General features: G+C 47.1%; 45 protein-coding genes (1 of these 45 running past the window's edge). 15 read left to right on the forward strand and 30 right to left on the reverse strand.

Annotated elements, in window-relative coordinates; translation table 11 throughout:
• Positions 1-15, forward strand: partial view of a YeeE/YedE family protein gene (locus tag AKL11_RS04625; protein ID WP_067515470.1) — the 3' portion only. The gene continues 405 nt to the left of window position 1, outside the view; only the last 15 of its 420 coding nucleotides appear in the window; its start codon lies off the left edge, out of view; the stop codon is at positions 13-15.
• Here the strand turns inward: AKL11_RS04625 and rnr are convergent.
• The 10 genes from rnr to miaA form a co-directional block, all read right to left on the reverse strand.
• Complete coding sequence (gene rnr, locus AKL11_RS04630; RefSeq protein WP_095210183.1) at positions 8-2,635, reverse strand: ribonuclease R; 2,628 nt, start codon at positions 2,633-2,635, stop codon at positions 8-10. The two genes, AKL11_RS04625 and rnr, sit on opposite strands and share 8 nt — an antisense overlap.
• A gap of 221 nt (positions 2,636-2,856) precedes the next feature.
• Positions 2,857-4,149, reverse strand: a complete 1,293-nt coding sequence (locus tag AKL11_RS04635; RefSeq protein WP_067515955.1) for an adenylosuccinate synthase — start codon at positions 4,147-4,149, stop codon at positions 2,857-2,859.
• Positions 4,150-4,315: 166 nt separating this feature from the next.
• Positions 4,316-5,500, reverse strand: coding sequence for an ATP phosphoribosyltransferase regulatory subunit (locus AKL11_RS04640; RefSeq protein WP_067515471.1), 1,185 nt, complete (start codon positions 5,498-5,500; stop codon positions 4,316-4,318).
• Between the two features lie 143 nt (positions 5,501-5,643).
• Positions 5,644-5,844 (reverse strand): DUF2065 domain-containing protein, encoded by a 201-nt coding sequence (locus AKL11_RS04645; RefSeq protein ID WP_067515472.1) that lies wholly within the window; start codon positions 5,842-5,844, stop codon positions 5,644-5,646.
• An 85-nt stretch (positions 5,845-5,929) separates the two neighbouring features.
• The gene (gene hflC, locus AKL11_RS04650; protein ID WP_067515473.1) at positions 5,930-6,796 is read right to left on the reverse strand and encodes a protease modulator HflC; all 867 of its coding nucleotides are present in this window, start codon (positions 6,794-6,796) and stop codon (positions 5,930-5,932) included.
• Positions 6,793-7,962 (reverse strand): FtsH protease activity modulator HflK, encoded by a 1,170-nt coding sequence (hflK, locus tag AKL11_RS04655; RefSeq protein WP_067515474.1) that lies wholly within the window; start codon positions 7,960-7,962, stop codon positions 6,793-6,795. The genes hflC and hflK overlap by 4 nt, the downstream gene beginning before the upstream one ends.
• A gap of 287 nt (positions 7,963-8,249) precedes the next feature.
• On the reverse strand, positions 8,250-8,738 hold the full coding sequence (locus tag AKL11_RS04660) for a bacteriohemerythrin (protein ID WP_095210184.1): 489 nt from the start codon (positions 8,736-8,738) through the stop codon (positions 8,250-8,252).
• Positions 8,739-8,932: 194 nt separating this feature from the next.
• Entirely contained in the window at positions 8,933-10,228 is a 1,296-nt protein-coding gene (hflX, locus tag AKL11_RS04665; RefSeq protein WP_067515476.1) for a ribosome rescue GTPase HflX, read from the reverse strand.
• A gap of 233 nt (positions 10,229-10,461) precedes the next feature.
• Positions 10,462-10,704 (reverse strand): RNA chaperone Hfq, encoded by a 243-nt coding sequence (gene hfq / locus AKL11_RS04670; protein ID WP_067515477.1) that lies wholly within the window; start codon positions 10,702-10,704, stop codon positions 10,462-10,464.
• A gap of 420 nt (positions 10,705-11,124) precedes the next feature.
• Positions 11,125-12,075 (reverse strand): tRNA (adenosine(37)-N6)-dimethylallyltransferase MiaA, encoded by a 951-nt coding sequence (gene miaA, locus AKL11_RS04675; protein WP_067515478.1) that lies wholly within the window; start codon positions 12,073-12,075, stop codon positions 11,125-11,127.
• 254 nt (positions 12,076-12,329) lie between these two features.
• Between miaA and AKL11_RS04680 the strand changes: the two genes are divergently transcribed.
• Positions 12,330-13,343 carry a WD40/YVTN/BNR-like repeat-containing protein gene (locus tag AKL11_RS04680; protein ID WP_095210185.1) on the forward strand — a complete coding sequence of 338 codons (1,014 nt, stop codon included), beginning with the start codon at positions 12,330-12,332 and terminating at the stop codon, positions 13,341-13,343.
• A gap of 62 nt (positions 13,344-13,405) precedes the next feature.
• A complete protein-coding gene (locus AKL11_RS04685; RefSeq protein ID WP_067515479.1) occupies positions 13,406-15,730 on the forward strand; it encodes an efflux RND transporter permease subunit in 2,325 nt (774 codons plus the stop codon).
• A gap of 21 nt (positions 15,731-15,751) precedes the next feature.
• Here the strand turns inward: AKL11_RS04685 and AKL11_RS04690 are convergent, their stop codons facing one another.
• From AKL11_RS04690 to AKL11_RS04730, 9 genes are all read right to left on the reverse strand, one after another.
• Positions 15,752-18,925, reverse strand: coding sequence for a hypothetical protein (locus AKL11_RS04690; RefSeq protein WP_067515480.1), 3,174 nt, complete (start codon positions 18,923-18,925; stop codon positions 15,752-15,754).
• A gap of 460 nt (positions 18,926-19,385) precedes the next feature.
• Entirely contained in the window at positions 19,386-20,360 is a 975-nt protein-coding gene (locus AKL11_RS04695) for an ABC transporter permease (RefSeq protein ID WP_067515481.1), read from the reverse strand.
• Between the two features lie 2 nt (positions 20,361-20,362).
• Positions 20,363-21,475, reverse strand: a complete 1,113-nt coding sequence (locus AKL11_RS04700; RefSeq protein ID WP_067515482.1) for an ABC transporter permease subunit — start codon at positions 21,473-21,475, stop codon at positions 20,363-20,365.
• Positions 21,472-23,049, reverse strand: coding sequence for an ABC transporter ATP-binding protein (locus tag AKL11_RS04705; protein ID WP_067515483.1), 1,578 nt, complete (start codon positions 23,047-23,049; stop codon positions 21,472-21,474). Before AKL11_RS04705 ends, AKL11_RS04700 begins: the two co-directional genes overlap by 4 nt.
• 88 nt (positions 23,050-23,137) lie before the next feature.
• A complete protein-coding gene (locus AKL11_RS04710) occupies positions 23,138-24,133 on the reverse strand; it encodes a BMP family lipoprotein (protein ID WP_067515484.1) in 996 nt (331 codons plus the stop codon).
• Between the two features lie 145 nt (positions 24,134-24,278).
• The gene (locus AKL11_RS04715) at positions 24,279-26,195 is read right to left on the reverse strand and encodes an outer membrane protein assembly factor BamB family protein (RefSeq protein WP_067515485.1); all 1,917 of its coding nucleotides are present in this window, start codon (positions 26,193-26,195) and stop codon (positions 24,279-24,281) included.
• A gap of 109 nt (positions 26,196-26,304) precedes the next feature.
• On the reverse strand, positions 26,305-27,690 hold the full coding sequence (locus tag AKL11_RS04720) for a DUF1329 domain-containing protein (protein ID WP_095210186.1): 1,386 nt from the start codon (positions 27,688-27,690) through the stop codon (positions 26,305-26,307).
• A 15-nt stretch (positions 27,691-27,705) separates the two neighbouring features.
• A complete protein-coding gene (locus tag AKL11_RS04725) occupies positions 27,706-29,487 on the reverse strand; it encodes a DUF1302 domain-containing protein (RefSeq protein WP_216636758.1) in 1,782 nt (593 codons plus the stop codon).
• 39 nt (positions 29,488-29,526) lie between these two features.
• Complete coding sequence (locus tag AKL11_RS04730; RefSeq protein WP_095210187.1) at positions 29,527-31,278, reverse strand: alkyl sulfatase dimerization domain-containing protein; 1,752 nt, start codon at positions 31,276-31,278, stop codon at positions 29,527-29,529.
• A 214-nt stretch (positions 31,279-31,492) separates the two neighbouring features.
• Here AKL11_RS04730 and AKL11_RS04735 point away from each other — a divergent pair, with 214 nt between their 5' ends.
• Positions 31,493-32,539, forward strand: coding sequence for an AraC family transcriptional regulator (locus AKL11_RS04735; protein ID WP_067515487.1), 1,047 nt, complete (start codon positions 31,493-31,495; stop codon positions 32,537-32,539).
• Between the two features lie 13 nt (positions 32,540-32,552).
• Here the strand turns inward: AKL11_RS04735 and mutL are convergent, their stop codons facing one another.
• The 4 genes from mutL to AKL11_RS04755 are packed head-to-tail and all read right to left on the reverse strand — an operon-like array spanning position 32,553 to position 37,981.
• On the reverse strand, positions 32,553-34,487 hold the full coding sequence (mutL, locus tag AKL11_RS04740; RefSeq protein ID WP_067515488.1) for a DNA mismatch repair endonuclease MutL: 1,935 nt from the start codon (positions 34,485-34,487) through the stop codon (positions 32,553-32,555).
• A gap of 24 nt (positions 34,488-34,511) precedes the next feature.
• A complete protein-coding gene (locus tag AKL11_RS04745) occupies positions 34,512-35,960 on the reverse strand; it encodes an N-acetylmuramoyl-L-alanine amidase (protein WP_095210189.1) in 1,449 nt (482 codons plus the stop codon).
• Entirely contained in the window at positions 35,957-36,445 is a 489-nt protein-coding gene (gene tsaE / locus AKL11_RS04750; protein WP_067515489.1) for a tRNA (adenosine(37)-N6)-threonylcarbamoyltransferase complex ATPase subunit type 1 TsaE, read from the reverse strand. The genes AKL11_RS04745 and tsaE overlap by 4 nt, the downstream gene beginning before the upstream one ends.
• A 15-nt stretch (positions 36,446-36,460) precedes the next feature.
• Positions 36,461-37,981, reverse strand: a complete 1,521-nt coding sequence (locus AKL11_RS04755; protein WP_067515960.1) for a bifunctional ADP-dependent NAD(P)H-hydrate dehydratase/NAD(P)H-hydrate epimerase — start codon at positions 37,979-37,981, stop codon at positions 36,461-36,463.
• Between the two features lie 101 nt (positions 37,982-38,082).
• On the opposite strand from AKL11_RS04755, the gene queG reads away from it, so the two are divergent.
• Together queG and AKL11_RS04765 are read left to right on the forward strand one after the other, a co-directional pair.
• Positions 38,083-39,156, forward strand: coding sequence for a tRNA epoxyqueuosine(34) reductase QueG (gene queG, locus AKL11_RS04760; RefSeq protein WP_067515961.1), 1,074 nt, complete (start codon positions 38,083-38,085; stop codon positions 39,154-39,156).
• Between the two features lie 58 nt (positions 39,157-39,214).
• Positions 39,215-40,015, forward strand: a complete 801-nt coding sequence (locus AKL11_RS04765) for a hypothetical protein (RefSeq protein WP_067515490.1) — start codon at positions 39,215-39,217, stop codon at positions 40,013-40,015.
• A 109-nt stretch (positions 40,016-40,124) separates the two neighbouring features.
• Here AKL11_RS04765 and AKL11_RS04770 read toward each other — a convergent pair whose 3' ends face one another.
• Complete coding sequence (locus tag AKL11_RS04770) at positions 40,125-40,739, reverse strand: trimeric intracellular cation channel family protein (RefSeq protein ID WP_067515491.1); 615 nt, start codon at positions 40,737-40,739, stop codon at positions 40,125-40,127.
• 142 nt (positions 40,740-40,881) lie between these two features.
• On the opposite strand from AKL11_RS04770, the gene AKL11_RS04775 reads away from it, so the two are divergent.
• Positions 40,882-42,285 carry a glycoside hydrolase family 1 protein gene (locus AKL11_RS04775; RefSeq protein WP_067515492.1) on the forward strand — a complete coding sequence of 468 codons (1,404 nt, stop codon included), beginning with the start codon at positions 40,882-40,884 and terminating at the stop codon, positions 42,283-42,285.
• A gap of 93 nt (positions 42,286-42,378) precedes the next feature.
• On the opposite strand, the gene AKL11_RS04780 is transcribed toward AKL11_RS04775, so the two are convergent.
• The 4 genes from AKL11_RS04780 to AKL11_RS25865 form a co-directional block, all read right to left on the reverse strand.
• On the reverse strand, positions 42,379-42,849 hold the full coding sequence (locus AKL11_RS04780; protein WP_067515493.1) for a hypothetical protein: 471 nt from the start codon (positions 42,847-42,849) through the stop codon (positions 42,379-42,381).
• Positions 42,833-43,825: an IS30 family transposase gene (locus AKL11_RS04785; protein ID WP_067515034.1), complete on the reverse strand. Its 993-nt coding sequence runs from the start codon at positions 43,823-43,825 to the stop codon at positions 42,833-42,835. The genes AKL11_RS04780 and AKL11_RS04785 overlap by 17 nt, the downstream gene beginning before the upstream one ends.
• Positions 43,826-44,268: 443 nt before the next feature.
• Complete coding sequence (gene sfsA / locus AKL11_RS04790) at positions 44,269-44,994, reverse strand: DNA/RNA nuclease SfsA (protein WP_067515494.1); 726 nt, start codon at positions 44,992-44,994, stop codon at positions 44,269-44,271.
• A gap of 182 nt (positions 44,995-45,176) precedes the next feature.
• Positions 45,177-45,341, reverse strand: a complete 165-nt coding sequence (locus AKL11_RS25865; RefSeq protein ID WP_157673420.1) for a hypothetical protein — start codon at positions 45,339-45,341, stop codon at positions 45,177-45,179.
• A 158-nt stretch (positions 45,342-45,499) separates the two neighbouring features.
• Between AKL11_RS25865 and dksA the strand changes: the two genes are divergently transcribed.
• The 5 genes from dksA to AKL11_RS04815 all read left to right on the forward strand — a co-directional run bounded on the left by dksA (position 45,500) and on the right by AKL11_RS04815 (position 48,860).
• A complete protein-coding gene (gene dksA, locus AKL11_RS04795; RefSeq protein ID WP_067515962.1) occupies positions 45,500-45,943 on the forward strand; it encodes an RNA polymerase-binding protein DksA in 444 nt (147 codons plus the stop codon).
• An 88-nt stretch (positions 45,944-46,031) separates the two neighbouring features.
• On the forward strand, positions 46,032-46,925 hold the full coding sequence (gluQRS, locus tag AKL11_RS04800) for a tRNA glutamyl-Q(34) synthetase GluQRS (RefSeq protein ID WP_067515495.1): 894 nt from the start codon (positions 46,032-46,034) through the stop codon (positions 46,923-46,925).
• A gap of 85 nt (positions 46,926-47,010) precedes the next feature.
• Positions 47,011-47,754, forward strand: coding sequence for a hypothetical protein (locus AKL11_RS04805; RefSeq protein ID WP_067515496.1), 744 nt, complete (start codon positions 47,011-47,013; stop codon positions 47,752-47,754).
• 48 nt (positions 47,755-47,802) lie between these two features.
• Entirely contained in the window at positions 47,803-48,417 is a 615-nt protein-coding gene (locus AKL11_RS04810; RefSeq protein ID WP_067515497.1) for an alpha-ketoglutarate-dependent dioxygenase AlkB family protein, read from the forward strand.
• Between the two features lie 5 nt (positions 48,418-48,422).
• Positions 48,423-48,860, forward strand: a complete 438-nt coding sequence (locus tag AKL11_RS04815) for a hypothetical protein (protein WP_157794255.1) — start codon at positions 48,423-48,425, stop codon at positions 48,858-48,860.
• On the opposite strand, the gene AKL11_RS04820 is transcribed toward AKL11_RS04815, so the two are convergent.
• Positions 48,841-49,677 (reverse strand): IS630 family transposase, encoded by an 837-nt coding sequence (locus tag AKL11_RS04820; RefSeq protein WP_157673406.1) that lies wholly within the window; start codon positions 49,675-49,677, stop codon positions 48,841-48,843. The genes AKL11_RS04815 and AKL11_RS04820 overlap by 20 nt on opposite strands.
• 521 nt (positions 49,678-50,198) lie before the next feature.
• Between AKL11_RS04820 and AKL11_RS04825 the strand changes: the two genes are divergently transcribed.
• The 3 genes from AKL11_RS04825 to AKL11_RS04830 all read left to right on the forward strand — a co-directional run bounded on the left by AKL11_RS04825 (position 50,199) and on the right by AKL11_RS04830 (position 53,549).
• Complete coding sequence (locus AKL11_RS04825) at positions 50,199-51,863, forward strand: protein kinase domain-containing protein (protein WP_157673421.1); 1,665 nt, start codon at positions 50,199-50,201, stop codon at positions 51,861-51,863.
• Positions 51,864-51,937: 74 nt separating this feature from the next.
• The gene (locus AKL11_RS25565) at positions 51,938-52,114 is read left to right on the forward strand and encodes a hypothetical protein (protein ID WP_172807242.1); all 177 of its coding nucleotides are present in this window, start codon (positions 51,938-51,940) and stop codon (positions 52,112-52,114) included.
• Positions 52,104-53,549 carry an SLC5/6 family protein gene (locus tag AKL11_RS04830; protein WP_216636759.1) on the forward strand — a complete coding sequence of 482 codons (1,446 nt, stop codon included), beginning with the start codon at positions 52,104-52,106 and terminating at the stop codon, positions 53,547-53,549. The genes AKL11_RS25565 and AKL11_RS04830 overlap by 11 nt, the downstream gene beginning before the upstream one ends.
• Positions 53,550-53,559: 10 nt before the next feature.
• Here AKL11_RS04830 and AKL11_RS04835 read toward each other — a convergent pair.
• A partial coding sequence (locus AKL11_RS04835) for an ISAzo13-like element transposase-related protein (protein WP_436404687.1) occupies positions 53,560-53,952 on the reverse strand: 393 nt, incomplete at its 5' end.

Consider the following 53,952-nt stretch of genomic DNA (forward strand, 5'->3'; position numbering starts at 1 on the left):
CAGAAGATCAACTGATCTTCCGCTTGCGGGGCTGCTTGCCTGCCGGCTTTCCTGAAGGGCTTCCTGAAGGGCTTCCTGAAGGACTTCCTGAGGGCTTAGCTGTGCTGGCAGCACCTGCTTTATCGCCAGTCGCCTTTTTCTTTTTGGCGACGGTTTTCTTTTGAGCCGCTTTTACTGGCTTACCCTTCTTGGTGGTTTTCTTTTTTGCTGGTTTCTTTCCTGAGCGACCACCGTCTTCGGATTTAGCACCTTTGCGTTTCTTCGCAGCCTCTTCCGCTTCCTTCGCTTCTTTCAGCAGTTTTGCTTTAGCAGCAGAGGATTTGAAGCGACTGCCCAGCGCAGCACTGCCTGAGGATTTCGATTTGCCTGCAGATTTCGACTTCCCAGCTGACCTTTTACGACTCGGGTTGCTCACGGTAGAGAGCAGTTCAAAATCGATCTTCTTGTCATCCAGGTTGACCTTGCTGACCATAACTTCCAGCTGATCACCAAGACCAAAACGCCGCCCTGTACGCTCACCTTTCAGGCAGTGGTGAACATTGTCGTAGATGTAATAGTCATCTGGCAGGCTGGTAATATGCACCAGACCTTCAACAAACACATCTTTCAACTCCACAAACAACCCAAAGCCAGTGACCGCAGCCACCACACCATTAAAGGTCTGACCGATATGCTGCTGCATGTAATCACACTTCAGCCAGTCCATTGCGTCTCGGGTCGCCAGATCTGCTCGACGTTCAGTCACAGAACAATGTTCGCCTAATGCCTGAATATCACCATGGTCGTACGGATAAATTTTCTTTTTGGGAATTGGCAGAGCGCCCACTCGAATCACATGTTTCGATGCAATATCAGAACGAATCACGTGACGTAGTGCACGATGTATCAGTAAGTCAGGGTAGCGACGAATCGGTGAAGTAAAGTGAGCATACTCTTTAAACGCCAGACCAAAGTGTCCTTCGTTCTCGCCACTGTAGATGGCTTGGCTCATCGAACGCAGAACCACTACCTGAATAACATGGAAGTCCGGACGATCTTTTACTTTAAGCAACAATGCCTGAATATGTTCCGGCGTAATCTTGCCCGACGGTAACGCCAGACCAAGAGTGCTTAGAAAACTGTTCAGGTTCAGTCGTTTCTCCATAGTCGGCCCTTCGTGGACACGATAGAGACCCGACAGGTTATGCTTTTTCAGGAATTTAGCAGCGCAGACGTTGGCGCAGAGCATGCATTCTTCAATCAGCTTATGTGCATCATTCCGAACTGTTGGAACGATTTGCTCGATCTTACGGTTACGACCGAAAATGATTTGTGTTTCTACGGTATCAAAATCGATAGTACCGCGATCCGCACGAACAGCGATCAATGTCTTATAGAGTTCATAGAGTTGATCAACATCTTTAGTAACGTGTTGATACTCTTTGCGCAGGGTTTCACCTTCTTCACTATGGGATAACATCTCCCACACTTTGGTGTAGGTTAGGCGTGCGTGAGAACGGATAACCGCTTCGCAGAATTTGTAACCGGAGATTTTACCTTTGGCACTGATGGTCATTTCACACACCATCGCCAAGCGATCGACTTCAGGGTTCAGTGAACACAACCCGTTAGACAACACTTCCGGCAACATGGGAATCACATGGCCAGGAAAGTAGACCGATGTTCCCCGATTATTGGCTTCTTTATCGAGGGCTGAATCCGGTTTTACGTAATGGGACACATCCGCAATGGCAACAAATAAACGCCAACCGCCGCCTTTCTTTGGCTCACAGTAAACCGCATCATCGAAGTCACGGGCATCTTCACCATCGATGGTGACAAACGGTGTTTCCCTAAGATCGACTCTTAGTTCTTTATCTTTTTCTGCAACTTCGGTTTTGAAACCTTTGCACTGATTTTCTACAGTTTCCGGCCATTCGTGGGGAATGCCGTGGGTGCGAACCGCCACTTCCACTTCCATGCCTGCATCGGCACGACCACCAAGGATTTCTTTCACAATCCCCATCGGCATATTGCGACGGCCTGGTTGGCGGGTAATTTCCAGCAGCACATATTGCCCTTCTGTTGGCATTAATGGCCCGGGCTGAACGATAACTTCGCGACTGATTCGCTGATTTTCTGGCACCACAAAAGCGGCACCGGATTCTGTATAAAAACGACCAACAAGCTGTGTCGTATTGTGTTCAATGACTTCGACCAGCTGACCTTCTCTGCGGCCACGGTGATCCACGCCGGACTCTCGAACAACAGCACGATCACCATCAAAGAGTTGACGCATTTCGCGGGGAGACAAGTACAGGTCTTCTCCGCTGTCGTCTGGTATTAAAAAGCCAAAGCCTTCTTTATTGCCTTGTACCCGACCTTTGATCAGGTTCAATTTGCTGACCAAGGCAAAAGCATTCTTACGATTCTGCAGCAGTTGTCCGTCACGAATCATCGCTTTGAGACGGAACATCAGCGCTTCTTTCTGTTCTTCTTCGGTGACGCCCATCTCTGTGCACAGGGTGCTATGACTGGCTGGCGCTCCCCGCTGCTCAAGAAATTCCATAATATACACACGGCTGGGAACCGGGTTCTCATACCGCTGAGCTTCGACAGAAGCCTGACTATCCTGATCTTTCCACCCTTTTGACATGTGGTTTATTGCACCTCGTTACCAGCCAGAGGCTGCTTTTGAATTTGAAAAGGTTGCCGGTGTGTCATTCCGATCATGCAGGGGGTTACTATTGCACCCATTCTTTATTAGTACATCGTTAGGTGAGTTTATGCAAAACAGGCAGGGAGTATACAACATTAGAAGAATAGCCGATCCTGAATATGGATCGGCTATTTCATTGTGCTTACCCGAAAGAACGATCAGGCAAACGGCTGGCGCAGGATGATGGTTTCTACACGGTCAGGACCGGTAGAGATGAGGTCAATCGGCGCACCGGTGACTTCTTCCAGACGCTTGATGTACGCAACAGCGTTCGCTGGCAGATCATCAATATTCTTCGCGCCAAAGGTAGACTCAGTCCAACCTGGCAGTTCTTCATAAACTGGCTGAACCGCTTCGTACTCTTCCACGTCTACTGGTGTCGTGATGGATTCGCCTTCAGCGTTTTTGTAATCCACACAGATACGGATGGTTTCCAGACCGTCCAGAACATCCAGTTTGGTCAGGCACAAGCCGGTCACCGAGTTGATCTGAATCGCCTGTTTCAGGGCAACCGCATCAAACCAGCCACAACGGCGTGGACGACCAGTGGTCGCACCAAATTCGTTCCCGACTTTCGCCAGGTGACGACCATTTTCGTCATCCAGTTCCGTCGGAAATGGACCAGAACCGACACGCGTCGTGTACGCCTTGGTGATACCCAGCACGTAATCCAGATACAGAGGACCAAAACCGGAGCCTGTGGACGCGCCACCAGCAGTGGTGTTGGAAGAGGTTACGAACGGATAAGTACCGTGGTCGATATCCAGCAGGGAACCCTGTGCACCTTCAAACAGAATGTGGTCGCCACGATCGTGGTGAGCGTGGAGAGAGTCAGCGACACGGTCAACCATCGGAATCAATTCTTTGGCCATTTCCAAAGTGTCGTCCAGAACTTTCTGGTAATCAACCGCTTCTACTTTGTAGTAGTTCACCAAAGAGAAGTTGTGATATTCCATCACTTCTTTCAGTTTCTTAGCGAAACGCTCTGGGTGCAGAAGGTCAGCAACACGCAGGCCACGACGAGCTACTTTATCTTCGTACGCTGGACCAATACCACGGCCAGTCGTACCGATTTTCGCTTCACCACGGGCCAGTTCACGAGCCTGGTCCAATGCAATGTGGTAAGGCAGAATCAGCGGGCAGGAAGGGCTCAGTTTCAGGCGCTCACGCACCGGAACACCGGTTTCTTCCAGCTGCTTCATCTCTTTCAGCAGCGCTTCCGGAGACAGAACCACACCGTTACCGATGTAGCATACAACGCCGTCACGCAGGATGCCGGAAGGAATCAGGTGCAGTACGGTTTTTTCGCCGTTAATAACAAGAGTGTGCCCAGCATTGTGGCCACCCTGAAAGCGAACGACCGCTTCTGCCTGCTCAGTAAGCAGATCAACGATTTTGCCTTTACCTTCGTCACCCCATTGGGTGCCAAGTACGACAACAGTCTTACCCATGGTAATTGGTCTCTCAATTTCATGCGATACAACACAGGTACAATACAAGTGTTGCATATATTTTACCTGCAAAGCAGATACAGTTCTGAGCGGAAACGCCGCTCATCCAAACCCATGAAAATGGCTTCGGAGAGCCGCATTTTCATAGCAGTCACGACAATGCGGTTTAGCCAATCGGCTCAACCAACCACTTGCCGTCTCGGCAGACCAGCTGACGGTTACAACCCATGTCCGCTGCTTCTGTCTTTTGCCCGGGCAGCTGACACACTACCCTTTGGCCCTGTTGGCGCAATGACTGGACAGTTCCAGCATCCACATCCGCAGGTGCAAAAACGGTTAACTCTTCGGTCTGTTCACTGACGTTACCAGCTTGCAGCTCCAATAACGCTTTCAAATCCGTACTGAAACCTGTTGCCGGACGTGAACGACCAAAGGCCTCACCAATCCCATCATACCGGCCACCTTTGGCAATCGCCTGACCTTGATCAGGAAGATAGGCCGCAAAAACGACACCTGTATGATAGTTGTAGCCTCTTAACTCACCCAGATCGAGGTAGAACCCAGTCCCCGGGTAACGAGCGCTGATATCACGGGCAATGGACTCAAGTTCATCCAACGCGACCTGCACACCCTTAGGCGCTTTTTCCAGAGCAGCTCTTGCCCGATCAAGAATGTCGATATCACCTGCCAGTTGAGGCAGTGCGTTCAGCATGGCTGCAACGTCTTTATCGATATCCCACTGATTCACTAGTTGCTCAATCTCTGAGATTGCTTTGCGCTGTAGCGCATCAAACAGCTCGTGTTCCTGAGCATCAGTCAAGCCGGCCTGATCCGCCAACAGTCGATAAATCTGCACATGACCAAGATCCAGATTAACGGACTCTGCCCCCACTCTACCCAGTGTTTCGAGCATCAGGGCAATCACTTCCAGATCACTTTCCACACCAGAGTGACCGTATAATTCGGCACCGATCTGAATCAGTGAGCGTGATGCACCCAGTGTCGCTGGTCGAGTGTGAAAGACACTACCTGAATAACACAATCGTACAGGGCCATCCTGATTCAGTGCATGGGCATCAATTCTTGCTACTGCTGGCGTTGTGTCTGCCCGCAGACCAAGGGTTCTGCCGGTCAGTTGATCCGTCACTTTAAATATCTGCAGATCCAAATCGTGACCAACACCGGCGGTCAATGATTCCATAAACTCAAGATGCGGTGGAATCACCAGTTGATAACCCCATCGATCAAACAGATCGAGTATGTCGCGTCTTAACTTTTCAGCACTTCGGGCTTTACCTGGCAGAATTTCTTCAATTCCATCCGGCAGCAGCCAGCGATCAGCAACGGTCATAACAATCTCTCTTTTTGTTCATATCGAGTGTTACGGAAAAACCACCTAACGTAGGTCGGTAACGCCAACAGCGTTGCCGACATAGCGATCTTCTCGTCGGCAATCCTTTGGATTACCGACCTACAGGGTTAACAGATTTAGCATTAACCATTTATAAGGTAGAGCAGACCAACACCAACCAGCATACTGACAAGGCCGCCTATTCTAAGTTGCCTGTCATCAATTTCTGAAAGCCTGCTCACCAATTGACGCCAGCGCTGGGGATAAAGAAAAGGCACTATACCTTCAATCACCAGCATCAGGCTCAATGCGATCAGCAACTGCTGTATAAAGTCTATTTCCACACAGCCCTCACACGAAAAAACCGGGCGGGGCCCGGTTTTGGTAATACTACCACGGTTTTTTCAGACTAACAGCACAATCTTGTGCTTACTTATCCTGATTAAAGTAGCGGAAGAAGTCACCTTTTGGCTCAATCAGCATGATATTGCCGCTTTCGCCAAAACTTTCTTTGTAAGCCTGAAGGCTACGATAGAAAGAATAGAACTCTGGATCCTTCTTGTAAGCTGCCGCATAAATCTCAGCAGACTTCGCGTCACCATCACCTCGGATAATCTCAGACTGACGGTATGCATCAGCCAGCAGCACCCGCTTCTCACGGTCAGCATTAGCCATGATACCTTCGGCCATTTCCTGACCACGTGAACGATAGTCCTGAGCTTCTTTTTCACGCTCGGAAGACATACGTTCAAACACGGAGTCGCTTACCTGAGGCGGTAGATCGATACGTTTGATACGAACGTCCATCACGCTCACACCCAGCTCTTCCTGAGCCACTGTATTCAGCGACTTGGTCAGCTCATCCATCATTTCGTCACGCTGTCCGGAAACCACCTCGTTCAGAGTCAGGCTACCAAACTGGTTACGCATGCTGGATTCTGCACGCTGGGCAAGCAGATTACTGGCACGGAATACATCACCGGCAGTTGCACGATAGAAGTTGTACACGTTGTGAATACGCCACTTGATGTAGGAATCCACAATAACCGCTTTCTGCTCAAGGGTCAGGAATCGTTCAGATGGCACATCCAACGTCTGCAGACGTCCATCAAATACCTTAACCTTGTCGATCAGAGGAATTTTCACGTGCAGGCCAGGCGGAATGGTGTCGCGCACTACCTGTCCGAAACGCAATTGAACCGCTCTCTCCCGTTCGGAGATAACAAACAGACTACCCCAAGCCAATATAACGGCCACTACGGCGATAATCAGTCCAGTGAAGGCTTTCTGACTCATCGGCTAACCCTCCCCCCACTGGCCCGTGAACTATTCACGCGCTTGTTCAATTCTTCCGTCACCCGGTTAGTAATCTCATTCAAATCCTGAGTAGACAACTGTTTGGATGGCATGGCGCTGTTGCTGCTGGACTGCATAATCTTGTCCAGTGGCAGGTACATCATGTTATTTCCACCTTCAACATCCACCAGAACCTTGTTGGATTTACTCAGCACTTCCTCAATGGTTTCAATATACAGACGCTCACGGGTTACATCCGGTGCACGCTTGTACTCGGTTAGCAGCTTCACGAAACGATCAGCTTCACCTTCAGAACGTGACACAACCTCATCACGGTAACCATTGGAGTTTTCGATGATACGCTGAGCCTGACCACGGGCTTCAGGAACCACCTTATTGGCGTAAACCTGAGCCTTGTTCTTGGCACGCTCTTCGTCCTCACGGGCACGAATTACATCGTCAAACGCCGCCTGCACTTCCTTGGGAGGATGCGCACTTTCGATGTTGACCTTGGCCACATTCAGACCAGAGCCGTAGTTATTCAGGTATGCCTGCAAACGTTCACGCACTTCAACACCCATGACCTCACGGCCTTCGGTCAGTACCTGATACATTTCAGAACCACCCACTACATGACGCAATGCGCTCTGAGTCGCCTCTTCAAGGCTGACCAGTGGCTTGGCAACATTCAGCACGTAATCCTGGATGTTATCAATGTTGTACTGAACGGACATGGAGACTTCTACAATGTTTTCGTCTTCAGTCAGCATCTGCTGGAGAAGATTGTAGGTACGCAGTTCCGTCACACGCTCCTGAAACTTTTGTTCAATTGGAGGAAAGTACATGTGCAAACCAGCACCAACAGTAGAGTGGTATTCACCAAAACGGAGAATGACGGCCTGCTCTTTTTCATCCACGGTATAGACGGCATTCCACAGATAAGCGATTGCCGCCAGAATCAAAATGCCGATGAACATTCCAGAAGACGAACCGCTTTGAGCGCCACCGCCGCCGGAGCTGCCTTTTCGGCCTCCACCGAACATTCCGTTCAGTTTATCCTGAAATTTACGAAAAGCATCATCCAGGTCCGGTGGTCCCTGCTTATCGCCTTTGTTACCACCGCCCCATGGATCCTGGTTATTTCCACCCGGCTCGTTCCAGGCCATATATGTCTCCGTAGAGTCAGTATCTAATTGAATATTGGTCGCGCATCCCTAGCTTCTACAGACGATCGCGCAAGACAAAATCGCCCGTCATCGACATTCACTCCACCACAGAGGGGTTGAAAATGCAATGAACCAGTACCGCCAGAACTCATAGTGTACCTTATAATTGCGTTCAAGCTGAACGCACTTTAAAAGGCACTACCTGAAGCCAGATTGTAGGGTTTGGATAGCGAATAGCGCAAGCCGAATTAGTAAAGACCGAAACAACACTTCTTTACAATTCAACTTTATGAATCAAAGATACGATCCAGCCAGCTGCGTTTTTTATAGCTTGCGGCCACACCTTTGGAGAGCATAAAGGGTACATATTCACGATCTTCTTCAAGAATATGTTTACTCAGCCAGACTCTTAAAAAGTGCAGAAGCTCAAAGGTGACGTGCTGGCCATCCACAACACGCTGATGGAGACCGTTAACTTGTTCGATTAATTGACCGTGGTGCTTTTTGTGCTCTTCATAATCTGGGTAGTCCAGAACCCGCATCAGCGCTTCTTCGACGGCAAAATGGATCCGTGTATATTCCACCAGACGACCTAGAATTTCCGTGGCGGCTTCAGAGCCGTGATGTTCGTGAATGGCGCGGTGCAACTCATTCAGCAAATCCACCAGCACACGATGCTGGGCATCAATTTCTTCGATGCCGATGCAAAACTTGTCCGACCAGGGAAATAATTCTTCGATATCTGCCTGCACTTCTGCCGCATTCATACTCGCCATTTTGATACCCTATTTCTATTTATTCTGATAAGTCTCTCTGCATTATTTACTCATTACATACACAACAATCGTCGTTAAGTGACAATTCACGGTAGCAAATGGTGGGTTTTTAAAGCAGATGAGATTGGTATGCACAATACTGACGGGAATGATTCCCACCAGCATTGATACAGATCAATATTTTGAAAGGGTTTTCAAGCTAACGATGAAGAGAAGCAGTCATCCGCCAAACCTTCCTGCTTGGCAATGCGATCATAATCTGGTCGGGATACGCGGATGTGCAACACAATGTCGCCAGTCTCCGAATAACCTTCAGACTGAATGGCGCCCAGTTTGTACAACCTCGCACGAGCCCGGCCTTGAGCCGGTTTCAAGGTTAACTCTCCCTCCAACATATCGTCAGAGAGCAACTCTTTGATGGCATCCAACAATAAATCAGTGCCAGCACCGGTGACTGCAGAAACCCAGACACGCACCGGGCGCCCTTGATCATTCCGCTGGATTTTCGGCTCAACACCCTGCAGCAGGTCAATTTTGTTATAAACCTCCAGCATCGGGACTTCGTTGGCATCGATCTCTTTCAGCACTGACTCAACCTGATCGATATTATCCAAACGCTCAGGATCATGGCTGTCGATCACATGGATCAGAAGATCGGATTGCCGGGTTTCTTCCAAAGTCGCTCGAAATGCTTCCACCAACTTATGCGGCAAGTGCCTTATAAATCCAACCGTATCCGCCAGAACAGCCGGCCCAATATCCTCAAGCTCAATTCTTCGTAGTGTCGGGTCCAGTGTGGCAAATAGCTGATCTGCGGCATACACCACCGATTCAGTCATGCGGTTGAAGAGCGTCGATTTACCGGCGTTGGTGTAACCCACCAGTGCAACCTGAGGCACTTCTGCTCTTACTCGGGAACGACGGCCTTGCTCACGTTGCTTACGGACTTTATCCAGTCGACGGAGGATACTTTTGATACGAACCCGCAGTAGTCGACGGTCGGTTTCCAGCTGAGTTTCACCAGGACCACGAAGACCAATACCGCCTTTTTGTCTTTCCAGGTGCGTCCAGCCACGAACCAGTCGTGTACTCGTGTGCTGAAGCTGCGCCAGTTCAACCTGCAGTTTACCCTCAAAGGTCCGGGCACGCTGGGCAAAAATATCGAGAATCAGGCCGGTGCGATCCACTACACGACACTGAAATTCTTTTTCGAGATTTCGTTCCTGGCTGGGGGACAGCGCATGGTTAAACAGCACAACATCCACATCGTGCAGAACCACTAGCTCACGAATTTCCTGCACCTTGCCAGGGCCAATAAAGAAACGAGGAGTAGGATGCTTGCAAGTCGTAGAGATGAAGGCGGCAGACTCAACACCGGCGGAGCGAACCAGCTCCATGAATTCCTGGGGATCTTCCCGCTTGCGCTCATCGTTCACATCGATATGAACCAGAACTGCGGTTTCACCACCCTCATGGCGATCAAAAAACAAGCATAACTCCTAAACAACCATGTCAGTAAAATGAGAATGCCGCGCTATCCCTTCTTGTTCCCATACTATGCGTGGGAATAAATACCCAATATCAAAGGGCATGGAAGCCAAGGCTCAGGGGTTTTGCAGCATTAAGAGACACAATATTTATTCGCAAACTGATATAGCAGAAACAACTAAAGGCGCATTAAGCGCCTTCAAGATGCAAAAAGCAAGATGCTGTTTTTCAAGCTTTACTCTTGCTCGCCTTCGGTACCCTGCATTGGCAGACGAACCGGACGGCTAGGAACCACAGTAGAAACAGCGTGCTTGTACACCATCTGGCTGACTGTGTTCTTAAGAAGAATCACGAACTGGTCAAATGATTCAATCTGTCCCTGAAGCTTAATACCATTAACCAGGTAAATAGAAACTGGCACACGCTCTTTGCGCAGCACATTCAGGTAAGGGTCTTGTAGAGAATGCCCTTTTGACATTTCTGTACTCCTTTTAATTCTCGAGTTTTGAATAGCCTAGTTTCACTCTGGGGGAGGACTATCCGCTATACCGGCTGTGCCAGTACTAATTGTTTAATAAGTGTACAGCCTGTAGAAAGCCGACTCACATTAAGCTAACCCCACATCGTACTCAATAAGTAATACTAGCTACTCCCGTCAGTCCTGCAGGAACTATTACGTGCACCAATGTACTATTTTGTAAAAGCCTTCAGACTAACTTCGTTCAAAAACCCGATAGGCTTTGCTTGCCAGCAGGTTATATACCCGAAGGATTTCAAGTTGCTACGCGGCGGCAAGTAAGCGAAGCCCCGTGAGCCTACAGCGAGTAGGTGATCGGGGTGAGCGCACACAGCCAACAAAGTAGCAACCTGAAAGGCGATGGGTATAAATACGTCAGACCTATATGAGGACGTTACCCAAAACTTTCAAGGCATCGCTTTCAAGATTAGGCGATAAGGTATCAAGCCAATGAACATCCGGCCACCCTCGCAGCCAGGTCAACTGTCGTTTTGCCAGCTGCCTTGTTGCGATGATTCCTCTTTCGACCATTTCTTCGTACGAAAGTTCCCCATCTAGATACGACCATACCTGACGGTAACCAACAGAACGAACAGCTGGCATGTTGACGCTTAAATCACCACGCGCATACAACGCTTTTGCCTCATCCAGAAAGCCATTTTCCAGCATAAGTCGAAACCGCAATGCAATTCGCTCATGGAGCACAGCGCGATCTTCCGGAGCCAGCGCAAGGCTGGTAATGTCCCAGGGCAGTTTTTGCTCATCCTGCTCTTGGTGCCACTGGCTCAGCGGTTTGCCCGTTAATTCATAAACCTCCAGCGCCCGTTGAAGTCGCTGAGTGTCTGTCGGTTTAATGCGCTGAGCGGCTTTCGGGTCGACATCCACCAATTGCTGATGCAAAAACGCCCAACCTTTTTCTTCTGCCGTATTCAATAAGGCCTGTCGAACACGATCATCCGCCGAAGGCATGGATGCCATACCATCACGAAGCACTTTAAAGTACATCATGGTGCCGCCCACCAGTAAAGGTATGCGGCCCCGTTTCGTGATATCCGTCATCAAGGCAATCGCATCCTGACGAAAGTCCGCTGCAGAATAGGCTTCTGATGGATCCAGAATATCAATCAAATGGTGAGGCGCATCCGCCAGCACGTCGGGCTCGGGCTTTGCGGTGCCAATATCCATTCCCTTGTATATGAGGGCTGAATCAACACTGATTATCTCAAATGGATACGATTTGCTGAGCGCCACAGCAAGGTCGGTTTTACCCGAAGCCGTAGGGCCCATTAAGAAGACAGCAGGAGGAAGCCGTTTTTCCTCAAATGTGGTCATTTAGCCGAAATTACCCAGAATTCTTGAAAACCGTTATTGTATAGGAAGATGTAGACCGTCGGTTACCGGAAAATATCCCGAGACGATGTCAGCCAGGCGTTTAATAATCATCAACTTTGCGGGATCAGCACAGAATATGGCGCTTTAGGGAAAGCCTTTTTCACTGCCAGACTGTACGCTCTCGCTCTAACTCCGGACGATCAGAACTTGATTCTGCAAAATAATAAGAAAAACCAAAGAGGCATGCTGTAACAATGATCTCAGTCCCTGGTAATTATCAAGCCCTGACGCCGAACCGGTGTTACCCAGCATTTTATCGTCGTTTACTCTCGTTGTTTGCTGCCTTCTGCGGGCTTCTCTTTACCAACGTATCTACCGCTCAAGCGTCTGAAACGGAATACGCCATTATCAGTGATATGGCGAGTCAGTCACTGCTATTAGACATTGCCCTCGTGCCCGAATCTGTTCGCCTGATCACCGTAGGCGACCGTGGTCATATACTTTATTCCGACGACCACGGATCACAATGGCAACAGGCAAAAGTACCGACACAACAAATGCTCACTGCCGTTTACTTTCCTTCCTCGTCAACCGGCTATGCCGTTGGCCATGACGCTTTGATTTTAAAAACTGTCGATGCCGGTAATTCATGGCGCATCGTTTATGAAGACCGCACCCTTGAGGCCCCTTTGCTCGATGTCTGGTTTGAGAATGAAACCCGTGGCATCGCCGTTGGCGCTTTTGGCACCCTGCTTTCTACGGATGATGGCGGTAAAAGCTGGACTGATCGCACTTACGATCTGGATAACGAAGACGGCTTTCATTACAACGCCATCGCCGGAGATGGCGAAGGCAATGTCTATTTAGTAGGTGAAACCGGTTTAATCTTCCATTCCAGCGACAACGGAGACAACTGGAATCGTCTTGACAGTATTTATCAGGGCAGTCTGTTTGGTGTTTCCGCTGATAAAAAACGGGTCATGGTCTTCGGCCTTCGTGGTAATGCTTTTCTCAGCACCGACAAAGGCGACAACTGGCAACCCATTTCCACCAACCTTCAGGAAACGCTGTTTGGCTCCACCATACTTAACAATGGTCAGGCCGTTCTTGTGGGCAATGCCGGCGCAATTGTCAAAGAGAGTCAATCAGAAGCGTGGTTAGCCACTAACAGAAGTAACCGACAGCTGTTGAATGCTCTGGCCGAAAACGCACTGGGCCAACTCATCGCAGTAGGGCAAGGCGGCATTCATAGACTGGATAGCATCTGACAAAACTAGTCGTCGTCCGTCTTTAAAAGATAACAACAAAAATCATTATCAAGGTCGAAGCCATGTCGTCTGACTTATCCACACTGCAGCACAGGCTGGAAAGGATTATTTTCACTAACCGTCCACTGGTTTGCCTGTTGATTCTGTTCGCCACTGTTCTCTTAAGCTGGAAAATGGTCACCGGACTGCGCATCGATGCCAGCTTTCAAAAAATGATTCCTATGGAACATCCGTTTATCCAGAACATGTTCCAATATATGGAGCGCTCTGGCTCTGGAAACACCCTTCGTATCGCAGTGAAAAATGATAGAGGCGATATCTTTGACCGCGAGTACATGGAGAGCCTGAAGAACATCGGCGACGATATTTTCTTTCTTTCCGGAGTAGATCGTGCCGGCGTAAAATCCCTATGGACACCCAATGTACGCTGGACAGAAGTCACTGAGGAGGGATTTGAAGGCGGCCCGGTCATTCCCCAAACCTACGACGGTAGCCCTGAAAGCCTGGAAGATCTCCGCAGAAATATTCTGCGCTCCGGTCAGGTTGGCCAGATTGTCGCCAATAATTTTCAGTCCAGCATTATCAGCGCACCCTTGCTGGAAAAAGATCCAACCACTGGCGAAACGCTGGATTACGCTGCCCTTTCTGCGGAATTGGAAAATTTGCGGGAACAATACAAGGCGGAAGGCGTTAGCCTGCATATTGTCGGTATTGCCAAGGTATTTGGTGATCTCTTTGAAGGCGTGAAAGCCATTGTCGTTTTTTTTGGCGCAGCGGTCTTTATTACCTTGATACTGCTTTACCTTTACTCACGGTGCTGGCGCAGCACTCTGGTACCGCTGGTAACCTCTCTGGTCGCGGTAGTCTGGCAAATTGGCCTATTGGCGTCCCTGGGCTTCGGGCTTGATCTTTACTCAGTGCTGGTACCTTTTTTGATATTTGCCATCGGGGTCAGCCATGGTGTGCAGATTATTAACAGCACGGGTATAGAGGCAGCTTCTGGCATTGACAAAGTAGGTGCCGCTCGTCGTGCATTCCGGGCACTGATTATTCCGGGGATGATTGCACTGTTATCCGATGCCATCGGTTTTCTGACGCTTCTGGTCATTGATATTCAGGTGATTCGTGATCTGGCGGTGACTGCCAGTATTGGTGTCGCAGCCATCATCATTACCAACCTGGTACTTCTGCCAGTATTAATCTCTTATCTGGGTACAGGTACAAAAGCCATTGCCAGAATTCAGGCCAACCAGAAAGTTACCGGTGGTATATGGCAGTTGCTGTCTAATTTTTCGACTCCAAAGGTAGCACGAGTATCTCTGCTGATCGCCATCGCCGGTTTCGGTTTTGGTTTCTACCAATCTCAGGATTTGAAAGTGGGTGACCTTGATCCGGGCGCACCAGAATTCCACCCGGATTCACGCTACAATCGAGATAACCACTTCCTTACCAGCAATTACTCCACCAGCTCAGACCTTTTTGTAATGATGGTCACCAGCGCTCCTGACCAATGTTCATCATATCCAGTAATGGATGCCATGGATCGTTATATGTGGGAGATGGAAAATGTAGAAGGTGTGCAACAAGCCATTTCCATGGTGACTTTCTCCAAGCAAATGATCAAAGGGCTTAACGAAGGCAACCCGAAGTGGCAGACCCTTTCACGCAATGCTTATGTGCTGAATGGTTCAATCGCCAGTGCTTCATCTCTTTATAATTCTGACTGCTCCATGGCGCCGGTCATCGTATTTCTTGATGATCACAAAGCAGAAACTCTTGAGCGGATAGTGGATGCCAGTAAAGCATTCGCAGAGAAATACGACAACGAACAATTTCAGTTCCGATTGGCAACGGGTAATGCCGGCATCGCCGCAGCCACCAACGAAGTGATTGATACAGCTCAAACAGAGATGAAAATCTGGGTCTATGCCGTGGTTTGCATCCTTGTATTGCTGACTTTCCGCTCTTTCAAAGCCGTGATCTGCATCGTGGTTCCCCTGATGCTGACGTCTGTGCTTTGTCAGGCATTGATGGCGGCATTGGGTATTGGTGTCAAAGTTGCAACATTACCGGTTATTGCGCTGGGGGTCGGCATTGGTGTGGATTACGGAATATACATCTATAGCCGTTTAGATAGTTTCCTTAAACAAGGTATGCCATTGCAAGAGGCTTATCACAAAACTCTGCAGATCACCGGAAAAGCTGTTACGTTCACCGGCTTAACGCTGGCGATCGGTGTTGGCACCTGGATACTCTCACCACTCAAGTTTCAGGCGGATATGGGTATCCTGCTCACCTTTATGTTTGTTTGGAATATGATAGGTGCCATCTGGCTGTTACCAGCACTGGTCTGCTTTATGCACAAACAGAAAAAATCATTCTGTTGATCAATTTGGAAAAACAGAGCATTACTGCTTGTTCGGAATCAGCAATGTTCTGAGCTTTTCCACGTACTCTTTTAGTCCGTAGGGAGGGTGATAACTGGTTATCCAACGGTCAATTTCGTCAACAAATCCTGCAAAATATGTTGATCTCAAGAGATGTTGGTGCAATTGCTCACATAAACCAAAGATATCATCTGAAATCTCTTTATTCAGATCGTCAATTTTATAGGATGACTTGGAATTTAATAGTCTTGAAGCATAAGTGATGCCTTTGTCATATGACATCAGCGCCCTCATCATTAGTTGATATACCTTTCCGTTAGTATCCGCTCTTCTATTGAAAATAATGGTTCGAGATATATCAAGAGAGAGAATTTCATCTTCTGAAGACCTTAGGTAATCTAAAAGCAATGAAAGACTATATTTCATTTGTGCAGACGAATTAAATATACTTGAGCACTGGAATGAAATGACCTCATCATTTACATCATCCTTTATTGAAACTCTGACAGAGCCTTTTAAAAAATCATTTTCAAAATCCATTATATTGAAATCTACTTCAAAAAATTTAGACATATCATTCTCAGAAGTAAACTTACAGACTTTAACTAATGGCATATTCAAACAATATATTGCCTTCCGTTCATACTCGTCCATCTTATAACCGTAGAATCCCAATATACCTTTTAATAAAGCAGTTATCTTCTGATGGCTATTTAGCGAACACCTAACATCAATATCATTAAAGCCAGCACTTTCACCAAGCAAAAAGCTTGAAAACGAACCAACGAATACACAGTCATCATCAGATTGAATTATTCTTAACAAATCAACAAAAAAATATTTATTGATTCTATCTTTTATTACATCCCCTATAGAAAGGAGGCATGGCATTTTCATAGCATCCACAGAAAAACTTAAAATTTTACCGAATCCCCTATCTGTTGACACTGAATTAGAATAATTAGGAGTAACAATCACGTTTCCTTCACTTTTGGAATCATGATCTCTTAACCTCTCATCAACCAACCTCTCGATATATCCAACATCAGAGCCCAGTAAATGACAGCAATGCTTAACCCACCGATTATATTCTTTATTACTACCTGGTTTCATTACTTTATTTACATATTCATCACCTCTTAACTTATAAAGATAAGCTAAATCAGCAGCCTGTTTCAGAAAAACTCTTAGCTTACTTCTTATTGAAACATCATGTTTAAAAACCTCCCTACTCATACCTTTCTGCTCTTCAGATGACAGCGATGCATTTTTAAAAAATTCCAGACAACTGGAAACCTCAGTAATTATACCCTCCAGAAACTTGAGAATTAATACCTTCAACTCTGTATAAGCGACAATAGCTTCTTTAAATTCAGCCTCCTTTTTTTTATCATATTTATAATCCACATTGAGGTATCTTCCTGCAGCATAAACCCTAGCCTCATCAAATCTATTACAACTACTAAGGAGCAGCATAAACGAATGATATACAATATCGCAGACAGAATATCTGAACTCTGCCTCCTGATGTAAAGACAATCGTCCTTTATTTTCATTTAACTCAACTCTCGCATGATTCAGAACAGCTGCTATATCTACTTTATCAAAGTTCCTTAAATACCATTTATAAATACCAATTTGAACATAAGATTCCTTTTTATCAGGCGTATTGGAGATTTTTAGCTCCTTCATGTTTTTCCTGCGTTTTTCCATAATACGTTTACTTTTGCCATGGACTTTTCTTGGGATTTTTCCAGACACGCGTTTTTTCTCTTTATTCAGTTCTTCCGAGCTAATCAAATTTTCAGCTATTCTCTGATACGAGTAGTAGTCACGTTCCAAGCACTCAAAATAATGCCTATATATAACGGTTCGTGCACAGAATCCAGAACCAACGGAAAGGAATTCGCTATCCGCCAAAGGTGTTTTCTTTAATAAAAACTGAAATAGCTCTTCCAGCTGCGCAAGCACAGTATTAAAATCAAGATGACATTTATATTTTTCACTAGGCACGAGATTGTGATCACTCATAATGCCAACTATTTTTGGCAACATAGCCAGCACCTTACTGTTCTCATCCTGATATGCTCCCTGAAGTAACAAACCCTTTAGAAGATCACAACATTTCAAAGCGTCATCACAATGACCAAGAGTAACGGAAATAATTATTCTAACCAGCAAATCAGAAAGATCCTTCATTTCCAGCCCATGATAGTCCATAACTGCAAGAACATAATCGCCACATCCTGTAATTAGAGGAGCGATATTTTTCACCCATGCACCTTCTCTTAAATGAGAAACTGAATCAAAAGCAAATCTAAAGAACTGGTCTGCAGTATCAGGAAGCTCTTCATCATATTTAAAATCTTCCTTAAGCTCCTTAGATACAGCTTTTAGCCTAACTAGAAATTGCAGCAAATCCAAAAAATAAGAGAATAAAACTCGACACACCTTTTCCTTCTGTTCATCTGAAGCACTATCAAATAATTGAGTTCTATTTTTATCAAGACATATAGACATTAAATATATAATCGAGTTATCCATTAACTTCTCTATATGCAGTTTTCCATTTTTAGTTTTACCCGGAACTAGACCAACCACCGTTTCATTACCATCGCAAACCAACGACCTTGGGCCTGATATTTTCAAGCCTCCTCCACTAGCCTTAAATTTAGAAAAATAATCATCCATCTTAAAATACATCTCAATAACGTCATCAATATTCTTCCGCATATTTTGATACTCTTCATCTTGATCCACACAATAAAAATCATCAAAATCAGAAATCACTTCTTTATCAAAATTAGGCTTTATATACGGTTTAAGCTTTGACGACTGCTCGTTGATTAATTTCATTTTAGACGTCAAAACCCCTAAATCCATCTGATGATCACGCCGCATATTGTCCTTAGTTTCAACCTTCTTACTTGGCATTTTTAAATCACGACTTCTTCGTAATATCTCGGTACGATGCTTATCAAGTCTCTTTACGAATAGCCTTTCATAAAGTGAGCTTATATCTCTCTCCATAATATTTTTATAATGTAATTCATGCTCACCATTACGAAGCGCCTTCTCAGCAAACTGTTCTATCTTAACGTTCCCCCTTGAATCAAAATTAATCTCATCGACAGAATCATTACTTGTTTTTCCTGCATAAAGATTTACATTCCCACCCACTCCAGAAACCGACATATGTATTCTCCAAACATATTCGTTTTATCATTCAGAAAAATTAACTTCTATTTTTATAAAGTTGATTTAGCTTCAGTTCAAAGTAGTGCTTTTTTTCATTGGTGCAATAATCACGTACGACTCATAAAGCATTCATCTCGCTTTAATGTGTGCAATTTTAAAACATCAGATTTTATGTGGGGAGGCGGGTCACAGGTCATAACAAGGCAAAAGAATGATTATCAGACTGGATGGTATCGTCTAACGATGAGAGACAACTCTGGTGGAGTTAAAGAAATTATCCGGGTACGATTTTTCCCTATCTAAATAGAGAGCAAAAGCCAGAAGCGTCAAAATCATAGTGACCAACCAGACTTTGACAAAACATCATGATTTCTGAAAGCTCAGAAAATATATATTCACACGACTATGACACCATATAATGCAAATGGCGTCATAACCATGAAGAAAGACATACCCTTTACCGCTCTTTGATATAAGGCTGCCCAATGGCTTTAGGCGCTATAGAGCGTCCAATAAATCCAGCCAATAAAACGACAGTTAAAATATAAGGCAACGCGGAAAACAATTGAGTTGGCAACTCACCTACGATTGGTAATTCAACACTCTGTAGCCGTGTTTCCATGGCCGACAACACACCAAACAACAAACAACCTAACATTGCACCCACGGGACGCCACTTGCCTAGAATCACCGCAGCCAGTGCAATGTATCCTTGGCCTGCGGTCATCTCTCGCACAAAAGCCGCATTCTGAGCTATCGACAGATACGCACCAGCGAAACCACACATGACGCCAGTAATGATCAATGCCTGATAGCGTACTTTACTGACCGAAATACCTGCCGTATCTGCCGCTTTTGGCTCTTCACCCATGGCTCTAACCCGCAGGCCAAAACGCGTTTTAAAAAGGACAAAAGCCGCAACAGGCACCAATAAAAAAGACAGATAGACCAGCACGTTATGCCCTGAAATCACATCATGGTAAAAACTGCCCAATACCGGAACATGCTCTGCCATCCATTGCGCACCAAGCCATTCAAGAGCATTGAATCGCTGATCGTTAGACAGGGTTGGTGTTTGCCCGCCCATATCAAACAACGCATGCCCAATAGTCACCGTTAAACCGGATGCAAAAAAGTTAATCGCCAGTCCGGATATAATCTGATCTCCACGCCAGGTGATCACCGCAAAGCCGTGCATCATTGCCATTAACACCGAACTCAATACAGCAGAAACCAATCCCAACATGGGCGAACCGGTGAGCGCACTGGTCGCCGCCGCTGCAAAAGCAGCCATCAGCATTTTTCCTTCCAAACCAATATCCACAATGCCGGAACGCTCTGCATAGATACCGCCTAGAGCAGCAAATACCAGAGGTACTGCCAAGCGAAGACTGGAATCCATTGAGGAGTAAACCCAACTTAATGCGTCCATGATCAGCCTCCTGCCTGCAGATTTGCACGGGTTGATGTATAGAGCGCTTCTATTGGGTTACGCACCAAACGCTCAAGAGCACCGGTAAAGAAAATCACCAGACCTTGTATCACTAGAATCAGTTCCGGGTTCAGCCCTGGCATTTCAAATTGCAACTCCGTGCCGCCCTGATACAAAGCACCAAACAACAAAGCCGCTAAAACGACACCAATCGGATGATTTCTCCCCATTAATGCCACGGCGATACCGATAAAACCAAAGCCATTGGTGTAATTCAGAATCAAACGACTATGGGCGCCATACACTTCGTTCACAGCCATCATGCCCGCAAGAGCACCAGAAATGGCCATGGTAATAATGATGATCTTTTTAGCATTGATGCCTGCATATTCAGCCGCAGAAGGATTCTGCCCCATAACACGAATCGCATACCCCAAACGTGTTCGCCAAATCAAAACCCAGACCATGACCGCACAAATCAGAGCGATGAGCAGAGTAGGGTTCAGTAAACTGAAAGCGGCACCCTCAAACAGCTCATGCCATTTTGGAAAAACAGCACTGGATGCAAAGTAACGACTGTCCGTCGCCTCACCAGACAATGGCGCAATGATACTCACCAGCAAATAACTCATGAATGCTGCTGCAATAAAATTGAACATGATGGTGGTCACAACAATATGAGCGCCGCGTTTTGCCTGTAATATTCCCGGAATCACTCCCCAGAGAGCACCAAACAGTGCTGCAGCAAGAATCACCAAAGGCGCCATCAGCCACATGGGCAGAAGGTGATCTAACGACAGGGCAATAATAGTAACGCCCAATCCACCCAGATAGGCCTGACCTTCACCACCGATATTGAACATCCCTGCATGAAAAGCGACAGCCACCGCAAGCCCTGTAAAGATAAAATTCGTGGCGTAATAGAGCGTGTTGTGCAATCCACCAAATTCCAGATTCAGCGCTCCCTGAACCATCACCCGGAAGGCCTCTATCGGATTTTCTCCAACAATCAACACCACCAGGCTGGAAACCATTAATGCCAGTGCCAGCTGCAACAATGGAATAACCACCGATGTCAGCCACCTTGGCACCTCCTGAACATTCACACGACTCATGGAGAAACCTCCTCCGGCAGGGTGACTTCTAATGTTTCCCTGATAGTGCTGGCGGCATTAGACATTAGCAGACCTAACTCCTGCTCATTGGTCTGACTGGGCATTACCTCACCGGATATACGACCATCAACCATCACAATAATCCGATCAGAGAGCGCAAGAATTTCTTCCAATTCAACGGACACCAGCAACACAGCAGCACCTTCATCCCGAGCCTTGATTAACTGTTGATGAATAAACTCAATAGCACCAATATCCACACCACGGGTTGGCTGCCCAACAATCAAAATGTCAGGCTGACGCATCATCTCCCGGGCAATAATTAGCTTTTGTTGATTACCACCAGAAAAGTTAGCGGTTTTCAATTCAGGAATAGCTGGCCGCACATCAAACGACGCCATCATCGTCTTAGTGTCCGCTACGACATTGTCTGTAGACAACAAATGTTGTCCATATTTAGCATCATTTTCATAACCAAGAATGGCGTTGTAACTGGCGGAAAAATTGGGCACCAGACCTTGCTTTAAACGATCTTCCGGCACATGCCCGACACCCAACTGCCGGAACAAACGGGCATCTCTGCTCTCGTTTGCTAAAAGCGTTTGTTCACCTTTTGAGGTAAGAAGATGGAGCTCACCCTCATGCGGAGTAATCGCACCACTGAGAATGTTTAATAGCTCCGACTGACCATTCCCTGCAACACCCGCGACACCGAGAATTTCTCCCGACCTTAGCTCAAGATGGATGTTGTGCAGTCGTTCGATACCGCGGCTATCTGTGTAATGAACACCGGAGGCGGTTAATCGGGCTTCGCCAATCTGTGCTGAAGGCTTGTTTTCCGTCAACCCAACCTTGCGCCCAACCATTAGGTTGGCTAATTCATCAGTTGATGTCTCCACTATACGTCGATGAGCGACCATTTCCCCTTGCCGCATCACGGAAACCTGATCGCAGATATGCATGATTTCCCGGAGCTTGTGGGTTATCAACAATATGGTTACGCCATTGCTGCGCAACTGATCAAGAATCTCAAATAAGCGATCCGCTTCCTGAGGTGTCAATACGCCCGTCGGCTCATCAAGAATCAGAATACGAGCACCGCGATACAGAGCCTTCAATATTTCAACACGCTGCTGCATGCCAACCGGTAATTCACCAACGATCGCGTCTGGGTCGACCTCCATACCATGGGCTTTACCAATACGTTGTAAAGCTTTACGACCATGGTTTAACACTTTGCTCAGTAATGATTGTTCTTCCGCACCTAACAAGACATTTTCCAGAACTGAAAATGTCTCCACCAGCATAAAATGCTGATGCACCATGCCAATGCCAGCATCAATAGCCTGTTGGCTACTTTGAATAGAGAGAGGCTTGCCATTGATCGCTATCTCGCCGGAATCTGCTGTGTAGAAACCATAGAGAATGGACATAAGAGTGGATTTACCGGCGCCGTTTTCGCCGACAATTCCGTGAATAGTGCCGGGCATAACGGTTAAATCAATATCCCGGTTAGCCCAGACCGGGCCGAAGCGTTTATTGATTCGTTTAAGGGAGATGGCAGGTGTTGGCATAGAAGCACGCAGGTTTTTTATTATTTACAACAGCGCAGCGCGAGCTAAATAAGCCCGTGCTGCGCGAGTTATATTAACTGACCATTAATCAGTAAGTGCAGGACTGGGTGTCTTCCCAGTTATGTACACTGATTTTGCCGTCAATAATTTCCTGTTTGAGGCTGTTAATCTGAGCAACCACCGTTTCGTCCAACAGCGGCTGGTTGAACTCATCCAGAGCCCAATCAACACCTTCTTCTTTCAAACCGAGCACCTGCAGTCCAGAAGTAAAATTATCATTGGCGACGTCTTCAAAAGCTTTGTACACGGCAACGTCTACACGTTTGACCATGGAAGTCAGCATTGTGCCCGGGTGCATATAGTTCTGGTTCGAATCCACGCCGATAGCGAGCTTGCCGGAATCCACTGCGGCCTGATTGATACCAACACCGGTTCCACCAGCAGCGCCATAAACGACATCAGCCCCTTGATCGAACTGCGCACGAGCCAATTCAGAACCTTTTGCCGGATCATTCCAGGCGGCGGGTGTAGTGCCCGTCATATTCTGAAGGACTTTAACGTCAATATTCACATACTTCGCACCCTGCTCATAGCCGCAGGCAAACTTACGAATCAGCGGAATATCCATACCACCGATAAAGCTGACCGTATCGGTTTTACTTTTCAGGGCCGCCAGAGCACCCACCAGAAAAGAACCTTCCTGCTCTTTGAAGACAACGGAGCGTACATTAGGAAGATCAACCACCGCATCAATCAAGACAAACTTGGTGTCAGGGAATTTCTTGGCAACCCGCTCAACAACGGGCGCTTGCTGAAAACCAGCAACAACGATAGGAGAGTGACCACGCTGAGCCATACGCAACATAACCTGCTCACGCTGAGCTTCATTCTTGATCTCAAAATCAGCGTATTTTATACCCGTATCTTTCAGGTACTGTTCGGCACCGTTGTAGGAGGCTTGGTTAAAGGATTTATCAAACTTACCGCCCATGTCGTATATAACAGAAGGCTTGAGGGCGGCTTGAGCCGTGATGATGGATAAGCCGATCACCAAGCCGGCAATGGCCATTATGCTTTTTTTCATGGCTATTCTTTTCCTGAGCATTTTATTTATTATGATTAGAAAACTGCATCAAGAATCAGTTTTAAAGCATCCTGCTTAAGTAAGCAATGGTTTGTAATCGAGAAATAAAGAGCTATCTCAACAAAGACAGCTCTTTTGGGGAGGGTTAGCCTTTCAACTGATCACAAAGGCTTTTTGTTTGATTCATAGCGAAGTGAACATTCTTTGTATCAATGCTATTGATGGGAAGCTTCAAAGCGTCTCTTTCTTTTTCATTCATGACGCCTTCAATTAGTGCATTTTCCAAAACAAGGTCTGCCTGCCGCAATAACACTTCTGCCTGAATCACATCCGCATCACTGGACAGTGGATGACTATCTATATATTGCGATGCATTTTCCAAACGAATGCTGGCAGCACAAACCGTATCTCTCAACAGAACATCATTCTGAACAGGTTTGTAGCGAGAAATACCGCCAGTCATCGGGTCGATCAGGGGACCAAACAGTGCGCTGCTCACTGCGCGGCGAATAGGTGAATGAGCAAGGTAGTAACCACCATCGGGGCCGACCGTTGTCGTTGATACGGATTCTTCAATCCCGGGCGCATAAGAAATCACTTTTCCAGTATCACGATCCAGTAATCCAACACCAATGGATATCGGCATTCTGAAGGCGCCTTTTTCAAAACCGCCCCCCAACACCACAGCTATACCGTTAGCAGTGACAGATGCAGTCAGCAGATTCATATTTTTATGCCCGGCCTTTTCCGGAAACATATCCAGATCCGCTGCCCAAACCAACTCACCAGAATCACCATTATCCTTTAGCTTGAACAGCGCTCCGGCAGTGATGGCGTACAACTCATTATTTTCACTGGCCACGGTGATGGACGCTAAAATCTGTTCACCGACCGATTGCTGCCAGAGTTTATTGAGCTTCATATCAAAGGCAATCACATTTCCATTGTCGTCTGATACATACACTCTCTTGCCATCTGCACGAATAGCCGGTGTCGAGCCAGTGCCACCTTTGAAGAACGCACTTTTTGTTACTGATAGACGATATTTTCCAGAGCCATCTGGTTGCATATCGATGCCATACAGTGCTCCATTTTCGGATGCACCATCAACGGTGCCATCTTTCTCATCAGGCGCTGTGGCGGCAACCATCATGCGGCCAGATTCCGGATTGATGGAAAAGTAGTTGGCAATTTTGACATTACGGCCACCCAGAATATCGAGCACACGGCTGAAACGACCACCAACCGCAGGGTCTTCACCAAATACTTCTTTGAGTTTTTCATCGGTGCGCTCAGTCAGCCACTCTCCCGGTCTTGTCGAGTTATCGCCTTTTGCAGGAGCGCCAGGGATAACAAACGGCTCACTTAACATGGGAGCACCGGTTTTACGATCCAATACAACGACTTTGCCGTCTTCCACAATCCCAACAATAGTATCGGACTGCGGATGATAATTAGCCCCAAAATTATGAGCTGAGCGCTTGTCGCCTGACTTTACAACCGGCTCCCTGATCCCGGTTTCTACGTCCCAGAGAATCGTGCCATCGGGTTTAACCGCCAGCGCACGCTCATACAGCGTCAGATAAATAATCTGTTCTCCGGGGTTATCAGGATCGTCCAGAACCAGAGGTGTTCCACCGCCGGCGGACATGGGTTTTCCCGGAATTGCCCAGCGTCGTTCTCCTGTGTCTTTATCCAGACTGACCAGCACCACAGATTCAGACGGAGCAATTGGGCTGAAATAAAGATTTCCTTCACGATCAATGGAAGGGCCTTCAGCAATAAACAAATGCTCTTCAGCCACCCAATCCAGCTCTACTTTCGGGGCGGTTGCGATCAGCACTTCATCAGAGTTTCGAGTGCTGCCATGCAACGATCGAAAAGTGTCGTTTATACCAAGAACCGGATGAACCGGCAGTGCATGACGTGGAGAGTCTGGCCGCCATTGGCTGACATCGGCAACCTCATACACTTTGGGCATTTTAAGATGGCCGCTTAAATAAAAACCACCAGCACCCAGGACTGCAACCAGTGAGCCGGTGAAAAACAGAGACTTTTTCATAAAGTGTTCTTTTTATTATGGTGTCTTTTATTGGAAACAATAAAAGTACAAATTAGAGGTGCGCAGCACTCATGCTCCCACAGTGCTGCGCTCAGATAGTCAGTAAAGTTTATTTACCCCAGCGACGTATAGCAGCCGGTGTGTACTCAGACTTGCTGGCCATAACACCAAATTCAAGAGGCTCTTTAATGGCGTTGGCCAGGCCATTGGTCACATAGCGACCGGAATTCAGGTCATAGAAAACCTCATTCACCAGCCAGGGTACCTGCTTTGGATTGTACTGAATGGCGTGCGCTTCCCCCATTCTCCACAGTTGATTTCGACTATCGTAATGATCGACGATGGACGCCTGCCAGGTATCTTCATCAACGTAGAAGGTTCGCTTGCTGTATACATGACGCTCGCCTTCTTTCAATGTGGCTTCCACTTCCCAAACTCTATGGAGTTCATAGCGAACCAGATCAGGGTTGATGTGTCCTGGGCGAATAATGTCATCATTGGTGAGATTTTTGTCGTAGAGGGCATAGCTGTTATAAGGAATGTACAACTCTTTTTTGCCAATCAACGTCCACTCATAACGATCTGGCGCGCCATTGAACATATCTGAGTTATCAGCTGTTTTCAGGTTATCCGTTCCGCTGGCTGGGTTGTCGTAAGCGACATTCGGTGCCCGACGTACACGACGCTGACCAGGCAAATATTTCCACGCTCTCCGAGGTTCTTCTACCTGATTAATGGGTTCATGCACCAGAGTCACTTCACCCGCCAGTCTCACAGGTGACAGTACTTTGGATTTATAGAAAAACAGCAGGTTCTTGTTGTCTCCAGCATCGGTAATGCTGGGTGCAAAGTGCCAGACCGTTTCTTTGGTCACTTCCTTGTATCGACCACTGGCTTCTGCCACCACCTGCGACAATGGCAAGGTGATGCTGTCACCGCGATAGCGCAGCATATGGTTCCAGATCACTTCAATGCCCGTTGTCGGGGTTGGAAAAGGAACGCCATTGACCAGTTGGTTTAATCCATTGCCATTATCGGTCAACTGGACTTTTTCTGGGTTGGTCTTTGTGGCTTGATAGTAAGCTTCGGGATAACTGGCACTGCGCCGGGTTGGGTAGACGTTCATTTTATAAGTGTCTGGATGACGCTCAAACATGGCAATCTGCCCATCGGAGAGTCGGTTACGATACTTATCAAGGTTTTTTGCTGTGATCGTGAATTGCACAGCATCATTTTTGAATGGATTATCCATTGAACCATCAGACTGCAGAACCCCTTGGTCCGGTGATAAACCACCAGTCCATTCAGGTATGGTACCGTCAGTATTGCCCGCTTTTTCTGCGCCCACCGGTGTCAGACTACTGCCCAATAATTCGGTATCAGCTTGCGCCTGCATGGCCATAGGTGTCATGGCCAACAATGCGCTGAAAGCCAGGCTTTTTGCTGCTGAGCGTTGAGATATTGTGTTTTCAGGTATCAGGTTTTTAGTTTTCATTATTATGTTCCCCGATTAGAAGCTCGCGCTAACGCTGAAACTCACGAAGTCTCGATCATCCAGCGTGCTGTATTTGTTATTACCGAAGAAACCGGTGTAGCCAATGTTGGCCGTGTAGTTATCCTGATAAATGGCTTTTAAACCCAGTGTTGACGCCATCTGCCCTTCCAGGAATTGAGCACCCGGATCGTAAGCATAACCTTCAACATCATGGCGGAAAGACAGTGAAGGTATCAAAGTCACACCGGGCACTACACTGCTGTAGGTGAGGGATGCATTCAGGCGATAGCCCCAGCTGTTGGAGGTTGTGAAACCATCTTCGGTACAGAACTCTGTTGTGACATTTGCAGCAGGCCTTACACACCCTGATGAGCCTGCTCCTCCACCAAACATGGCGCTTCTTCCATAGCGGTTGCCATCATCCAGGTCACCTATATGAATAAAACCGACTTCTGCAGCCAGAGCCAGCTCGGAAGCACCCATAACCTGAGGGAAGGTGTTGATTGCTGCGATCTGGACCTGAGTAACAGGTTTACGTACAAAGCCGTCTGTATGCTGACCTGCAGTAACACTTGGGTTATCACCGCCCTGCACAGCCGTTTCCAGCAAATCATTAATATTGATTTGCAGCGGCATATCTGGTCGATAACTCAATTCACCACTTAGTGACCAACCACTATCAAGGCTTGTGTTAAAGCTAAGGCCATAGAGTTTAATATCTTCTGGAAATACTGCGTTATATTCAGGACCATTGATGCGTAGAGTACCACCGCTAGGCACCGGCAAAGGAAACGTACCTGTGCCATCGACGGGAATAGAGTTCGTAGCACTCAAAAATGGCAAGCGACTATGGTAGTTCATGGCGTAAAAACCAAACTCAGTACCATTCAATTCTTCAGCATAATATTTAAGCGATACACCCCATTGTCCGGCATCATCGGGTACATCATCATCGGCTCGGTCAATAACAAGCCCGCTGGCTTCACGTTGCTCATCAGATAAGTTTGCTCCCAGATAAATTGGCCCACAGCCGGGCTGAATCGAATCTGTAGTAGCAAAGAACGTATCACAACCATCCAGTACTGTAGGTTGCCACTTAAACTGATAATAACTTTCCAGAGTGATTTCCGGCGTTATACCAACACTGGTGTACAACATCTCAACTGGCAGCAAACCCTCTTTAAGCTCAACACCCGGACGATTAAAAGCAGCAGAGTCAACAGGATTGATCACGTTAATACCACCTTGGATAAACAACCCCTCACCCCAGCTGATCACCTGCTTACCTAAACGAAGATCAATCGGCACTTCACCAACATCAAAGTAAGTCCAGCCGTATGCATCCAGTAATTCAACACCGCTGAAACCGGCAAGATCATCAAAGCCCGTGTCGTCAAATTCGGTATAACGTCCGCTCTTTGTTTCCAGCCAGTGGTCATACCAATACTTCACACTGCCCTTGAAACCGTAATTCTTATAATCCAAAGCCAGTTCAGTCAGACCTTTATATTGGTTAGAGATCACATCACCTTTGCGGTAATTTAGTCGTCCATTGTCTGCATTAGCACCCACACCATTGCCTGGGGTAATGTCATCAAGCCCAGCACTTTCTCCGTAGGTGTAAAGGTTCTTTTTCGGATCCTGAGTGCTGACACTGACACCGGCACTCAGCGTGGTATTGATAGAGCCGGTAACCTCTCCATCCATAAACTCAAAACTGGCTGCAGAGGACTGACTGGCAGCCGTCGCCAGTAAGATGCCCAAGCACAGGGGCGATAGCGAAAGTGGTTTATTCACATCCATTCCTTTTTTATTGTTGTAATTGCAATGTCGTGTTTATTTCACAGGATCAAACATGGAGAGAAAGCTCACCAGTGAAGGCAACTCGATAATGCCGCCTTCTACCGACAGCTTGCCACTGGCCAGAGCCGCAGGAAAACTCCCACCACCGGCAACCAGATCAATCCAGTCATCAGCGCTCACAGACACCTGGATGTCGGCCTGTGCATGGTCACCTCGGATAAACTCAGCTACGCCATCTCTGACATGAAGGGAATACTGCTCATTGATATCGTTGAAATTAAACGTCAGAACTTCATTAACACCTGAGCTTTTTTCAGGGTTTAAAGCGACAGTCATCGCCTGAATAAAGTTTTCAATAGGGAACGACTTCACCAGCTCCAGCATTTCTGGCGTAATTTCTTCTTCAGGGAAATCATGACCTTCCAACTGCAATGCCTGTGTCAGGTAATAGTTACGCCCATTGGGGTTCATGGAAGCATGGCCAAGGTTACGCATCGCTTCGGCCTTCAGGGCTATGCCTTTCGGATGTTCTGGCTGGACAAACAGCAGATAATTCACCAGCTCCAGTGCCCAGCGATTTTTATCATTCTCGATGGCTGTTTGAGCTTCGGTCAGGAGCTTCTCTTCTCCAAGCAGTGCGAGCATATTCTCGCCACGTTCTTTCTCGGTGGCTTTGGATAACGTCGAAGCATCTCCGTCAAACCACCCCAGATAGCCATTGAAAATATTGCGTACAGACCACTCCACCGTACCGTAGAGCTCTAGCAGGAAAGGATGATCCACCAACGAATCCGGCAGCTGAACGTATTCCACTAACTGATCTTCCGTCATGCCAAGGTTCATACCACGAATGCTTTGATCATGAACAAATTGGATGGCGTCACGATAGGCCGTCAGGGTTTCCTGCACTGCTTCACTGCCACTCAAAGGGCGGGTATGGCTTGGCACAAGATATTCAGGGTTCAGCTCGCGCATTGTATCCAGGCTACGAGCCCAGCCAAGCACATCGCGATATAAGGTGCCACGTATGGTGTAAAGGTTTGGAAATGCGCGATAAATATTATCCCCAGGCATCAATACATCATGATCTGGCAGATAAACAAATATCTGGTCGTTAGTTTCACCGGGCGCGTGGATCATCTGGATTTTCACACCGGCGATTTCAACGTTAAGTTCATCAGAAAACGTTTTATTTGGACGGATCAACGTCGGCGTACCGCCACCATGACCTGCATCCAATGCCGGACCGATCCCGGCATTCACAAGCCCGTTGTCGCCTTTTTCAAGCAAGTTGCCAAACATTCGACTGCTTCGCTCTGTAATCACCGGACGAAGCTGGTTCACTATACGATTGATGTATTGATTGGTGGTTTCATGGGCATACACATCTACCTCACCAGAAGGGACAAAACCTTTCCCGCCCAGCACATGGTCTGCATGGTTGTGAGTGTAAATCAGAGCCTTGACCGGCTTATCGGTGATCTTGCGAAACTCTTTCATAACCGCTTCGGCGGCTTCTTTACTCTCCATCACGTCTACAATGATGATGCCGTCATCGCCTTCTATCATGATGGAGTTAGCAAGCCCGAAACCCACAGCGGAGTAGACACCGTCGGTAACTTCATAAACCTTACGGTCAAATTCGTAGGTATGTGCTTTGAGAACAGGGTGAGCAAGGCCTTCTGTAGTATGGGCGGCAGCTGTTGTTGATGCTTCCTGTTGGTTACAGCCAACAAGCAGGGCTGAGATGGAAAGAAACAGAGCAGTCTTTTTTATAGTTCTCATAGGACCCTTGGTACAGCAGGTATTGTTGTTTTTATTGCGTATAATGGTATATCCGGAAAACCCTCAACGGCTTGACATAAACAGACACTGTTTTGACATGACGTGACACTTACGCCGGGCAATTAAACGACAAAGATTTGCTATAAGCGACTAATCAACCGAAAATATGCCTCTATTCAGCTGCCTATCGACAGACCCAATAACAATCATGACAATGACCGCTCAGCACAGCACCAAAGCCATCACGGTTGATGACGATGCCACCACACTCAGTACAAGTGCACTGTCGTTGGTGAATGCGCTGAAAATTCGTAATTGCCCTGTGGACGCCATGCTGCAGGAAGCGGATATTGACCCAACACTTCTGACGCAGATGGGAAAACGCATTCCTATTCGTAAGATGGAGGTGTTCTGGAAAGCGGCTGTCCGTGAGACAGGCGACCCGGCCATTGGCATCACCACAGCTGAACACTTCAAAGCCAACTACCTCCACGCTTTTCATCATGTGATTCAAGCCTGCGACAGTATCGGTGAAGCTCTGCAACAAATCGTGCGTTTTTCTGCGGTGATCAGTACGGTGATAGAGATTGATTTTCTGCAACACAAAGAAGAAGTTGAGCTGGTTTTTCGGGTTAGAGAGGGTTATCCAAGCCCTTGTCATGAAGCTATGGATGCCGTTGCGGCCATTACGCTAAATTCAACCGTCGCCAATATTGGTTTATCCAAAGAAGATGTCACGCTGATTCAGCTGCCAAGAAGCCTTCCTGATAATCCTGAACTATGGCTAAAAAGGCTGGATGTCCCTGTGTCTTTTGGAGCCGATTTTCTGCGTATTGGTTTTAAAGCCAACGCCATGAATAGACCGGTACTCACCGCCAGCCCTGAAATTGCTGATACTAACAGTGAGCTTTTGCAGCGATATCTGGAAGGGCTGAACCAGAACTTTGTTTCTCGAGCCAGACAACAACTGACAGATCTGTTGAAAGTCAGTGAAGGCACTCAGGAAGCTCTGGCGTCGGCATTAAATATGAGCGCACGAAGCCTTCAACGGCGACTTCAGTCGGAGAATACGTCCTTTCGACATTTGCTGGATGAGATTCGACAACAACAGGCTATGTCTGAAATGAAGTACTCGCAAAAGCCCATCACAGACATTGCCCTTGAGCTGGGTTTTTCAGACTCTGGCAGCTTCAGCAGAGCATTCAAGCGCTGGACAGGGCTCGCACCCTCTCAATACCGCCAGCAGAATGCTACCTCCTGAGCATATAAAGAAATCAGCGACCACGTAAAAACAACTTATCCAATTGATCCATCGTCAGCAGCGTCCAGGTTGGACGACCATGGTTACATTGCCCACTGCGCTCAGTGTGTTCCATATCACGGAGAAGAGCGTTCATCTCTTCGATAGACAAACGACGATTGGCGCGAACAGAACCGTGGCAGGCCATGGTGCCCAAGATTTCATTGATGTGAGCTTCTACTCGATCGCTGTTGCCATGTTGCATCAAATCAGAAAGCACATCTCTTAATAGTTGCTCTACATCCGCATTCTGTAGCATGACGGGAATCTGGCGAACCAGCAGTGTTTCCGGCCCCATACGTTCAAGGGTTAACCCTAGTCGTACAAAGTAATCGCTGTGCTCTTCGGCACAATCCGCCTCACGCTCACTAACCGCAACGGATTTTGGCACCAGCAATGGCTGAGCACGAATACCCTGCTCTTGATAAGACACCTTCATTCGTTCGTAGGTGATGCGTTCATGGGCGGCGTGCATATCCACCAGCACCATGCCCTTATCGTTTTCCGAAAGAATATAGATGCCTTTTAACTGGGCAACAGCATAGCCGAGCGGTGGCACATCAGAATCACTTTCTGGCAGTGATACCGGAGCTGCCTGGGCGCTATAAGTAACATTAGCGTCTTGCACCAAGCCGTCACCCACAGCCTTTTCAGCGCCATTATCCAGCGCCTCTGAAGCGGTTGAATAAAGCTGACTATAAGCCTCGATCTGTCGTTTAACCTGCCCGGGCGAAGGTGCTTCTGTCTGTGGAGGACGACCACCACCGAAGCCAGAGCCACTGGAAGATCCGGAAGGCTGCGGGGCCAGACTCATATTTTCTTGCCCCTGAAATTCCCCAGCAGATACGCCGGAAATCATGGGCTGCTGCGCCGACGATAAAGCAGCAGGTGCTAACTGATCTTCAGGCCGAACGGCACCTAGTGCTCGATGCAGCGTACTGAACAGGAAGTTATGCACAGTTCTGCCATCGCGAAAACGCACTTCATGTTTGGTTGGGTGTACGTTGACGTCTACCAGAGCTGGGTCCAGCTCAAGATAGAGAACAAAGGTTGGATGTCTGCCGTTGTATAAAACATCTCGATAGGCCTGTCGAACCGCGTGAGCTACCAGTTTGTCGCGAATTACACGACCATTCACGAAGAAGTATTGCAGATCTGCACTGGAACGAGAGAAAGTTGGTAAACCCACCCAGCCATAGAGTTTCAAACCAGACGCTTCCACATCAATAATAACGGCATTTTCGATAAACTGAGGGCCACACAGAGCAGCAACCCTTCGATCTTTTTCAGCCTGCGTAGCTGCGGGCCGTAACTGGTGAATGCTGCGCTGATTATGGCGCAGGGTAAAACCGACATCGAAGCGTGACAAAGCGAGCCGCTTTACCACTTCTTCAAGATGGGAGAATTCCGTTTTTTCAGTACGGAGGAATTTTCGACGAGCCGGTGTATTGAAGAAGAGGTCTTTCACTTCAATGGTGGTACCTACCGGGTGAGGCGCAGGCATCATCTGGGCTTCCATATCTCGCCCTTCGACTCTGGCCTCCCAGCCGGATTCCTGACCTTCCACATTAGACGTCAATGTTAATCGGGAAACAGAACTGACCGATGCAAGGGCTTCTCCACGAAAACCGAGAGTGGCTACACCTTCCAAATCTTCCAGCTCAGATATTTTACTGGTCGCGTGTCGTGAAAGTGCCAAGGCCAATTGTTCTTGAGGAATGCCATGGCCATCATCACGAATTCGAATGAGCTTTACGCCACCATTTTCTACTTCAACAGTGAGCCGTTTTGCGCCGGCATCAATACTGTTTTCCAGCAGCTCTTTTACTGCGGATGCAGGGCGCTCCACCACCTCACCGGCAGCAATCTGGTTAGCCAGTCGATTATCAAGGAGGCGGATCGGTCTCATAGTTCAACTTTACTCTGTAAATATCTAATTCGGGATAACTAACACCTGTCCAACTCGAATATTATTGGCGCTGGACAACCGGTTCGCACGTTTCAAGGCGCTGAGGCTGGTATCAAACTGGTTCGCTATTCCCAGCAAGGTGTCACCGGCTTTAATCACATACTTGGATGGACGGGTTTTAAGAGTACCATCCTGCTTCCACTTGGCAACCAGTGTATCCGGTGGTGGCTTTTTATAGAACCAGGTTTTCGTACCGCTAAAAATTGCTTTTGCCATGGCCTGCTGATGGCTACGGCTCTTGAGCTTACGGGACTCTTCAGGGTTGGTCAGAAAGCCGGTTTCCACCAGAATGGAAGGAATATCCGGCGATTTCAGCACCATAAAGCCCGCCTGCTCCACATGTTTTTTGTGCAGTCGGTTGATAATGCCCATATTGGTCAGCACCTTGCTGCCCACTTCCAGGCTGGATGACAGCGTCGACGTCATGGACAAATCCAACAATACACCCGCCAGCACATCGTCTTTATCCCCAAGTGATATGCCATCTTCACCACCAATTTGATCCGCCGCGTTTTCTTTCTGAGCAAGCCAGCGAGCCGTTTCGGAGGTTGCCCCTTTGTGGGAAATAGCGAAAACCGAGGCACCTTTAGCACGTCGGTCTTTAAAACCATCGGCGTGAATAGAAATAAACAGGTCAGCGTTATTGTCCCGGGCAATTTTTGTTCGACGGCGCAGGTCAATATAGTAGTCACCCGTTCGCACCAACACTGCTTTAAACCCTTTTTCCCGATTAACTAAAGCCGCAAGGTCTTTGGCGATGGCCAATGTGACGTGTTTTTCGTATCCACCACCGTAGGCAATGGCGCCCGGATCTTCACCACCATGACCAGCATCAATGGCAATGACAATATCCCGCAAACCCGCAGGTTGTTTTTTAATAACAGGCTTTGGCTTACGGCTTTCGTCGTCAAATAAGTCGATAACCAAACGGTGACCATAAGTGCCATAAGGTTTTAGCAGGAAAATCTCATCGGACACTTTCTCAGTCAGATCGAAAACAATCCGCAGATCTTTTTTATTTCTAGTACCATGACGAATCTTGCTGATTGGCGTGTTCTTTAATTCCAAGCCGCTGAAAGAGCCGCTGAGCTTGGCGTCATTAATATCAATAACCAGCCGGCTTGGATTACTCAGATGGAATTTCTTGTGTTCAAGCGAATTGGTAACATCAAACACCAGACGTGTTTTATCCGGAGACCGCCAGAGTCGAACGTTTTTGATTAATCGATCAACCGCTTCTGCGATCTGCACTTTCAACACAGAAATACCAACAGCCAGAATACCCAGCTGTCGAACAAAACGTCTTCTGCCCAGCGAAGCAGCTGTTGAACTACTGTCTACCTGCTGTGATGTAAACAAGCGACGGGTTAATGCATGGAAGACTCGACGAACAGTCCCTGTCCTCTGGCTCATCCGGCCTCCTGTAATGCTTGAATCGTAGACAGTGCTTTCAAACCGGCTTCAGAGTTAGCGACAATAGACGTTTTTCTGCCGGGCAGGTTGTAATCGAAAGTGATTTCTAAATCTGCAGCTGGTAACTCACCGTGACCACGGGATGGCCATTCCACAAGACAAAGCGCCGCTTCACTGAAATAATCTCGGCCACCGATGTACTCAAGTTCTTCCGGGTCCGCCAGGCGATAAAGATCAAAATGGTAAACCTTTTGACCATTCACCTCGTAAGGTTCGACCAGGGTATACGTCGGGCTTTTTACTGCCCCCTGATGTCCAAGATGACGCAACACACCACGACAGAACGTGGTTTTTCCGGCACCGAGGTCACCGTGTAGATAGACGACACCTCTTTCACAAACGGCGCCAAGTGCTTCTGCCAGATGACCACCCAGTGTGACCATTGCTTCTTCGTTGTCTATCAGCAAATCATATCTGGCTGACATATAAATTCGTTCCGACTAACCTATCAACTTATTCAAGTTCTGCCTGATCACTGGAATCAGCTCCGTTGCCCGAAGCCCGATCTCACCTTGTCTGGCAACTATGTCATCCGCTGCAGCGGCATGCAGCCATGCGCCCATTCGAGCCGCATCAATAGGTTTTAAACCCTGAGCCAGCATTGCGCCAATCACACCACTGAGCACATCGCCCATACCTGCAACTGCCATTCCGGGATTACCATCGGAGCAGAGAGATACTGCAGTTCCATCAGAAATCAGCGTGCCTGCACCTTTAAGTAAAAGAGTGACATCGCCTTCTGCTTGATCACTGAGTTGTTTGATGCCATTGGCCAGAGCAGCAAAACGATTCTTTTGAATATCTGCAATGCTATTCCCCAATATACGACCAAGTTCACCTGGATGGGGAGTGAAAATCATCGGCAACTTTCGCCCTTTTAGCAATTGTGGATGATCCGCTAAAAGGTTTAGTGCATCGGCATCCAGTACCAGCGAGCAATCTGCGCTCAATGCGTCTTTCAGCAGTTTGAGCGCCCACTTATCTTTGCCAAGCCCGGGGCCAATAACAATAACGTTTTTACCAGTAATAGCACTCTCAAGCCCTTGCTCGCTATCGACGGCCATACCCATCACTTCTGGGCAACGCACAGCTAATGGTGTCAGGTGTTGCTTGCGAGTCGCCACCGTCACTCGCCCTGCTCCACAGGACATGGCACTCTCCGCTGCCATCAAAATAGCACCGGGCATGCCTTTGTTGCCGCCTACCAGCAGTACATGACCGAAGTCGCCTTTATGAGCGGCTCTGCGCCTTGGTGATAATAAACCGGCAAACTGCTTGGGCGCTATTCTCTGGCATTGGCTGGCAACATTTTCATAAACCTCTGGCGGAATACCAAGGTCATCAAACACCAACTGGCCGCAATATTCCGGGCCAAACCCCGTCAGCAAGCCCTGTTTTAAACCAATCAATGAAACCGTTGCATTCGCTCTTACCGCATCACCCAATGGTGCGCCCGTATCAGAACAAAGACCGGACGGGATGTCCACCGAACAGATCTCACTATTGGATTCATTAACCCGTTGAATTACTTCTGAATAATCACCTCGAACATTACCGGTAAGACCGGTTCCCAGCAGAGCATCAATAATAATATCGGCTTTAATCAGAGGCTGATTATCATAAGATCGGATATCAACATTGGCCGCCGCACAAGCGAGATAAGCCGTCTTTGCATCGCCCTGTAGCGCCTCCGGATCTTTCAGAAACAACACGTTCACCGACAATCCCGCTTCTTTTGCCAGCTTCGCAACCAGATAGCCATCGCCACCATTGTTTCCGGCACCGCAAAGTACGAGCATCGATTTCGCGTCTGGCCAACGCTGCTGCACAGCTAAGAAAACCGCGCCGGCTGCCCTGCTCATTAAATCAAAACCCGGTATCCCGAATTCGTGGATCGCCACATGATCCAATCGGCGAACCTGTTCGGCGGTGTAAAGATCCTCTGGTAAGCGCTTATTCATCAGGGTGTCCACAGTGGTACAATAACCGATTGTTCATTATGCCAGAGAGCGCAAAGAGTTTCGTGACTGATCAGCCACCTTTACCATCCACTGTACCTGCAATGCCGAGTGACTCGCCACTGCCGGATATGGAAAAACTGACAGAGAAAATCCGTATCTGGGCCAGAGAGCTTGGCTTTCAGGCCATGGGCGTCAGTAAAGCCGAGGTACCTGAACGTGATGTTGAGCATCTGAAACAGTGGCTGGCAAAAGGTTTTCATGGCGATATGGGGTATATGGCGCAGCATTTGGCATTGCGAGCCAATCCTGCCGAGCTGCATCCCGGAGCGCTTAGAGTCCTATCGTTTCGGATGGATTATCTGCCCGCTGAAACCGAAACCGTCAAACTGCTTGGCGAACCGGAGAAAGCGTATGTGTCCCGTTATGCCCTTGGGCGTGATTATCACAAATTGATTCGCAAACGCCTGACACAACTGGGCAAGCAGATAGAAGCGGAAGTGGGCGAACACGGATTCCGTGCTTTTGTGGACAGTGCGCCCATCATGGAGCGACCGATTGCCCAACAGGCTGGCCTGGGCTGGATGGGCAAACATTCTTTAATTATCAATCGTCAGGCGGGTTCTTTTTTTTTCCTGGGTGAGCTGTTTACCAATTTGCCACTGCCGGTGAATGAATCCTATGAAACCAATCATTGCGGCCGTTGCACATCCTGCATGGATAAATGCCCAACCGGCGCCATTGTTGCGCCTTATCAAGTGGATGCCCGCCGCTGTATTTCTTATCTGACCATTGAAAACAAAGGTTTAATTCCTGAAGAACTGCGACCTCTGATGGGTAACCGGATTTATGGCTGCGATGACTGTCAGTTGGTTTGCCCCTGGAACCGCTTTGCCAAATCCACCAAAGAAAGTGACTTTCAGCCACGGCATAATCTGGATGCCAGTGATCTGGTGGATTTATTTAGCTGGACAGAAGAGCAGTTTCTGGAAAGAACGGCAGGATCACCTATCCGCAGGGCTGGTTATGAAAGCTGGCTGAGAAATATTGCCGTGGCTTTGGGGAATGCGCCTTTCTGTGATGATGTTATCTCTGCATTAAATTCTCGCCTTAATTCCCCTTCCAAGTTGGTCAAGGAGCATGTGTCATGGGCTCTACATCAGCATCTCACCGATTGAACTTTTATCGATCAAAGTAGTCGTACGTTAGATCTAGAACTATATCTGATATTTAACCATGCCTGCATCAATTCAAAACTCCGCTAGCCCTCAACCAGCCGCTCACAGCTCACAGCTTGGTAAGTCTGAAGAAGCGACTGCATTCCATAGAAAACTGGCAAAAGTGCCAAATTGGGTCGTCAAATTAAAAGGCTCTACGTTCAACTCTGGCACGACTGAACCATTATCTATCTGCAGAAAAGCACTTGATACTATCTTGGCAATGAAGATCCAAGTGGCTAATAAAATTACTAATCCGGAAATCGAAAATCCGAAGTTGCGTGAAAAAAAACTTCAACTTTGTTGTGAGGTTCTGGTTGCCGAATGCCAGCAGAATCATGAAAGAAAAAGACCCTACAATTTCTCAGAAAGCAGCTTCAATGAGTATTGTGAAATCCCGCTCAGAACTCATGGTATGACCTGCGATATGGCAGCAGCCCTGACATACAGAGAACTTCTTCAAGATGACAGAATAACGCCCTTTTTAATTGGCTTTCGCCATCCAGTGCTGAGCCACGTTGCCGTTGCTTTATGTGACACTAAAGTTCATCCTGATTCAGGCATTTATACATTACAGGAGCCCATTGGTAAGACGATACCCGGCTTCTGGATTATTGACCCTTGGTTTGGCTTTGCATGCCCTGCCGTGCATTATGGGCATTTTGTCAAAACAGCCTGTGAATATATGCTCAAGTCTAATGAAAAAGTTATTTCAACCGATTCGGGTCAAGTTGATTTGCTGACCATACCTAATTTCACCCTCGAGCCAAGAGCCGTTGAACTCATCCATTTGCCAACTCTTTGGCAAGAGAACCATTAAAGTAGCAGGGATAGTACGCAAACTACCAAAGCATCATTTAAGGTCAGGCGACCTACGCAAAATGGATTGAAAGAAGGCAATTAAGCATTCAACAGATTATGACCAACCCCTAACCAGGGGTTGGTAAACCAAAGCGTGGCAGTGAAACATTCTTGTAAAGTGCCAGCAATCGTAAAATCAACACAGTGACCGCCGCAATCACGGCGGTCATGTCGTTGTCGTTTAATACCGGCGCCAGTAACACATACACACCACCACCCACCATGGCTGCAGATGCATAGATTTCCTTTTTCAACACCATCGGCACTTCGCCGGCCAGCATATCCCGAATGGCACCACCGCCACAGCCAGTGAGAACCCCCATCATGATCGCTACCAGCGGGTCCGCGCCATAGGTCAGAGCCTTCGTCACGCCAATCACCACAAACACCGCCAGCCCCAGGGCATCGGACACCTGCATAATCCACTTGCTGCTTTCATGCCATTTGCGAATCATCAAAGCCAGCAGGGTAGTGGCAAGAATCACTTGCATGTAGAGCGTGTCCTGAATCCAGAAAACTGGCGTAGCACCTAACAACACATCACGTATGGTGCCACCGCCCACGGCAGTGACAAACGCCAACACCATGGCGCCAAACAAGTCCATATCTTTACGGCAGGCCAACCATACACCACTGACGGCAAATACGCCGGTACCAAAGAGGTCTAGCAAATAAAGCAGCATCGATAATTCTACTAATAAATTTTATAAGACCATGTGATTATAAATGGCTACATTCACTGCCCATATAGTCATAAACCATTACAACCGGTGAAATCTCTTCTATAGATAGTCATAACTTATTCATCATGACTGAATGACCCCTATGAGTTTTCCTGCTGATTTTTTATGGGGTGCGGCCACTGCCGCCTACCAAGTAGAAGGTGCCTGGAATGAAGATGGCAAAGCGCCATCCATCTGGGATGAGTTTGTGCGCATTCCGGGCAAAACCTTTGAAGGCACCACCGGCGATATCGCGGCAGATCATTATCATCGCTACAAAGAGGATGTTCAGCTAATGGCGGAGATGGGGCTGAAGAGTTATCGCTTCTCCATTTCCTGGCCCAGGGTGCTGCCAGAAGGTGACGGTGCAGTGAATGAGCAGGGGATAGAGTTCTACTCAAATCTGATCAATGAGCTGTTAACCAACGATATTATTCCATTCGTCACCTTATACCACTGGGACCTCCCTCAGGCATTGCAGGATGAATTTGGCGGCTGGGAATCCCGACAGTGTATTGATGCTTTTGAAACATTTGCCCGCCTTTGTTTTGAGCGTTTCGGTGATCGCGTTCATCACTGGATCACTTTTAATGAACCCATTATCTTCCAGACTTTTGGTTATGCGACAGAAGCCCACCCTCCGGCAAAGCGTGACCCATTTCTGCTCTATCAGGTCAGCCATTACGTGAACCTTGCTCACGCTAGAGCCGTTCTGGCCTATCGAGAAATGGGCAATAAAGGTGAAATAGGTTTAACCCACGTGAGCCAGCCCTGTTACGCGTACACCAACAGTGATGAAGATAAGGAAGCCACGTGGTGGGCTGAGTCTTTTGGCTTCCACTGGTATTACGACCCGATTCTAAAAGGCGAATACCCTGCGGAATATCGCAAAGCGATCGAAGCGCAATATGGAAAACTGGATATCACTGACGACGATCTATCGCTACTGAAATCCGCACGCAGCGACTTTATTGGCATCAATTATTACCAACCCGCTCGCATTGCCGCGAATAATCAACAGGCCGAACGCACAGCTGATCGTGAAAGCAATACCAGTGCTGCAGGCACACCCAGTTTCTGCGGTCGTTATCGAACCGTTCTGGATACCGACCAATTTGAATACACCCGCTGGAGTTGGGAAATCTGCCCAGATGCACTGCACGATGCAATGAAGCGAATTCACGCTCGTTATGGTGATATCCCCATCTATATTACCGAAAACGGTTTGGGTGATGAAGATTTAGTGGTCAATGATGAGATTCTGGATGAACCCCGCATTGACTATATCCGCCGTCATCTACTTGCCTGCCAGCAGGCTATTGAGGAAGGTATCAAGCTAAAAGGTTATTACGCCTGGTCCTGGATTGATTTACTCAGCTGGCTGAATGGCTACAAAAAGCAGTATGGTTTTGTCTATGTGGATAGGGACAACAAATTAAAGCGAATAAAAAAGCAGAGTTATTTCTGGTATCAAGACATTATTGCGACTAATGGTGAGTCACTTTGATAGTGACTTTAAAAAAGTGTGAACTTACAATTATCCGATAACAACCAAAAAAGGCTACAGCAAAGCTGAAGCCTTTTATAACACTAAAGTCAATCACTTAAATTTAAGCTTTACTCCTTCTTGTTTAGCAAACCCTATGAGTTCTGACCTAATATGTTTAAAATTATATTTAAGTGCACTCTGCATATTTTGAATTGTATCCAAACGCTCTTCAGCCATGATTTTTTGATCACCGATCAGAGCCGCATCTTCAGGTCTCATGTTTTGGTATGTATCAATCTCTACCATAGCATCCAGCTCCTCCAGCTCAAGACTGTCATAGCTCGCCTTCATGCTTTTAAGCGTTGCTATCATATTGGCTACAATGGCTCTGGCCTCAGCATGACTAAATCCATTCTGCACACATCGTGGCTGTTTAACAACTTTAACACTTCGTTCACTCAGTGATTTAAACCCAAAGTTTTCAGCAATTTTCCGAAGCAACTTAGTAGCTGCGTTATCGAAGACACGTAAAATAACTATTAGCCAAAAGTCATACCCCTTGAATTCAAGTAATAAATACATAACCCATAACTTTTCTTACATCAATCCCAGTTAACTCTTTGAAAGCCTCATAAGGTGTTTTGTAGTCAAGGCATTTTCTAGGTCTATTATTCAGCTTATCAACCGCTATGATGACTTCTTTTTCTGTAACGTTATTAAGCTCCATCGACTTGGGGAAATACTGCCTGAGTAGCCCATTAGCATTCTCATTCTGACCTCTTTCCCAAGAGTGATACGGAGCAGCAAAGTAACTGTCACACTTCAACGCTTTGGCAACCTCTTCATGCTGAACAAATTCTTTTCCATTGTCGTACGTTATGGTTTTTACAAACTTTTTCAAAGGCTTAAGCACACCGATCATCGCCTGTTTAACCGCTTTTGCTTTCTTTCCAGGCAAGGGAACAGCAAGACGAAGCTTGGTCTTTCGCTCATCCAATGTAGCGATTGCCCCTTTATGGTTTTTGCCAATTATGGTGTCAGCCTCCCAGTCGCCAACACGCTCTCTGTTGTTGACCACTGCCGGACGYTCCTCAATTCCAACCCGATTGGGTATACCGGTTCGGTTATGGGCTGAACCATACCTTTTCCTGTAGGTCTTTTTCTGGTGTCGTAAGTGCTTATAGAGGGTGCCTCCTTTACGTTTATCATCCGCTATATACTGATAAATCGTTTCGTGGTGTAGCTCAATTACCCCTTCTTTTTTAAGTCTTCCAGCCACTTGCTCTGGACTCAAGTCTGCACGGATATCATTAGCTATGCGTCGTTTAATATCATCCGTTAGCTTAACAGCCTTGGTTTTTTCCTGATGACGCTGTTGAGCCATACGGTGGGCCTGCTGGTGTCTGTAACCGCGTAACCCCTTGTTGCGCCCTAATTCCCGTGACAGGGAACTCTGATCGCGCCCAAGTTTTTGTGCAATTTTGTTTTGAGAAGTCCCATTTTTCAGTTCAATTTCGATATAATGTCTCTCTTCAGAGCTCAGGTGCTTAAAGGCCATCCGTGGCATCCTCTGTAGTGTTTAGTAGCTTTACAGAGTACACCTGAGTTCTGATTGAATTCAAAGGTGGCTCTGTAGCAACCCTGTGGTTACAGAGGTTATGCATTTATGATACGAATTCAGGCCCTTCTAAAAAAGACTTAGACAAAAGCATTAATCAAAAGAAAAAATCAAATAAAAATCACAGCCATTTAATAAAACATCTACCCCCCCCCCCCAATAAAACAGCCTAACAGGGGGTAAATAGATGTTAATTATTCGCACCACATACTTTCGTAGTAGATTTTATTTCAGCAAATACCTGTTTTCGTAAACCCGGTAATATCAGCCATTTTAAAGCACTTTTTAGCAGCAATAACCCGCAGCAATAACCGTGTCCAGCTTAGTCAACGACTTACAACCCAGCGCTCTGGGTTGTAAGTCACAATCTGACGTGTGAAAGATCAACAAAACGGCAATGGCTTGGTCAATTCGATAGCAAGCCCAGACATCTCTGCTCCCCAGACGATCACTTCAACACCGGCAGCTACCGCCTGCTGAAATTCCTCGGCATAACCCGGGTCAATCTCCGATGCAACGGAAACACGATCAATACCGGTATGTTGAACACAGAAAAACAGCACAGCCCGATGACCATTTTCGACCATTTGAACCAACTCTCTGAGATGCTTGGCTCCCCGTGACGTCACCGCATCCGGAAATAAGCCAAGCCCGTCCCCCATGGCTAAGGTGACACTTTTTACTTCCACATAACAATCCGGTAAACCTTCCTGTTGAAGTAATAAATCAATACGACTGTTTTCTTCGCCGTATTTCACTTCACGTCGAATGGTATTATAAGCGCTTAGCTCTGGCACTTTACCGGCACTCACCAGCTCTTCAACCAGCGTGTTGGCCCGGCCAGTATTCAGCCCTGCTCTGGTCAGGCGTTCTTTACCATTAAACAGCACTGGAATTTCTGCCTGCTCCCAGGTGCATGGATATTTTCTTTTCGGGTTTTTTGAATCGGAATACCAGACTCGATTTCCCGGATAGAGACAGTTCTTCATCGAGCCGGTATTGGGGCAATGAAGGGTAATCTGAGAGCCATCAGGCAGTGACACATCTGCCATAAAACGCTTGTACCGCTTGATCAGGGTTGCTTCTTCCAGCTTCTGTTCGTATTTCATAACTTCTGCTCATTTATCTACGTATTGATATTCAAAATCAGTATTTTATGATGTTGGTCGATTAAGTGCTTAGTCTCAGGAATGCGAAGCCCTGAAGCAGTAATTAACGGATAGCAACAGGTATAATACCAGTTGACCTGAGTCCAGGTTTTAGTCAATGTCTGGGAACAAGTGTCATTTTTTTATGGCGTCTTGTCATGGGTTTTGGTAGTTTCTACCGCTTCGTTTTTTTGGAAGCATGGCTGTTTATCCACAGGTGCTTCCATACCTGCACTGAGACAGACGTACACTTCAGAGCAGAGGAAGGCAAAAGGCAAGTGCCAGGAGCGTTTGTTCTCACCAGGCACCCATGGTGTTTACCTTGGCTTTCAGGGAGCCGGTTACCCGGCGATCACAGAGATATTCTCAGGCAGCTCCTGCTGTTTTGGGCAATTTCTCTAAATGGAGAGTTCCAGGAAGGTTAGTTGTCCCTGGCTCACGAATAGAAGGTGGTGAGGCTGTAATCATGTCAGCACAGAAAAACGCGGATACAGGCAATCTGCTCAAGTCCTTTACCCCCTACCAGGAAAAGGCTGGGGAAGAGTACATGAATGAGCCGCAGGTCGCTCACTTCACTCAGATCCTCCAGAACTGGAAACGGGAGCTGATGGAAGAAGTGGATCGCACGGTAAACCATATGCAGGATGAAGCCGCAAACTTCCCGGATCCTGCCGATCGCGCCAGTCAGGAAGAAGAGTTCAGCCTTGAACTCAGAACCCGTGACCGTGAACGTAAACTGATCAAAAAGATCAATGACACTCTGACCCGCATCGAAGAAGACGACTATGGCTTCTGTGACAGCTGCGGTGTTGAAATCGGCATTCGTCGTCTTGAAGCCCGTCCAACAGCAACGCTGTGTATTGACTGCAAGACACTGGCCGAGATCAAAGAAAAACAATTAGGTAACTGAACGTTAACTGATTGCCCATGACGCCGGGTAAGCCTTGCCTGGCGTCTGACCCTTTTCTATTCCCTACTGAGTCCAGCGTCATTGCGATATGGGTAATCAACCAGATTCTTACATCGGACGATTTGCACCCTCTCCTTCCGGCCCATTACACTTTGGTTCTCTTGTTGCAGCTCTGGCCAGTTACCTTGACGCACGAGCCAATAATGGCAAATGGCTGGTTCGCATAGAAGATATTGACCCACCCAGAGAACCGGCTGGCACTGCGGATTTGATTTTAAAGACGCTGGAAGCCTATGGGCTGCATTGGGACGACAGCGTTCTATACCAAAGCACCCGCAGTCAATGTTATGACGATGTACTGGAACATCTGCTCACGACAGAAGAGCTGTATCCCTGCATCTGCACCCGAAAACAGTTATCCGGATTAAACGGTGTCTATCCCGGCTATTGCCGAGATAACCGAAATGTACCAAGCCAACCCCATGCGCTCAGGCTGCGCTGTCATGATCAGGTTATTCATTTCACTGATAGGATTCAGGGCAGGTATTCATTTGACCTGAGCGAGCTTGGTGATTTTACTCTGAAGAGAAAAGACGGTTTGTACGCCTACCAACTGGCAGTATCAGTGGATGATTACTTTCAGGGAGTGACTCATATCGTCCGAGGTGTCGACCTTCTGGACTCGACGCCACGGCAAATCCACCTGCAAAACCAACTGGGTTACCCAAACCCAATGTACGCTCATATTCCTGTGATTGTTGAAAGTGATGGCAATAAACTGAGTAAACAAAATCATGCCCCGGCCATACCACAGGATGAACCTCGACCACTGATGATCAAGGCATTTTCAGCCTTGGGCATGCAGGCGGACAATCAACTTGAAGCCAGTACCATAGAAGAGATACTTCAGTGGGGTATCGAAAACTGGTCCCCCACGGCGCTGCTGCAAAAAAGTAAGATACTGCAAACCAGTATTCAATAAAGACAACGCCCTCTTATACGTGTTATACATTTAGAAGCTTAATCAATCTCAATCAAAGCAGTGTGATGTGTTCAAGGGAGTGGATATGTCGATTGTTCAAAAAGCGGCCGCAGCCGTATATTTATATGTATTTTCAGTCATCGTTTCAGCGGATACGCTGGCGTATGTTGATCAGCCCCCCATCTCGAGCGTGATGGAATCCGATGGTTCGGAGCTCTGCAATACTGCTCGATTAAACAGGGATGACAAGATGCGCAACGATCCCAGAATTGCCAACGAATTTCCGTTGCACCTTCATAAGCCCTCGTCTTGCTTTACACCAGACGAAAATCTGCTGTTTATCGCCAATATCGAAGCCCAGAAAACCCTTGGCCCCAATGCCCCTTGGTACAGCAAGCTAAAGGAAGAGGTTCGAGGCCGTGTTAAAAAGGCCTGTGATGTGTTGGGATACAAAAATAGTGAGGTCAGCCGGGCCTACGACCATTGTCTGGAAAGTCGCTACGAGGAGCTAGTCAGCCCTCATGTGGATAAGTACGAGCGGGAAACTGACAATTATCTGAACAAACGACAGCAAATTGCTAATAGCCTGATGGTTCGTTGCGATGCTTCACTCAGCGTTAAACGTCACCGCTTGCCTAAAGAGATGCGTTTTCCCGTCGCTTGGTATAATGCCGATAGTCGCTCCGTTCCTGAATGGCTTATGGAAGAAAAACTAGAGGACGATGAGTGGCTTGAGAACCTGCATAAAATGAAGCTTGATGACATAATGGCTGAAGTTATGGGTAAGGACTGCCCCGGAGAAATGATTTATTGGGTGACTTACCAGTAAACCCGCTATAGGATTTCCGGGCTGACGTCGTTTGTCGGAGCCCGGAATATGTTTCTTCCCATCAACGTCAAACCTGAATTACTTGAGCTTGAAGATGCCGAGATTTTACTGTGGTCACAGATAGTTTCTGAATTCGACGCTGATCAACTTTATCACGATCTCTATGCCAGCCTTCCCTGGCAACAAGACACTATCTCACTTTACGGAAAAACCCATAATGTCCCGAGACTTCAGGTTTGGATGGGCGATCCGGGCAGGCATTACCAATACTCTGGCATTCATCTTGAGTCGACGCCATGGCACTCCGCAGTGCAGCAAATACGGCGCCATATAGAGAAGCTCAGCCACCACCGGTTCAACTCTGTACTGATAAACCTCTATCGAGATGGCCAAGACAGCAATGGCTGGCACAGCGACGACGAAACCGAGCTGGGTGAAAACCCCGTGATTGCCTCATTCAGCCTCGGAGCAACCCGCCGATTCCGTCTCAGACATAAACGGCGTAAGGATCTACGGCCTTACTCAATTGACCTAAGCTCTGGCTCGTTACTGATCATGGCCGGGAATACACAACATTGTTGGCATCATTGCCTGACTAAAACCAATCGGGAAGTAAAACCCAGAATTAACCTGACATTTCGTAAAATCGTTATTGCCAGATAAAAGACATGGCGCATACCGCCGATAGCGACAGAGTTAGGATAATTCTGGAGCTAACCATGCCAGTGAATGGACCCACACCCTCTGACCATAGGTCTAATCACCTTCCGGACAATCATCCATCCGAACATGGAAACAACGAAGGCAATTTTGAGGGGCTCAAGGTAAAGCCTGCATTGACCCATCGTATATTGAAGATAGCTCAAAATATCATTTTAAAAGTGCGAAAATCATTAACCCGAGACTTCCGGATTAAAACTGCAAATACCGCGAAAGAGCTCTATCCAGAATACAGTGGAAAGCTGCAAGAGTTCAGTTTTGAAAACATGACCACCAGAAAAAATGTAAAAACTGGCGAAGATATTATTTTAGGTGCGGGATCTTTTGGCACTGTCCTAAACCAAAACTCACTTGAAACCATCGGTTTTATTTTGGTTTTGGCTTAACCGGTTTTCTGAGCACCTCTTCCTCCTCGTCAAGAGACGTCTTGGTATGGAGTCTGTCGGCTAACTCGACTGGTTTTTGGTTAATCTGCACGCAGAAGGCTTTGACATTCTTCACCAGTTCATCTTGGGTGCTATGACAATAATGATAAGTTACCTCCTCTCTCAACCAACGCCAAAGAGCCTCAACTGGCATAAAATCAGGACTGTACGGAGGTAGCCAGACTAGCTCTATTTTTAGATTTTTTGCAGCCTCGCAGACGTCAAATGACCGATGATAGGACGCACCATCCCAAATAACAGTAATTTGTCGTTCAAGATTCTCCTGTCGAATACGCTCCAGAACATTCACAGTATGTTGTGAATTGCCTTTGGGGTATGGCCAAATCCTAACCTGGCCCTCGTTGTAGTAATAAATCCCGTAAAACGTGACTTTGGATAGCCCTGGAGAGCAAGAAGACACAAAGAGTCTACCGCCTTTAGCTGACCACCCACTACCGATATCCGTATCCTGATGAATGTGCGCTTCGTCAATATAAACGATCAGTTTTTCTTGCCTGGTTGCCTGCTGAAGTAACGGCTCAAGCTGCTTCAGATAGTCTGCTCTTTTTTCAGGATCGGCACGATTCAGGAGCTTCTTCGCCTTTTTCCAGGAGATATTATTCCTTTTCAAAACACGGCGAATAGTTTCCCGGGAGCAAGTAAAGTTCCATTTCACCTTGCACCAGTTTACTAACCTTTTAAGAGTCCAGCGAGGGAGTGACGACTTTTCAGCATTTGCAGCGGCTTCAGCCGAACGGTGGATGGCTTGAGTGATGATTGAGGTAACGGTTAGACAAAAGGGGGGTGCCCGCCTGTACGCTTATACTGGAGAGCTTTTGGGCCGAATTCATTATAAGCTTTGATCCATTTCCACAAGGTGTGTGTTGCGCGTTTGGTGCTGAAGGCCACCTGTGAAGCGGATTGCTCACAACAGACTTGATAAAGGGCCATAAAGCGTTCGCGCGTCCTATGGTGAGGTTCTGATAATCCAGATTGATAGAGGCATTCTGGGGATTGATTCCATTTATCGTGTAGGACTTTAAGCATGAATCGAATAGTTATGGCAAAAAATGATCTGTAATTATACGTCTTGAATCGTTTTTCGTTTCATGCTTTGGATCAATTTATCTGCTCATTTAGAACCGTATGTTTCAAATGAGTTTTGGTTTAGAAGTCGTTTTAAACCCACTGTCGAATAATGAAGACATTGCAGCAGAATCAAGCCTTGTCATTTCTCTTCGTGAAACTGGTGAAGAAATCCCACTGAGCAATCTGTCTATTCAGGGTATTAATCTTGAAGTGGATAATCCTGACATTTCGCTATTAGATCAAGTCACCGGAAAAGAGTTGCAATTGGGAGACCTGACCATCGAATCAGTTAACCCTGACGGAGGAGAAAGACTGAGGGTCAAAACAGCCCCACTTCTAAAAGCTATTTCTGCATACTATTCAGAGGAACCTTATAAGATAAGCTCACCTGAAACGCTACAGCGGCAAACTATCGTTAAAAAAATAAACCTCCCTCACGAGGACCGGTTTAATAAAGATAAGTTTAAAAATGTTCAATATGAAACGGAAATACAAAAACTCGCCTCCGAGGGTGTTCAGGTAAGAGACATCAGTATGCATGATCCCATTGTTGACGAGCCTTACTGCCTTATTGCCATGGATAACGGAGGCTACACATTATCATCACTAATGGAAATGCAACCATCAGACGAAAGCAAGCAATACACCCATGAAAAAAATGAAAACGGCTATCAACCGCAACTTCCTGAAGATCAGGTAAGAGTTCTTGGCAGGCAAATGCTCAAACAGCTACAGAGTATTCACACTAAAGGTATCTGCCATAGGGATATCAAACCCGATAACATCCTTATAGATAACAAGGGGAAAATCAGTCTTGTAGACTTTGGGTTAGCGAAACAAAATGATCAGGCAATTGAAACCCCTGATGACCCTGTTTTTTCTGGAGGTTGTGGTACACCAGAATATGTGGCACCAGAAGTGATTGCTGATGGAGAACAAAGCCTCAAGGGAGATGTGTGGTCAATGGGGATGACCCTTACCAAGTTGTTTTTAGGCTTCACTCCCCAAATAATTCAAAGCAACGCAACTGGATCATGGCAGTTTGATGCGGATACATACGATCAGTTTCTGAGTCTCTTACCGGAGCACTATGGCCTGAGCAGTGATGCAGTCAGTCTGCTCATCAGTATGACTAAAATTAACCCAAAAAAGCGTTGTTCTGCTGAACAAGCACTCAAACACCCCTATTTCCATATGTCGCCAGCTAGCGAAATGAGTATTTTTGAGTTGCAGGATGCACACCGTGAAGCCTTTCAGAACCTGATCAAAGCAGAACTCAAACTAGAAGAACAGCCTGATAATGACGATCACCAGAACAGGCTACGCTACCTACAACACAGAGTTGTCAACCTGCAACGCTGTGCCGAGTTAAGGCAGCAAATCAATGCTTGTCAGAAAATGCTCGATAGTCCAGACAGTCTAAACCAACCGCAATCTGAAATTGACATTCACAACGAGCTATCCGAGCTCAAAGCCGAGCTTATAAAGCTCAACCAAATATTACATGATCAATCAAAACAACGTTTGAAAACGCTCAATGTGCAAATTCAGCAAATAGAAGCAACTCTGAACTCGCCAGATACTTTTCTGGAAAATGTATTCTTTTTGATCGCTCTGGGTGAAACTAATCCCGAACAGGCTGCTTCAACATTAAATAGTTGGATGGATAATAATTTGGGTAAGGTCAATGAAACACGCACAATCATTGATGAATTACTAGAGCAAAACAACTATCGAGATGTCAGGGAAACCATAGAAAGCCACTTACTGGGTGAAGGCAGCAAAAGATCTGAGCGCCGTATGGAGCAAAAAAAAGCACTATCTCAACTGAAAAATGATCAGCAAGACGTGAACAACTCTCTGACAAAAGAATAAACCACACCTTCTTTGCGGTTTTCACATATAACCATTACTATGTGTCTCCTACCGGGAAACTGCATCGAAGTAATATGTATATCTACCGCCTCGTCCTGCTTCTGGTGATCGGCATCTACCTGTTTTCCCCGGCTATTATGGGCTGGTGGATTACCTTTGGTGAGCATTGGTATCAGCCCTGGATTCTCTGGCTTATCCTGATTATTGCGGCTTTTGCTCTACAGATTCGGGGTAACAGCGATGAACTTTGAGCTGGAACATATTCTGCTTGTCAGCTTTCTCTACCTGCTCCTTCTCTTTTTATGCGCCTGGGCCACCGACAAAGGCTTTATTCCCAAACGTATTGTTAACCATCCTGCGACGTATGTTTTATCGCTGGGCGTCTATGCCAGCAGCTGGGCGTATTATGGCAGTATTGGCGTTGCCCACGACGATGGCTATGTGTTCCTGAGTTTTTATTTTGGCCTCAGCGGCGCGTTTCTTCTGGCACCGGTATTACTGATCCCTATTCTTAAAATCACCTCAACCTATCAACTCAGCTCACTGCCCGATCTATTCGCTTTTCGATTCAGAAGTCCATTTGCTGGCACCCTGACCACACTACTTCTGTTGTGCATCACCTTCCCACTCCTTGCCTTACAGATTCAGGCGGTATCCGACAGTATCTCCTTACTGACCAATGAACGCATGTCCGATCAGCTGGCCTTTGGTTTTTGCCTGCTGGTAGCCGTATTAACCATTCTTCTCGGTACTCGACACCTTGCCGGCCGCCATCAGAATGATGGCCTTGTGGTGGCTATTGCCTTTGAATCGCTGCTCAAACTGTTGATTATTGCATTACTGGGCGGGGTGGTGATCTATCAAATTTTTGGCGGGTTTCCAGAACTGAATCAATGGTTGGAGTCCAACTCTCAGGTCATTATTGGCATGAACTCCCATCTGGAAGATGGTCCATGGCGCACAACACTGTTGATGTTCTTTGCTTCTGCCGTGGTTATGCCTCACGTATTCCATATGACCTTTGCAGAAAACCGGGATATCCGACGACTGTTCACTGCCAGTTGGGGGCTGCCATTTTTCCTGCTCTTACTGAGTATTTCAACGCCACTGATTCTCTGGGCAGGCTTGAAAATTAACAGTAACTACCCACCGGAATACTTTCCTCTGGCTATCGGTGCAGCGCTGGATAATCGATTACTGACCATGATCGCCTATATTGGCGGTCTCTCTGCTGCCAGTGGCTTGTTTATTGTGACCTCTTTAGCCCTGTCGTCCATGCTGATGAATCATGTCATCCTTCCGGTTTACCAAAGCCGTGAACCCTCAGCGCCGGTTCATATCAACATCTATCGATGGCTAACCAATGTAAAGCGCCTGGTGATTATCGGCCTTATTCTCTCGTCTTATGGCTTCTATCGCCTGCTTCACAACGAAGTGGATATGTACAGCCTGAGCATTGTCGCCTATGTCGGTGCTTTGCAGCTTTTACCCGGAACACTCGCAACCCTGTATTGGGGCAGTGCCAATCATAAAGGACTCATTGCCGGTCTTCTGACAGGCAGTGCCGTCTGGTTCTTTACCTTGATGATGCCGCTGACCATGGGGATGGAAGTGTTCCCAATTCGCAGTGTGCATTTTGGCACCATTACGAATGACGGGTGGTATTTGGGAATAGTCCCTGAATAACTTCCCGATTTCAGCAGGTACAGGGCATGGCGACATAGTTCCATTTTGGCAAGAATTTATCGAACTGAATGGCCATGTTCTTTTTGAAGTCAGTGGCATATTTACGCCCGGTTTCGAACACTTTGTCGATAATTCTTACAACCACTTTCAGCCCTTTGGTCGTTTCTGTTTTTTCTATGTAGTGCTTTGCCATCTCAACGGATTCCAGAGGAACACCTTTGCAGGCACGGGTGATATGCGGGAATACGCGATGCTCAATAGGGTTGTATTTCGAACAATACGACGGGTAATGAGCGATACGAATTCTCAAGTTCAGCCTGTTTGAAAGTGCCTGCAAATCCTCTTTGAAAAGATACGACGAAGCACTGTTACTGCCACCTCCATCACACAACATCAGCAGGTC

The organism is Endozoicomonas ascidiicola (genome assembly GCF_001646945.1).
In the GTDB taxonomy this organism is placed as follows: Bacteria; Pseudomonadota; Gammaproteobacteria; order Pseudomonadales; family Endozoicomonadaceae; genus Endozoicomonas; species Endozoicomonas ascidiicola.

Bases quoted from the DNA above. Each gene is read 5' to 3' on its own strand.
- AKL11_RS04700 (WP_067515482.1), bottom strand. From the start codon at position 21,475: ATGAGTCGTGTGAATGTTCAGGAGGTGCCAAGGTGGCTGACATCGGTG.
- gluQRS (WP_067515495.1), top strand. From the start codon at position 46,032: ATGGGTAATCAACCAGATTCTTACATCGGACGATTTGCACCCTCTCCT.
- AKL11_RS04780 (WP_067515493.1), bottom strand. From the start codon at position 42,849: ATGTATTTATTACTTGAATTCAAGGGGTATGACTTTTGGCTAATAGTT.
- AKL11_RS04775 (WP_067515492.1), top strand. From the start codon at position 40,882: ATGAGTTTTCCTGCTGATTTTTTATGGGGTGCGGCCACTGCCGCCTAC.
- AKL11_RS04695 (WP_067515481.1), bottom strand. From the start codon at position 20,360: ATGGACGCATTAAGTTGGGTTTACTCCTCAATGGATTCCAGTCTTCGC.
- AKL11_RS04765 (WP_067515490.1), top strand. From the start codon at position 39,215: ATGCCTGCATCAATTCAAAACTCCGCTAGCCCTCAACCAGCCGCTCAC.
- AKL11_RS04705 (WP_067515483.1), bottom strand. From the start codon at position 23,049: ATGCCAACACCTGCCATCTCCCTTAAACGAATCAATAAACGCTTCGGC.
- AKL11_RS04805 (WP_067515496.1), top strand. From the start codon at position 47,011: ATGTCGATTGTTCAAAAAGCGGCCGCAGCCGTATATTTATATGTATTT.
- miaA (WP_067515478.1), bottom strand. From the start codon at position 12,075: ATGACCACATTTGAGGAAAAACGGCTTCCTCCTGCTGTCTTCTTAATG.
- AKL11_RS04660 (WP_095210184.1), bottom strand. From the start codon at position 8,738: ATGGCGAGTATGAATGCGGCAGAAGTGCAGGCAGATATCGAAGAATTA.
- AKL11_RS04735 (WP_067515487.1), top strand. From the start codon at position 31,493: ATGACCGCTCAGCACAGCACCAAAGCCATCACGGTTGATGACGATGCC.
- AKL11_RS04710 (WP_067515484.1), bottom strand. From the start codon at position 24,133: ATGAAAAAAAGCATAATGGCCATTGCCGGCTTGGTGATCGGCTTATCC.
- AKL11_RS04690 (WP_067515480.1), bottom strand. From the start codon at position 18,925: ATGTCGGTTTCTGGAGTGGGTGGGAATGTAAATCTTTATGCAGGAAAA.
- AKL11_RS04745 (WP_095210189.1), bottom strand. From the start codon at position 35,960: ATGAGCCAGAGGACAGGGACTGTTCGTCGAGTCTTCCATGCATTAACC.
- AKL11_RS25565 (WP_172807242.1), top strand. From the start codon at position 51,938: ATGTATATCTACCGCCTCGTCCTGCTTCTGGTGATCGGCATCTACCTG.
- AKL11_RS04810 (WP_067515497.1), top strand. From the start codon at position 47,803: ATGTTTCTTCCCATCAACGTCAAACCTGAATTACTTGAGCTTGAAGAT.
- sfsA (WP_067515494.1), bottom strand. From the start codon at position 44,994: ATGAAATACGAACAGAAGCTGGAAGAAGCAACCCTGATCAAGCGGTAC.
- AKL11_RS04755 (WP_067515960.1), bottom strand. From the start codon at position 37,981: ATGAATAAGCGCTTACCAGAGGATCTTTACACCGCCGAACAGGTTCGC.
- tsaE (WP_067515489.1), bottom strand. From the start codon at position 36,445: ATGTCAGCCAGATATGATTTGCTGATAGACAACGAAGAAGCAATGGTC.
- AKL11_RS04635 (WP_067515955.1), bottom strand. From the start codon at position 4,149: ATGGGTAAGACTGTTGTCGTACTTGGCACCCAATGGGGTGACGAAGGT.
- mutL (WP_067515488.1), bottom strand. From the start codon at position 34,487: ATGAGACCGATCCGCCTCCTTGATAATCGACTGGCTAACCAGATTGCT.
- AKL11_RS04815 (WP_157794255.1), top strand. From the start codon at position 48,423: ATGGCGCATACCGCCGATAGCGACAGAGTTAGGATAATTCTGGAGCTA.
- AKL11_RS04640 (WP_067515471.1), bottom strand. From the start codon at position 5,500: ATGACCGTTGCTGATCGCTGGCTGCTGCCGGATGGAATTGAAGAAATT.
- hfq (WP_067515477.1), bottom strand. From the start codon at position 10,704: ATGTCAAAAGGGCATTCTCTACAAGACCCTTACCTGAATGTGCTGCGC.
- AKL11_RS04730 (WP_095210187.1), bottom strand. From the start codon at position 31,278: ATGAGAACTATAAAAAAGACTGCTCTGTTTCTTTCCATCTCAGCCCTG.
- hflK (WP_067515474.1), bottom strand. From the start codon at position 7,962: ATGGCCTGGAACGAGCCGGGTGGAAATAACCAGGATCCATGGGGCGGT.
- AKL11_RS04680 (WP_095210185.1), top strand. From the start codon at position 12,330: ATGATCTCAGTCCCTGGTAATTATCAAGCCCTGACGCCGAACCGGTGT.
- AKL11_RS04720 (WP_095210186.1), bottom strand. From the start codon at position 27,690: ATGAAAACTAAAAACCTGATACCTGAAAACACAATATCTCAACGCTCA.
- AKL11_RS04685 (WP_067515479.1), top strand. From the start codon at position 13,406: ATGTCGTCTGACTTATCCACACTGCAGCACAGGCTGGAAAGGATTATT.
- dksA (WP_067515962.1), top strand. From the start codon at position 45,500: ATGTCAGCACAGAAAAACGCGGATACAGGCAATCTGCTCAAGTCCTTT.
- queG (WP_067515961.1), top strand. From the start codon at position 38,083: ATGCCGAGTGACTCGCCACTGCCGGATATGGAAAAACTGACAGAGAAA.
- rnr (WP_095210183.1), bottom strand. From the start codon at position 2,635: ATGTCAAAAGGGTGGAAAGATCAGGATAGTCAGGCTTCTGTCGAAGCT.
- hflC (WP_067515473.1), bottom strand. From the start codon at position 6,796: ATGAGTCAGAAAGCCTTCACTGGACTGATTATCGCCGTAGTGGCCGTT.
- AKL11_RS04715 (WP_067515485.1), bottom strand. From the start codon at position 26,195: ATGAAAAAGTCTCTGTTTTTCACCGGCTCACTGGTTGCAGTCCTGGGT.
- AKL11_RS04770 (WP_067515491.1), bottom strand. From the start codon at position 40,739: ATGCTGCTTTATTTGCTAGACCTCTTTGGTACCGGCGTATTTGCCGTC.
- AKL11_RS04830 (WP_216636759.1), top strand. From the start codon at position 52,104: ATGAACTTTGAGCTGGAACATATTCTGCTTGTCAGCTTTCTCTACCTG.